Source organism: Rhodococcus sp. NPDC060084 (assembly GCF_042730335.1).
Classification (GTDB): Bacteria; Actinomycetota; Actinomycetes; order Mycobacteriales; family Mycobacteriaceae; genus Rhodococcus.
In genome coordinates, this window is the sequence record NZ_JBHWWX010000010.1 from 1 (window position 1) to 57671 (window position 57671).

The following is a 57671-nucleotide window of genomic DNA, read 5'->3' on the forward strand; positions in this document are numbered from 1 at the left end:
CTTCCCGAACAGGGAGTGCCCGCCTCGCGTCTTGCTACCTGGTCCGGCCGTCCTTGCGGCTTCCCGCTCGGAACCGCTTTCGCCGAAGGGCGAGCTCAGTCGGCGTCGTTCTCGAGGGTTCCGGCGCGATGCTCGACAGGTGAGTCAGGGCGCACGCCCATCGCCCATCGCGGCGGACGAAGACGCTGGAGGAGCGCTCGTGCTCGCGGAACGGCCGGCCTCGGTACGCCCCGGCAGAGACGCCCCGAGCCACGACGATCGCGCTGTCCCCGAGGACACGGATGATGGGATCCTCAGTGGTCATTGTGTCGTGCGTCAGATCGCCCGAGGCTATGAGCTCCAGGAACCGCTCGCGGCCGTCGATGCTGCCGTCAGGCCCGACGATGATCCAGTCGTCGGTCATGAAGCTGCCGATCGCCTGGCTGTCGTTGTCGACCATCGATTCGTCCCAGGCGCGGACCATCTCGATGAGCTCCGTGTGCTCCCTGGACTCCACTCGGACAGTATCGCCGTTCCGCTGGATGCCCGGCAAGCACTGCGCCGCGCCCGAGTGATCTAGTAGTACCAGGGGTACGGGGACCAGTCCGGGTCCCGCTTCTCGAGGAAGCTGTCCCGGCCTTCGACGGCCTCGTCCGTCATGTACGCCAGGCGGGTGGCCTCCCCCGCGAACAGTTGCTGGCCGACCAGGCCGTCGTCGGAGAGGTTGAACGCGTACTTGAGCATGCGCTGTGCCTGCGGCGACTTGCCGTTGATCTTCTCGGCCCATTCCAGCGCGACGTTTTCGAGTTCGTCGTGCGCGACGACCCGGTTCACCGCGCCCATGTGATGCATGTCGTCGGCGGAGTAGGTGTCGCCGAGGAAGAAGATCTCGCGGGCGAACTTCTGTCCCACCATCTTCGCGAGATACGCGCTGCCGTAGCCGCCGTCGAAGCTGCCGACGTCGGCGTCCGTCTGCTTGAAGCGGGCGTGCTCGCGCGATGCCAGGGTCAGGTCGCACGTCACGTGCAGGCTGTGGCCACCGCCCGCGGCCCAGCCGTTGACGAGCGCGATCACGACCTTGGGCATGAACCGGATCAGGCGCTGCACCTCGAGGATGTGGAGCCGGCCCGCGCGGGCCTTGTCCACCGTGTCCGCGGTGTCGCCGCTCGCGTACTGGTATCCGCTGCGCCCACGGATGCGCTGGTCCCCGCCGGAGCAGAACGCCCATCCACCGTCCTTGGGGCTCGGGCCGTTGCCGGTCAGCAGCACGACGCCCACATCCGACGTCATCCGCGCGTGATCGAGTGCGCGGTAGAGCTCGTCGACGGTGTGCGGCCGGAAGGCGTTGCGCACCTCCGGCCTGTCGAACGCGACACGGACCGTGCCCTGCGTGACATGACGGTGGTAGGTGATGTCGGTGAGGTTCTCGAACCCGGGAACCGGGCGCCACAACTGGGAATCGAAGGTCACGTCGTCACCTTAGAGCCCCGGGCCGTCGTACGACGCGACCGTGGGCCGGATAACGTGCATCACATGAGCGAGCAGACCGGCGCAGGTACCGAAGAGGTCGACGGCAACGACGTAGCCGACGACTACGAGCACCACGGAGGTTTCCCCGTCTACGAGCCGGTGAAGGCGGGCCCGAACTACGGCACCTTCATCGACACGTTCCGGCGCCTGCAGGACCTCATGGTCTCGACCCACGCCCCGGACGACGTGATCGACCGGGCGATCGCACAGACCGAAGCGCTCATCGACCTCCTCGAGCCCTACGAGGTTCCCGAGGGGCGGTCACCGGCCGGCTTCAACGTCGAGCTTCCCGGCCGCGGCAGTGCCCTGCTGCTGCCGTGGAAGATCGAGAAGTTCGGCGAGGACGGCGTCCGCGAGCGCGGCATGTTCCGCCGTTTTCACCTCGGAGGAAACGGTGCCGCCCACGGCGGGACGCTGCCGCTGCTGTTCGACGACCTGTTCGGCATGGTCATCCACGCCAACGGACGGCCCATCGCACGCACCGGATATCTCCACGTCAACTACCGCAAGATCACGCCGATCGAGACGGAACTCGTGGTCGACGGATGGGTAGACCGGGTAGAGGGCCGAAAGGCATTCTGCAAGGCCGAGCTGCGCGACCTCGACGGCAATCTCCTCGCCGATTCCGAGGCCCTGATGATCCAGCTTCTGCCCGGCCAGCAGTGACCGATCCGGCCCTGCCGTCCGCCGACGAGCTCCTCGCGAGCGCCGTCGTCGTGTCGCTGCCCATGAGGGTGCGCTTCCGGGGGATCACCCGGCGCGAGGTGCTGCTGCTGCGCGGCCCCGCGGGCTGGGGAGAGTTCGGGGCGTTCCCCGAATACGAGGACGACGAGGCCGCGCACTGGCTCCATTCGGCGATCGAATCCGCATGGGTCGGTCATCCTCCGGCGATCCGCTCCGTGGTCCCGGTCAATGCGACTGTGCCCGCAGTCGATCCGGACCGGGTTCCGGAGGTGCTCGCACGGTTTCCGGGTGCGCAGACCGCGAAGGTGAAAGTCGCGGAACCGGGCCAGGATCTCGCGCAGGATCTCGCCCGTGTCCGCGCGGTCCGCGAGTCGGTGCCTCGCGTCCGGGTCGATGCCAACGGCGGCTGGACGGTCGACGAGGCCGTCACCGCGCTGACCGCGCTCACCGTCGATGCGCCGCTCGAATACGCGGAACAGCCCTGCGCGACCGTGCCCGAACTGGTCGCTGTCCGGAAGCGCCTACCCGACGTGCGCATCGCCGCGGACGAGAGCATCCGCAGAGCCGAAGACCCGATGCGGGTCGTGCGTGCCGGTGGCGCCGATGTCGCGGTCGTCAAGGTTGCTCCGCTCGGCGGGGTACGACCGCTGCTCGCTCTGGCCGACGAACTTGCAGGTCACGGCGTCGAGGTGGTCGTCTCGAGCGCACTCGATTCGGCGGTCGGAATGAGCGCCGGACTCGCCGCGGCGGGCGCGTTGCCGCAGCTGCCGTTCGCGTGCGGACTCGGTACCGGTGGCTTCTTCACCGCTGACGTCGCGACCGCGCGACGCATGTCCGGCGGCGTGCTTCCGGTCGGAGCGGTGGTCCCGGAAGCCGGGATGCTCGACGCGGTTCGGGCCGCACCGGACCGTGCCCAGTGGTGGTTCGACCGGCTGCGACGGTGCCGCGCCCTGTTGGGCTGAACGCCGAGTATGTACCTGCTACAGAGTCGTATATCGTTCCCCCAGTCCCAACAGTCACAAGTGTCACATTTACGGAGGCAGTGAAAGTGGTTGCAGCTCTGCACGATGCTCTGCTCGGACCCGACAAGTTCCCGGCGGTCAAGGCCGACGTCGAAGCTCTGATCGATGCCGAGGTGTCGGACAAGAAGGGTGCATCGGGCCTCGCCCTCAAGGGCGGCTACGCCGCAGTGAAGAAGGTCGGACCTTCGGTCGTGCCCGGCGCGATCGAGAGCCTGCTCCCCGACTTCGTCGAGCGGCTCCAGCCGTTCTGGATCGAGTACGCCGGTGCCGGTTCGTTCGCCGACTTCCTCGTTGCTCGCGGTGACGCGGTCGCCGACGCACTCCTCGGCGTGACCGACGAGAAGATCGCCGGGTCGTCGAAGACCGCCGTCAAGAAGGTCTACGACTCGCTGCGTCCCTCGGCGAAGAAGCACGTCATCGAGGCCCTGCCTCGTCTGGGCGACCTCGTCCAGAAGCACGCGGGCTGATCCGATACTGCGGATCGATCCGACGAACGTCGCGGTGACCACCGGCTCCGGCCGGTCGGCACCGCGACGTTCTGCTTTCGTCGCAGGGTTCTCCCGAGGGAGACCTCAGTAGACGGGCTCGCCGTACTTCCAATAACCCGTGAACGTCACTGCCGACCTGTCCCAGCCGCGCTCGCGCACGAGGTGACGTCGCACCCCCGTCGCGAGATCGGATTCACCGGCGACGAACGCACAACCGCGTGCCGACGGGAGGGTCGCGGCTCGCACCGCTTCGACGGCGAGAACCCCCGGACGCGCCGCTCTGTCGGTGCGGATGAGGGGATGGACCCTCACGTTCGGGCCGGTCGCCAGGTGCTGCGCCGCGAGATCCTCCGGATGTGGAACCTCCACGAACACTTCCGCGACCGCCGCCGGATCAGCCGAGAGGACGGACTCGAGGATGCCCGCGACCGCCGGCAGAGCGCTCTCGTCGGCCACGAGCAACTGCCAGTGCGCGCTCGCGTCGGGGACGTAGCCGATTCCTTCGTCGAGCACACCGATTTCTTCACCGGCCGAGACGGTGTTCGCCCACGCCGACGCCGGTCCGAGGTCTCCGTGCGACGCGAAGTCGATGTCGATTTCCGCCGTGTCGCCGTACGATCCGGCGCCGGCCGCGCGGAACCGGCGGAAGGTGTAGTTCCGCAGCACGGGCCGCTCGTCGTCCGGGATCACCTGGTATTCGGGCCACCACCGGTCGTCCGTCGCCGAGGGCAGCGTGAATCCGCGCCGGCCGGGGACGGGAAAGAACATCCGGAACCAATGGTCGAAGCCCATCGGACCGATGGTCGACACCGCATCGCCGCCGATGGTGACCCGGACGAACGTCGGACTGATCCGTGCGGTGGCGAGCACGCGAGCGCGCACGATCTCGCGTGTCGCGGGTTTGACGAACTTCGGCGCCTTGCGCGCTGCCCTGGTGCGTTCGGCCATGACCACCCTTCCGGAGCCGCCCCTACTGAGCCGACCCTAACCTGCGGGGGCGGTGTCCGGTGACGCAGGGCTCAGCAGGTAGGGCGCTCGAGGGACCGAACCTGCGGCGTCAATCCCCACTCGGTGCGTCCCAGCCTGCTCGCGGGCGCGAGCGCCGCGAAGTCCGGCGCTCCGTCTTCGGCCAGCACGTCGCGCCGAACCGTCACCGCGACCACATCGCCCATGACCACGAACGAATCGCCCACCTCGATCACCCGGCGCAACGTGCACTCGATCGACGCGGGCGATTGCGCGACGCGGGGAGGGCGCACCCGCTCGCTCGGCTCCGCCTGCAGCCCGACTTCCGTGAACTCGTCGACCTCGTGCGGAAAATTCGCAGAGGAGGCGTTGACCTGCTCCATCAGCGGAACCGTCGCGACGTTCACCACGAATTCGCCCGTCTCCTCGATGTTGCGAAGACTGTCCTTGCGGCCCACCGACGTGAACTGCACGACCGGTGGCGCCGTGCTCGCGACCGTGAAGAAGCTGTAGGGAGCCACGTTGGCGACCCCGTCGCCCGACACGGTCGAGACCCACGCGATGGGACGGGGCACGATCGTGGCGGTGAGCAGCCCGTAGAAACGTCCGGGACTCAGATCGGCGGGATCGAAGACGGTGCGCATCCCCCCATTGTGGTGGTTGCCGGGCGGCGGATCGCTGCCCTGCCGCAACCCGGCGCGGCGCGGGGGAGAACCCGGGCACCTGCCGCCCCGCACTACCCTGGACGTCGTGAACCCGTCCACAGCCCAGGCCACCGCAGTCGTCGACGAACTCGCTCGAGGTGGGGTGCGGGATGTCGTGCTGTGCCCGGGCTCGCGCAATGCCCCGCTCGCGTTCGCGTTGCAGGCGGCAGATGCTGCCGGGCGGCTTCGTCTGCACATGCGCATCGACGAACGGACCGCCGGCTTTCTCGCGATCGGCCTGGCCCTGTCGTCGAAGCGGCCCGTGCCCGTGGTGATGACATCCGGGACAGCGGTGGCGAACCTTGCCCCGGCGGTCCTCGAGGCGAACTATGCGCGCGTGCCGCTCGTCGTTCTGAGCGCCAATCGCCCCTACGAACTGCTCGGATCGGGTGCGAACCAGACCGTCGAGCAACTCGGCCTGTTCGGTACGCAGGTCCGCGCGACCATCAGCCTGGGATTGGCGGAGAGCGCCGACCAGAACAGCGCGTGGCGATCGGCGGTCAGCCGTGTGCTGGCGGCAGCGCGCGGCACCCGGTCGGGGAACGCCGGTCCCGTGCACTTCGACATTCCGCTGCGTGAACCCCTCGTTCCCGCGGCGGACCAGAAGGGATCCGCCCCCGAAGGTCGTCCGGACGGGGCAGCGTGGACCACCACCGCCAACGCGACACTGGACGTACCGGTCGAGATCGACCTCACGCCGGACACGGTCGTCATCTCCGGGCACGGCTCCGCGCTGCGGCCCGAACTCGCGGGCCTGCCCACCGTCGCCGAACCGACCGCGCCGCTGCACGGCGTACCGCTGCACCCGATGGCGCTGCCACATCTGAAGCCGCGGCAGGCAATCATCACGGGCCGGCCGACCCTGCACCGTCCCGTGTCGAACCTGCTGGCAGACCCGGCGGTGGCGGTCTACGCCCTCACCACCGGCCCGCGCTGGCCCGATGTGTCCGGCAACGTTCTCGCGACCGGCACCCGCGCGGTGATCTCCGGACAGCCGGACGAGGCATGGCTCGAGCGGTGCCGGCAGCTTTCCGCGCACACCGACAAAGCCGTGCGTGCGCAGTTGGATTCCCACCCGAAAGCCACCGGACTGCACGTCGCCGCAGTCGTCACCGACGCGATGCGCGACGGAGACCAGTTGCTGCTCGGGGCTTCCAACCCCGTGCGCGACGCGGCGCTGGTCAGTTACCCGAAACCCGGCGTGAGTGTGTTGTCCAACCGGGGCGTCGCCGGTATCGACGGGACGGTCTCGACGGCGGTCGGCGCCGCGCTCGCCTATACCGCCGGCCGCACCGTCGCGCTGCTCGGCGACCTCACGTTCCTGCACGACGCGGCCGGACTGCTCATCGGACCTTCGGAGCCGCGCCCGCGCAACCTCACGATCGTCGTCGCGAACGACGACGGCGGCGGCATCTTCGAACTGCTCGAACAGGGCGACCCGCAGTATGCAGGCGTCTTCGAGCGAGTCTTCGGCACGCCGCACGGAATGGACCTCGGGGCGTTGTGCGCCGCGTACCGCGTTCCGCACGAGAGTGTGGACTTGCAGGGCCTGGCGGCCGCCCTTACCGATACCGCTCCGCCGTCCGGGGGGATCCGGGTCGTCGAGGTGACCACCGACCGGGCGGGACTGCGTGAACTTCATGCGGCGGTGCGGGCTCAGCTGTGACCGGAACCGAACGCGCGCGACGCATCGTCCTCATCGTCGCCATCGCGCTGTCCGCATTGGCGGTCGCCCTGTTTCTCGGTGCTCTGCGCAACGACCGGACCATCGAGAGCGACATGGGCACCGCAACCGCCGAGGTGTTGTCGGCCGGGTCGCTCCGGTCCGCGGTCGCTTTCGTCACGCCCGACGGCGTCACACACAACCCCGAACTCGGCGTGCTGTACCCGACGGGTCTGGCCACCGGCCAGCGCATCGCCGTCGAGTACGCGCGCAGTGATCCCGACCTGGTGAGGGTCACCGGACGCGATGCCCGGGTGGCACTGATCCCCACCGGTTCGGTGATTGTGGTCACGTGGCTGATCGCGGTGCCGGTCCTCGTCTACCTGCGGCGCCGTGAGGCCGCGGACACCGATCCCTCCGTGGCGGAGGGCGCGGCACGCGCGATGTCCTGACGACGAGGTCCTCCTCAGGGTTCGCGGGCCCGTCGCCGGGTAACGTTTCGGCCGTGGCAAAAACTCACGGATCGCGCGCGTCCCTCGACAAGGATCCGCGCGAGGTCGCGTCCATGTTCGACGGTGTCGCGGCGCGCTACGACCTGACCAATACCGTTCTGTCGTTCGGCCAGGACCGCGGATGGCGCCGTGCGACGCGTGCCGCGCTGGACCTGAAGCCCGGCGAGCGGGTTCTCGATCTCGCGGCCGGCACCGGCGTCTCGACGGTCGAACTCGGCCGCTCCGGAGCGTGGGTGGTGGCCACCGACTTCTCCACCGGCATGCTGAACGCCGGTGCGTTCCGCCAGGTACCCATGGTCGCGGGCGACGCGATGCGGTTGCCGTTCGCCGACGCCGTCTTCGACGCCGCGACGATTTCCTTCGGCCTGCGCAACGTCGCCGATCCCGATGCCGGCCTCCGCGAGATCGCGCGGGTCGTCAAGCCCGGCGGGCGGTTGGTGGTGTGCGAATTCTCCACTCCCGTCCGGGAACCGCTGCGCACGGTCTACATGGAATACCTGATGCGTGCGCTTCCGCGGGTCGCGCGCGCCGTGAGCAGCAACCCCGACGCGTACGTGTACCTGGCCGAGTCGATCCGGGCATGGCCGACGCAGGAACAACTCGCCGTGCGTATCGGAGAGGCAGGCTGGCGCGACGTGAAGTGGCGGAATCTGACGGGCGGGATCGCGGCGCTGCACAGCGCGGTGCGCTAGGTCGGCACAGCGCGGTGCGCTAGGTCGGCACAGCGCGGTGCGTCAGGCGAACAACGGCCGGCGGTCCCAGCGCATGGACGCACGTCCGCTCGCCCGCCACGCCCGTGCCACGACATCGGTGTCCTCGTCGGTCACCAGATTTCCCATCACGCGCACCGCGACATTCATCATCGCCCGTGACCGCATCGCGACCGGTCCGGTCGTCGGCAGGAACTTCGGCACGGTGAGCAGCCCGGCGAGCCTCCGTGCGGTCGAAAATGCGGCTCCGTAATGCGCGCGCAGCAATGCGGGCCACTCGCCTGTCAGATCGTCCCGGTCGAGGATCTCTGCGAGCAGGCGCCCGCCCTCGAGTCCGTAGTCGATGCCTTCGCCGTTGAGGGGATTGACGCAGGCGGCTGCGTCGCCGACAAGCGCCCAGTTGACGCCGGCCACTCCGGACACCGCACCACCCATGGGAAGTAGGGCCGACGCGACCCTGGTCACGGGGCCCAGTCCCCACTCCGCACGACGCTTGTCCGCGTACAGGTCGATCAACGGCCGCAACGATCCCTGTGCGGGGCGCGCGGCCGTGGCGAGCGTGCCCACGCCGATGTTGACCTCGCCGGTTCCGAGTGGGAACACCCAGCCGTAACCCGGTTGCAGGGTTCCCGCATCGTCACGCAACTCGAGGTGCGAGGTGATCCACGGATCGTCGCTCCGGGTCGATGTCGCATAGGCGCGCGCGGCCACGCCGTACGCGGTGTCGCGGTGCCAGCGGCGCCCGAGGACCTTGCCGAGCGGCGAGCGCACGCCGTCGGCGACGACGAGCCGCCGGCACGACACGGTGCGCGGACCGTCCTCGGTGCGGAGGAGAACGGAGGTCACCCGGTCGCCGTCACGCTCGACGTCGACGGCCTTGGCACCTTCGACCATCCGGGCACCGGAGTCGAGGGCGACCCGGCGGATCCGGTCGTCCAACTCGGTGCGGGGCACGGCGCTACCCATCGAGGGGAACGAGGAGTCCGGCCACGGCAACTCGAACCGGCCGCCGAACCCTTCCAGGCGCAAGCCGCGGTTGACGGTGTGGGTGCGCAACCAGTCGCCCAGGCCGAGACGGTCCAGTTCCGCGACCGCGCGCGGGGTGAGCCCGTCGCCGCAGGTCTTGTCTCGCGGGAACCTCGCGGCGTCGACCAACAGCACGTCGTGCCCGGCGCGGGCTGCCCATGCCGCAGCCGACGAACCGGCGGGACCGGCACCGACGACGAGAACATCGGTACTGTCGGGAACGCAGGACCGGGATTGCCGCGGCTCTGTCGCGGAGTTTTCGCCCACCACGTGTCCATCCTCTCAGGCACGACTTTCTCGCCTCGACGAGGTGGTGTGGTGGTGGAGCGGCTAGGTTCACTACCGTGAGGCCGAGGCGACAGAAGAGGATGGGTACGTCATCGTGAGCACTGAGGGGGCGGCTCGGACCGCCGGTCCGGCCGACGCGGTATCGAGCACCGTCGTTGCTGGTGTGGAACTCGGCGACCCGGGTCTCGCGACCAGCGTGCGCGACGGACTCGCGAGCGTCGAGGCACTGCTCGTCCAGGAGTTGTCGGACGGTGAAGACTTCCTGACGGAAGCGGCACTGCACCTCGCGAAGGCGGGCGGCAAGCGATTCCGGCCGCTGTTCACGATCCTGACCGCGCAACTCGGCCCCAACCCCGCCGATCCGTCGGTCGTGACGGCAGCGACGGTGGTCGAACTCGTCCACCTCGCGACCCTCTACCACGACGACGTGATGGACGAGGCGACGATGCGGCGGGGCGCTCCGAGCGCGAACGTGCGCTGGAACAACAGCGTCGCCATCCTCGCCGGCGACTACCTGTTCGCCCACGCGTCCCGGCTGGTGTCCACACTCGGCCCGTCCGCGGTGCAGATCATCGCCGAGACGTTCGCCGAACTCGTCACCGGGCAGATGCGCGAAACCATCGGTGCCCGTGAGCAGCAGGACCCGGTCGAGCACTACCTGCGGGTGGTGTGGGAGAAGACCGGTTCGCTGATCGCGGCGAGCGGCCGATTCGGCGGCACCTTCTCCGGGGGCGACGAAGAACACGTCGCACGGCTCGAGAGGCTCGGCGACGCCGTCGGTACCGCCTTCCAGATCGTCGACGACATCATCGACATCGCGTCGGTCACGTCCGAATCGGGCAAGACACCCGGAACCGATCTTCGTGAGGGCGTACACACGTTGCCGGTGCTCTACGCGCTGCGCGAGACCGGACCGGACGCGGACCGGTTGCGGGAGCTGCTCGTCGGTCCGATCGACGACGAGGCACACGTCGAGGAGGCCCTCGAACTTCTCGTCCGGTCGCCCGGCATGGAGGCGGCCAAGCACACCCTCGACACGTATGCGCGGCGGGCGCACGCCGAACTCGAGGCGCTGCCTCAGGGTCCCGCCAACGAGGCGCTGCGGCACCTCGTCGACTTCACGATCGCCCGGGTGGGCTGACCTCCTCCGACCTGTCCCGGGGGAACCGGGAAGCTCCGCCGTTCGTTGATCGGGCGAATGGACCACCACCGTGCGAACCACAGACGCGGGGTGGGGGAGGAGCGTGACGTGCACGGGTATGCGAACCGTCTCAAGACGGCCGGGTTGCTGGTGGGAATGTCGGCGCTGATCGTCTTCGTCGGCGCCTTGTTCCAGAACTCGACGATCCTGGTGATCTCGGTGGTGCTGGCGGTCGGTGTGAACGGGTACGCGTACTTCAACAGCGACAAGCTCGCGTTGCGGTCGATGCACGCGCAGCCGATCACCGAGGTCCAGGCACCGGTGATCTACCGCATCGTGCGTGAGCTGGCGACGGCGGCGCATCAACCGATGCCGCGGTTGTATGTCAGTCCCACCAACGCGCCCAACGCGTTCGCCACCGGCAGGAATCCACGTAATGCCGCGGTGTGCTGCACCAGCGGGATCCTCGACATTCTCGACGAGCGCGAACTACGCGCGGTCCTCGGTCACGAGTTGTCGCACGTCTACAACCGCGACATCCTGATCTCGTCCGTCGCCGGCGCCATGGCCGCAGTCATCTCCGGCCTTGCCAACTTCGCGTTCTTCGCGGGCGCGTTCGGTGGCGGCCGGGAGGGCGGCGCCAATCCGATCGCGCTGTTGCTCGTCTCGTTGCTCGGCCCCATTGCCGCGTCGGTGGTCAGGCTGGCGGTCTCGCGCTCACGTGAGTACCAGGCAGACCAGTCCGGCGCCGAGCTGACGGGCGATCCCCTGGCGCTGGCGTCGGCGCTACGCAAGCTCGAGCGCGGCACCCAGGCCGCACCGTTGCCGCCGGAGCCGCAACTCGCGGCTCAGTCGCACCTGATGATCGCCAATCCGTTCCGGGCCGGCGACAAGATGAGCAGGCTGTTCTCCACCCATCCGCCCATGGAGGAGCGCATCGCGCGGCTGGAGCGCATGGCCGGCCTGCGGTAGGCGACCCCCGCGTAGTTCCGGGGAAGTGCCCGCAGAGGCCTCAGGGCCCGGAAACCGCGGGAGCGACACCGCCCGCGCAGGGAAGCGCGGGACGGGTGTCGGTGTGGCCGCGTCGCTCTAGCGGTAGTTGACGAACTGCAGCGCCACGTCGAGGTCGGCGTTCTTGAGCAGCGCGATGATGGCCTGAAGGTCGTCACGCTTCTTGCTGCTCACACGCAGCTCTTCGCCCTGGATCTGTGCCTTCACGCCCTTGGGGCCTTCGTCACGGATGAGCTTCGTGATCTTCTTCGCATTCTCCTGGCTGATGCCTTGGACGAGAGTGCCGGTGAGCTTGTAGACCTTGCCCGACTGGGTCGGTTCTCCGGTCTCGAGCGACTTGAGGGACAGGTCCCGCCGGATCAGCTTCTCCTTGAACACGTCGAGCGCCGCCTTGACGCGGTCCTCGGTGTCGGCGGTGATCACGATGCTTTCTTCGCCGGACCATTCGATGCTCGCGCCGGTATTGCGGAAGTCGAAGCGGTTCGCGATCTCCTTCGCCGCCTGGTTCAGGGCGTTGTCCACTTCCTGACGGTCGACCTTGCTCACCACATCGAACGACGAATCAGCCACGTCTGTCTCCACTTCGGTCGGTCTGTACGGGGTTGTCATGCCGACGCTATCCGGTCGATCGGCGCCCGTAACCACCCGGTTTGCATTTCGGGGGGGTATGCGTTGTATTCTTCCAACGCATCAGGGACACGGTCCCGAGAGCACCCGGCAGGTTGCCCGAGCGGCCAATGGGAGCGGACTGTAAATCCGTCGGCTTATGCCTACGTAGGTTCGAATCCTACACCTGCCACCACACAGCCCCGGTTCTTCGGAACCGGGGCTGTCGTGTTCTCGGGGGGTAGTTTCCCGGGCTGCCGCGTCACACGGTCCGGCAGCTGTCGGGCACGTTGCCGGCAACGCTGTCGGGCCGATCGGAGCGCGCGGCGGCCGGCAGGTCCTGCGCGACGCTCGAGCGTCGCTTTTGGTGCCACTACCTGCTGATTTTGTGCTGACGGCGAGTGTGTGTAATCTTTTGGAGGCCGCAGCGAGCAGAGATGCTCCACGTGGCCGCGCCCCCTTAGCTCAGTCGGCAGAGCGTTTCCATGGTAAGGAAAAGGTCGACGGTTCGATTCCGTCAGGGGGCTCGCTGGATTGTGTGCCTTGATTCCGCGCGGCACATGACACCGAGGCGGTGTAGCTCAGTTGGTAGAGCAAACGACTCATAATCGTTGTGTCGCCGGTTCAAGTCCGGCCATCGCTACCAGAGTTGAATGAACCACCTGATCGATCATGATCAGATTTAACCGAAAGAAGGCATCCCGTGGCCTCCTCTACAGACGTCCGGCCGAAGATCACCTTGGCCTGCGAGGTGTGCAAGCACCGCAACTACATCACCAAGAAGAACCGTCGCAACGACCCCGATCGGCTCGAACTGAAGAAGTTCTGCCCGAACTGCGGTACGCACCAGTCGCACCGCGAGTCGAAGTAGCCTATCTGATCGACGTCGACGCGTAAGGTCTCCGCAATACCGACCGCGCCTGTTGGCGTCCTGGGCGGAATTGCGGAGGTTTTTGCGTATGACAGACGCACTCGTATCCGAAGACTCTGTGGACGTGACCGAACAGGCCGGGATCCAGTTCGATGTCGCCGCGCATGCGAAGTCCATGGTCGGACACCATTACCGTGTGGACGACTTCTACGAAGTCGGCCGCGAGAAGATTCGTGAGTACGCCCGTGCGGTGCTCGACGGACATCCCGCGCACCACGACGAGGACGCAGCCAAAGGCCTCGGATACGACGGCCTGATCGCTCCGCTCACGTTCATCTCGATCGTCGGCATGATCGCGCAGCGCAAGCTGTTCGAGGAAGTCGTCACGGGTTACGACCTGAGTCAGATCATGCAGACCGATCAGCGTCTCGTGTTCCACCGGCCGATCCAGGCAGGCGATCGTCTGTTCTGCGACGTGTACCTGGAGGAATTCCGTCAGGCAGCCGGCAGCGACATCATCACCACGAAGAACCTCATCACGGATCAGTTCGACAATCTCGTGCTGACCTCGTGGACCACATTGGTGGGCCGTACCGGCGGCGAGGTCGACGCCAACATCGCGCACGCGGTCAAGGATGTGATGATGCATGAGCCTTCGTAGCTTCGAAGACGTCGTGGTCGGGGACGAGCTTCCCACCAAGACGGTGACGCTCACGCGCGGAAATCTCGTCAACTATGCCGGTGTGTCGGGTGATCCCAACCCGATTCACTGGAGCGACAAGGTCGCCGAACTTGCCGGCTTGCGCGGCGTCGTCGGTCACGGCATGCTCTCCATGGGCATCGGGGCCGGCTATGTCACGGAGTGGCTGGGAGACCCCGGTGCGGTGAAGGAATACAACGTTCGTTTCACCAGCCCGGTATACGTGGAGGCCGATGAGGCCGCCGCAATCGAGTTCAACGGCAAGATCAAGTCGTTGGACCCGGAAAGCAAGACAGCAGTGGTCGCGATCGTGGCGAAGTCGGAAGGTCGTAAGATCTTCGGCCGGGCCACGGCAACGGTTCGCTTGGCCTGACGGCCGGGCGGATTGGGTTTGTCCCGGGGCGATGCAGTACACTAAAGCTTCTGGGATCGTATAGCGCAGCGCGCTGCTCTTCGGTGCTCGTTCAAAGCCGATGGGGTAGCGCGCGTGTCATGTGATCGCAGACGGGTCGATCGACAAGGTGCTCGTTCGAGACACCGATGATCGACCAAAGGGGCGTAGCTCAATTGGCAGAGCAGCGGTCTCCAAAACCGCAGGTTGCAGGTTCAAGTCCTGTCGCCCCTGCCCCCGGACTGCCAGCGACCGAGAGGAACGATGTGAGCGAGGAGCGCGGTAAGCGCCTCAGCGACACCGGAGGGTTCACCCCCCGCGACGCTGGACCGGCAACCGGCGCAACCCCCGACGATTCCTCTGCGGTAGCGAGGCCGAGCGGCAAGCGTGTCGCCCGCTCGTCCGATGGTGGACGAGTTTCCGTCGCCAAGGATTCCGATCCGGCAGGTTCGCGCCGTGCCAGGTCTGCCGTCGCGACCGGTGACGTCTCCGGGGACAAGAAGCCCGAGAACATCTTCAAGCGCCTGCGTCGCTACTTCCGTGAGGTCATCGCCGAGCTCCGCAAGGTGATCTGGCCGAATCGCAAGCAGCTGACCACCTACACGATCGTCGTGGTGGTGTTCGTGGCTGTGATGACGGCGTTCATCTTCGGCTTGGATCTGGCGTTCGTGCAGGGCGTCAGCTGGTTGTTCGGCTAGCGCTCGCGCGCCTGCAAATTTGATCGACGAGAGGAAAAGTGCCGGTGAGCACCCCCGAGAACGACTCCTACGAGGCTTCGGCCGAAGAGCACGTTTCGGACGAGGTTTTCGTTGACGACGCGGCGACCGCCGAGGCCGTCGATGCCGACGCGACGCCCGAGAACGTCGATGACCTTGCCCCTGCCGGTGAGGATGCCGACGCATCTGCAGAAGGTGGCGAGCCCGAAGCCGAGGTCGAGGTCGATCCCGCCGAGGCTCTGGAGAAGCAGCTTCGCCTCGAAGCCGGTGACTGGTATGTGATCCACTCGTACGCCGGTTACGAGAACAAGGTGAAGGCCAACCTCGAGACCCGCGTGCAGAACCTGGACCTGGGTGAGTACATCTTCCAGGTCGAGGTGCCCACGGAAGAGGTCACCGAGATCAAGAACGGGCAGCGCAAGCTGGTCAACCGCAAGGTGCTGCCCGGTTACATCCTGGTTCGCATGGAGCTGAACGACGAGTCGTGGGGCGCCGTGCGCAACACGCCCGGCGTGACCGGCTTCGTCGGTGCGACCTCCCGTCCGTCGCCGCTGACGATCAAGGAGGTTGTGAAGTTCCTCCTCCCGCAGCAGGCGAAGAAGAAGCCTGCGGCCGGAACGTCGGCCGCCGGCGAGCAGTCGGCCGCCGCGTCGTCGAAGCCCACCATCGAGGTGGACTTCGAGGTCGGGGAGTCCGTGACCGTGATGGACGGTCCGTTCGCTACGCTGCCCGCGTCCATCAGCGAAGTAAACGCCGAGCAGCAGAAGCTCAAGGTCCTGGTGTCGATCTTCGGTCGTGAAACCCCCGTGGAGTTGTCCTTCACGCAGGTTTCGAAGATCTGACGCACGAAAGCTTGCAGTAGCAATACGCAAGAACCACACCGAGCAAGAAACTTAGGAATAGAGATGCCCCCCAAGAAGAAGAAGATCGCCGGGCTCATCAAGCTCCAGATCCAGGCCGGCGCGGCCAATCCGGCGCCTCCGGTCGGCCCCGCGCTGGGTCAGCACGGCGTCAACATCATGGAGTTCTGCAAGGCGTACAACGCAGCGACCGAGTCGCAGCGCGGCAACGTCGTGCCGGTCGAGATCACGGTCTACGAAGACCGCTCGTTCGACTTCAAGCTGAAGACGCCTCCGGCTGCCAAGCTGCTGCTCAAGGCAGCGGGCGTGCAGAAGGGCTCCGGCGAGCCGCACAAGACCAAGGTCGCCACGGTGACCATGGATCAGGTGCGCGAGATCGCCAAGACCAAGCAGGAAGACCTGAACGCCAACGACGTCGAGGCCGCCGCGAAGATCATCGCCGGCACCGCGCGTTCGATGGGCATCACGGTCGAGGGCTGAGAATCCCTCACCGGTCGGAAGGGACACGTTCCCGTCCGGCTGCAGCACCACCACGTGGGAGGGCCGGCCAGGTCCGCAACCACTCCCGAACCATTCACCGCAGGGTGAGAAGTTAGGAAAGAACATGGCAAAGCGCAGCAAGGCATACCTCGCCGCCGCCGAGAAGATCGATTCCGACAAGCTCTACAGCCCCCTCGCAGCCGCAAAGCTCGCGCAGGAGACAGGCTCGAAGAACAGCGACAGCACGGTCGAGGTCGCAATGCGCCTCGGCGTCGACCCCCGCAAGGCCGATCAGATGGTCCGCGGCACGGTCAACCTGCCCCACGGCACGGGTAAGACCGCTCGCGTCATCGTCTTCGCCGTCGGCGAGAAGGCTGCCGAGGCAGAGGCCGCAGGCGCCGACGTCGTCGGTGCAGAGGACCTGATCGAGCGGATTCAGGGTGGCTGGCTGGACTTCGACGCCGCGATCGCGACGCCGGACCAGATGGCCAAGGTCGGTCGTATCGCGCGTGTCCTCGGCCCGCGTGGCCTCATGCCGAACCCGAAGACCGGCACGGTCACGCCGGACGTCGCGAAGGCTGTCACGGACATCAAGGGCGGCAAGATCAACTTCCGCGTCGACAAGAACGCCAACCTTCACTTCGTGATCGGTAAGGCATCCTTCGGCGACACCAAGCTGGTCGAGAACTACGCGGCTGCCCTCGACGAGGTGCTCCGTGTGAAGCCCTCGAGCGCGAAGGGCCGCTACATCAAGAAGATCACGATCGCTACGACCACCGGACCGGGCATCCCGGTGGATCCGCAGCGCACGCGTAACCTTCTCGAGACTGCAGAGTAGATCGCTCGTTCACGCGAGTACGCACTCCGAACGGCCGGCACAGGATCCCTGTGCCGGCCGTTTTGCGTTCTACCGGCGTGTTCCGCTACAGTAGCTGGGTAGTTCGGCATTGTGCCGATCTCCACCCCGATCATGTTCTACCAAAGACCGTTGGTCACCGAGGTTGCTTGCAGCATCGGTTGAAGGTCCGGATTCATCCGGCGGCCCACGCAGGAGGACGAGGTTAGGGGAGTTGCGAAACGATCGCCTCCGTGCGGTTCTGATCCCTCTCTCACGCCCCGTGTGCCCTGCGCCGGGGCGTTTGTCGTTCCCGGCCCGACGGTTCCCGGTGGGACGTCCCATTCGGGACACCGGGAAAACGACTGTTACTGAGAGGAGGCGAAGTATGGCAAAGCCCGAGAAGGTTTCCGCAGTTGCGGAGATCACCGAGCAGTTCAAGAGCTCGACGGCCGCCGTGATCACGGAATACCGTGGTCTTTCGGTGGGAAGTCTGACTGAGCTGCGTCGCGCTCTCGGAGAGGGTGCTACCTACTCCGTCGCCAAGAACACCCTGGTCAAGCGTGCCGCCGCAGAGGCGGGCGTCGAGGGTCTCGACGATCTGTTCGTCGGTCCGACCGCCATCGCGTTCGTCAAGGGCGAGCCGGTGGACGCAGCGAAGGCTCTCAAGGCCTTCGCTAAGGACAACAAGGCACTCGTCATCAAGGGCGGGTACATGGACGGCGGCATGCTGTCCGTGGACCAGGTCAACCAGATCGCGGACCTCGAGTCCCGCGAGGTGCTGTTGGCCAAGCTCGCCGGCGCGATGAAGGGCAACTTGGCAAAGGCCGCGAGTCTGTTCAATGCTCCCGCTTCGCAGGTGGCTCGCCTTGCGGCCGCCCTGCAGGAGAAGAAGGAAGCCGAAGAGGCAGCCTGACGCTGATCCGCATCACCGCGTATCGCTGAACAAATCCACGCACGCTCCGGCGTGCACCATCCCATCCGGTCGCGGATCAGCGACATGGGACTTACAGGAAGGACCGCCATCATGGCGAAGCTCACCACCGAAGAGCTGCTCGACGCGTTCAAGGAACTGACCCTGCTCGAGCTCTCGGAGTTCGTGAAGGCATTCGAGGAGACCTTCGAGGTCACCGCTGCTGCTCCGGTCGCCGTTGCCGCTGCCGGCGCTCCGGCCGCTGCTGCCGAGGCTGCTGAAGAGCAGGACGAGTTCGACGTCATCCTCGAAGGTGCCGGCGAGAAGAAGATCCAGGTCATCAAGGTCGTTCGCGAGATCGTCTCCGGCCTGGGCCTGAAGGAAGCCAAGGACCTCGTCGAGGGTGCTCCGAAGCCGATCCTGGAGAAGGTTGCCAAGGACGCTGCAGAGGCTGCCAAGGCGAAGCTCGAGGATGCCGGCGCCAAGGTTTCCGTCAAGTAAGACGGTTTCCCTTGCGCGGGCGGGACGGTCTCCGTCCCTCTCGTGCGGCGTTACTCCGAAGACCGCCCCCACGGATGTGTTCCGTGGGGGCGGTCTTTTCGGTATTTCCGGGCTTGCGGGGCCGTCGCCGACCCCGAACGGCCCCCTGCGTCCGGACACTTCGGGTGCGGGACGGCATCGGCGCAGGTCAGGGCATAAGTTCACCTATGTTGGCCCTTGGTGATTCCTTTACTTACTTTGGAGTAGGGTCACTTGTCACGGGCACCACGTCGATGCGATAGAGTGGCGCAACCCACATCGGGAACGGGATCGAAGAGCGCGGAGGTAATCGTGGGCGTCGAGGTGTCCGTCGAGGGACTGACCAAGTCCTTCGGCTCGCAGCGAATCTGGCAGGACGTGACTCTGACCCTCCCTCCCGGTGAGGTGAGCGTGCTGCTCGGACCTTCCGGTACGGGTAAATCGGTATTCCTGAAGTCGCTGATCGGCCTGCTGCGCCCGGAGCAGGGCTCGATCATCATCGATGGCACCGACATCCTGCAGTGCTCGAGCAAGGAACTCTACGAGATCCGCAAACTGTTCGGCGTGCTGTTCCAGGACGGCGCGCTGTTCGGCTCGATGAACCTGTACGACAACGTTGCCTTCCCCCTGCGGGAGCACACCAAGAAGTCCGAGTCCGACGTTCGCAAGATCGTGATGAGCAAGCTCGAACTGGTCGGTCTGCTCGGCGCGGAAGACAAACTGCCCGGTGAGATCTCCGGCGGTATGCGCAAGCGCGCGGGCCTGGCCCGTGCGCTGGTGCTCGACCCCGAGATCATCCTGGTCGACGAGCCGGACTCCGGCCTCGACCCGGTCCGGACCACATACATCTCGCAGACTCTGATCGACATCAATGCCGAGATCGACGCGACTATCCTCATCGTGTCGCACAACATCAACCTCGCTCGCACGGTGCCCGACAACATCGGCATGCTGTTCCGCCGCCAGTTGGTGATGTTCGGTCCGCGTGAGGTGCTGCTGACCTCGGACGAGCCGGTGGTCAAGCAGTTCCTCAACGGCACGATGATCGGCCCGATCGGCATGTCGGAGGAGAAGGACGAGGCGCAGATGGCTCACGAGCAGGCGCTCGTCGACGCAGGTCACCACGCCGGCGGTGTCGAGGATGTCGAAGGCATCGTGCCGCAGATGAAAGCCACTCCCGGTATGCCGTTCCGTCAGGCCGTCGCGCGCCGGAAGGACCGTGTGCGGCAGATCCTGCACACGCTTCCGTCCGTCGCCCAGAGCGCGATCCTCGAATCGCTCGACGAAGACGACACGCCGATGGCCGCACCGGGACAGCACGGTCAGGCATCGGGATACCACGATGATCTCGATGCGGACACGCAGGTAATTCCCGTGTACTCCCCAGAGCAGCACGGTCAGCCGGAGGGCCAGAAGTAGGAGATTAGATGGGGGCTGGTAGCTCGCTGTTGCGTCCCGCGCACGGCGCACTCACCCAAGCCGGAAATATCGTCGAGCTTTTCGTCGACGTCGTGAGGAACACGTTCCGCCGACCGTTCCAGTTCCGCGAATTCATCGAGCAGGCGTGGTTCATCGCCAGTGTGACGATCCTGCCCACCGCGCTCGTGGCTATCCCGTTCGGCGCGGTCGTCTCGCTCCAGACCGGTTCGCTGATCAAGCAGCTCGGTGCCGAGTCGTTCACCGGCGCGGCCAGTGTGCTCGCGGTGATCCAGCAGGGCAGTCCGATCGTGACAGCTCTGCTGATCGCCGGGGCAGCGGGCTCGGCGGTCACCGCCGACCTCGGATCACGGACCATCCGGGAGGAGATCGACGCGATGGAAGTGCTGGGTATCAACCCGGTGCAACGTCTCGTCGTGCCTCGCGTACTGGCCATGGTGCTCGTGGCGCTGCTGCTCAACGGTCTCGTCTCCGTCGTGGGCATCGCAGGTGGTTACTTCTTCAACGTCGTCCTGCAGGGCGGTACACCCGGTGCGTATCTCGCGTCCTTCTCGGCGCTCGCCCAGCTACCCGATCTGTACGTCGCCGAACTCAAGGCAGCGATCTTCGGTCTCATCGCCGGCGTGGTCGCGTGCTACAAGGGCTTGCACCCAGGCCCCGGGCCGAAGGGCGTGGGGGAGGCAGTGAACCAGACCGTGGTCATCACGTTCCTGTTGCTCTTCTTCGCCAACCTGATCTTGACGATGGTGTATCTGCAGGTTGTACCTGCGAAGGGATCTTGACGCCATGACAATCTCGAAAGGCCGCGGAGATCTCGTCCTTCTCCGGGGTCGCAAAGTGCTGCGCGCTCCGCTGAACGTGCTCGATCGCGCCGGCGAACAGATGTCCTTCTACGCGCGTGCCGTCGCATGGACACCGCGAACCATCACCCACTACCGCAAGGAAGTGCTCCGGCTGCTCGCCGAGGTCACCTTCGGAAGCGGCGCGCTCGCAGTCATCGGCGGCACGATCGGCGTCATCGCCATGATGTCGGGATTCACCGGCGTCGTGGTGGGGCTCCAGGGCTTCGCGGCGCTCGAGCAGCTCGGCTCCTCGGTGCTCACAGGCTTCTTGTCGGCGTACGTCAACACCCGCGAACTCGCACCGGTGGTCGCGGCGCTCGCGTTGTCTGCCACCGTCGGCTGCGGTTTCACCGCCCAACTGGGCGCGATGCGCATCAGCGAAGAGATCGATGCACTCGAAGTGATGGCCGTGCCGTCCGTCCCGTTCCTCGTGACGTCGCGCATGATCGCCGGTTTCGTGGCGGTCATCCCGCTCTACATCATCGGCCTGCTCGCGGCATACCTTGCGACGCGCGTGATCAGCACTCTGTTCAACGGCCAGTCCAGTGGGTCGTACGACCACTATTTCTACTTGTTCCTGCCACCCGCGGACGTACTCTATTCGTTCGGAAAAGTGCTGGTCTTCGCGTTCGTGCTCATTCTGATCCACTGCTACTACGGCTTCCACGCCAGCGGTGGCCCGGCAGGCGTCGGCGTAGCGGTAGGGCGGGCGGTCCGCACCGCCATCGTCACGATCGCCGTGCTCGACTTCTTCCTGAGCCTCGCGATCTGGGGCACGACGACGACGGTGAGGATTGCCGGATGAGCGAACCCACTTCGGTGCTGCGACGGCGCGTGCTCGGCCTGGTGTTCTTCCTCGTCGTGGGCTTGTTCCTGTATTTCACCGTGGCGGTCTACAACAAGACGTTCACCAAGATCGTGGAAGTCGACGTGCTCACCGACAGCATCGGAAACGCGCTTCCCCAGAACGCCGACGTCAAGGTTCGAGGCGTGAACGTGGGCGAGGTCCGCGGCACGAGTGCGGAAGAAGGCCGGGTCACGGCGCATCTGGCACTGAATCCCGACATGGTGGACAAGATCCCGTCCAACGCCACGGCCCAGTTGCTTCCCAAGACGCTTTTCGGCGAGCGGTACATCTCGCTGATCATCCCGGACGAGCCGGCCGACCCCGTGCAGCCCGGTGACGTGCTGATGCAGGACACCGGCCGACGCACCGCGGAACTGAGCGAAGTGCTCGACGGGCTTCTTCCGCTGCTCCAGGCGATTCCCCCGCAGGATCTCGCGAACACTCTCGGCGCCCTCGCGCAGGGCCTGAGCGGACGCGGCGAAACACTCGGCCGTACGGTCGACCAGCTCGAGCAGGTGTTCCGTGAAGTCAACGTCGAACTGCCCACGCTGCAGGAGGACCTGCGAGGACTCGCCGACTTCTCCCAGACCTACGCGGACGCGGCCCCGGACCTCGTCGACGCACTGGACAACCTGCGGACCACGGGCGGCACGGTGGTCGAGCAGCAGAACCAGATCCGGACACTGCTCGCCAGTGCCACCGGCGCGTCGTCGGTCACCGCGGATTTCGTCGACACGAACGCGAACTCGATCATCAGCCTGTCGGCCGATTCGAAGGAGGCGCTGCAACTGCTCGCCCGATACTCTCCGTCGTTCCCGTGCACGTTCAAAGGCTTCGCCGATGCGCTGCCCGCGGCGGCCGGAGTGCTCGCTGCGGACGACCCGTTCCCCGGTGTGCGCGCCAATATCCAGTTCACCAATCCCAAGGGGCGGTACCTTCCCAATCAGGACGAACCCCGGCTCCTCGACGACCGTGGTCCGGCCTGCTACCTCGACGTCACCGCGCCCGGACGGAAGTTTCCGCAGTACCCGGGCGGCTCGGTCAACGACGGGTCCTACCAGGTCCCCTCGCGTAATCCCGGGCCCGCGAACATTCCGATGTTCCCGGCACCCGAGGGCTCGGGTGTGCCGGACGCGGTGAGCGAGATCATCGGTACCTCGCCCGACACGACGTCGACGGTGTCCTACACCGGTTCGAACGCGGAGCAGGACACACTCGACGTGATCTACGGCCAGGCCGCCGGTATGGCACCGGAAGACGTACCCACCTGGACCACCCGGCTGGGTGCACCGGCGATGCGAGGGACGGAGGTGAGCATCGGATGAAAAGCCTTGTCGCCCCTTTGACCAAGCTCATCGTCTTCGCCCTCGTCACGATTGTCGCGACAGGTATCCTCGCGGCCACGATCGCCAGTGTCGGCGGTGGCGGCGGTACGAAGTTCCACGCAATCTTCTCCGACGTCACCTCGCTCAACGAGGGTGACGACGTGCGCATCGCAGGCGTGCGGGTCGGGCAGGTGGACAAGATCGCGATCGTCAACGACCGCGAAGCCCGCGTCACCTTCTCGCTCGAACAGCGCGACTGGATCCCCGCCGGTGCGACAGCGACGATCAGGTTCCGTAACCTGGTGGGTCAGCGCTACATCGCGCTCGCCGAGGGCGAGAGCAAACAGGGAATGAAAATGACGGCGGGCGAGACCATCCCGCTCGAACGGACCCGGCCGGCCGTCAACCTCACCACGCTGTTCGACGGGTTCAGACCGCTGTTCCAGACACTCAGCGCCGATGACGTGAACAAGTTGTCGTACCAGATCATCCAGGTCTTCCAAGGGGAGGCCGGTACCGTCAGCGACCTCGTGCGCAGCACCGCGAGCCTCACCAACACCATCGCGGACAAGGACAGGGTGATCGGTGCCGTGATCGACAATCTCAACACCGTCCTGGCGACGGTCGACGAGCGCGATCGGCAACTCGACTCGCTGCTCGTCAACACGCAGGCACTGGTCAGCGGTCTCGCCGCCGACCGCGACACGGTCGGTTCGGCGGTCCAGTCGCTCGCAGGTCTGACCGACGCGGTCTCGGACGTACTCGAACCGACACGCCCGTCGATCTCGCAGTCGATCACTGCCCTCGAACAGGTCTCCTCCACGCTCAACGCGAACCGTGACGATCTCGACAAGGTGCTCGAGACCCTTCCGGTCAAGTTGGAAAAGCTCGGCAGGGTCGCGAGCTACGGTTCGTGGTTCCAGTTCTATCTGTGCGGTATCGACATCGTGGCCGGCCCCGGATCGATTCCCTACCTGAACCTGCCGACGGGTCTCCCCACCGTGAACCAACCCATCTACACGAATGCGGCGCAGCGATGCACGCAGGACGGGATGCAGGAGTTGCAGGGACGATGAGTAAACGCCGCAGTCCGGCCGCAGCCGGTGCCCTGGGCATCGTCGTAATTCTGCTGGCCACAGTGTCCGCCTTCTTTCTCGGTTCGCTGCCGATCATCGGAGCGGGCGTCACCTACGAAGCCGAATTCAGCGAAGCCGCCGGTCTCAAGCCCAGCAACGAAGTACGCATTGCCGGGGTCAAGGTCGGCCAGGTCACCGGTGTCGAACTCGAGGGCGACCGCGTCGTCGTCTCCTTCAAGGTGCAGGACGCGTGGGTCGGCAACGACACGTCCGCCTCGATCCAGATCAAGACGATCCTGGGCCAGAAGTATCTCGCCCTGGACCCGCGTGGCACCGAGGTCCTCAACGCCGACACACGCATCCCGATGGAACGCACGGTCGCGCCGTACGACGTGATCGAGGCGTTCTCGTCGGCAGCCACGACTATCGGCGAGATCGATACCGACCAGCTCGCTACCGGTTTCGAGGCACTTTCCGAGGCGTTCTCCGAAACTCCCGACGACTTCCGGGCGTCGCTCGACGGGGTGAGCCGGCTTTCGGAGACCGTCGCCAGCCGCGACCAGGAGCTGAAGAAACTGCTCGGCGCGACGAGCAACGTCTCGAAGGTGCTCGCGGACCGGAACGTCGAATTCAACCGGCTTCTGAGCGACGGCGCCTTGCTCGTCGCCGAACTGAACAACCGTCAGCAGGCGATATCCCAGCTCCTCGACGGAACCAAACGGCTCTCCACCGAGCTGTCCGGTCTGGTGCAGGAGAACGAGGAATCCATCGGCCCGGCATTGCAGCAGCTACGCGGAGTCGTGCAGACCCTGCAGGAGAACAACGACAACCTCGCCCGAGCGGTGGAGTTGTACGAACCGTTCGTTCGCGTCTACTCCAACGTCGTCGGTAACGGTCGCTGGTTCGACCAGGTCATCGTCAACCTCACGCCGCCGGGGCTGCCCGAGATTCCGGGCTACCGCGATCCCGTCCGCCAGCTGGAAGGAGTGAACTGATGGCGCACTCCGAAGACCGTGACACCCGCTCGGGTCGCAACCGCATCGCGATCATCGCCCTCGTGGTGGCGGTGGTGGTCGCGGCCGGTGCAGGCGGCTGGTGGCTGTGGACTCGGGCCGGAACGACGAACATCACGGCCTATTTCGACAACAGTGTCGGTATCTACCAAGGTTCCGGTGTGCGTGTCCTGGGCGTCGAGGTCGGCACGGTGACCTCCGTCGAACCGCAGGGCGACGTGGTGAAAGTCGGTATCCGTGTCGACCGGGGTGTGGACATCCCCGCCGACGCGCAGGCCGTGCAGATCAGCCCCTCCGTGGTGGCCGACCGCTACGTCCAGCTCACTCCCGCCTACTCCGGCGGCGACAAGATGGAGAACGGCGCGGTGATCGAACGGGAGCGCACCGCCACTCCGGTGGAAGTCGATCAGCTCTATGCGAGCATCGACGACCTGTCGCGCGCTCTCGGGCCCGAAGGCGCCAACCGCGACGGGGCTCTGACCGAGTTCGTCGAGGTGGGTGCAGAAAACCTGGCGGGCAACGGTGCCGCACTCGGACAGAGCATCGATCAGCTGTCCTCGGCCGCACGGACCCTCAACGAATCGCGCGGCGATCTGTTCGGCACGATCGAGAACCTGCAGGTCTTCGTCAGCGCACTGGCCGCCAACGACCAGCAGGTCCGCCAATTCAACACCCAGCTCGCGGACCTGTCGGGGTTCCTCGCCGGCGAACGCGAGAATCTCGGACAGGCGGTGAACCAGCTCTCGGTGACGCTCGGGGAGGTCGCGACCTTCGTGCGCGACAACCAGACCGCACTCAAGGACAACGTCGACGCCCTCGTGCCGATCACCACCACGCTCGCGGAGCGCCGGGAGTCGCTGGTGAACTCGCTCACCCTGCTGCCGCTCGCCGTGAGCAACCTCGTCAATTCGTACGACGCGGAAGCCGGCGTTCTGGCGTCGCGTCTCGTCCTGACCGACCTGCAGGACCCTGCCGGTGCGGTGTGCAATCTCATCGACGTGGGCCGGCTCGTGCCGGGTGACCCGCGCTTCGAGCAACTCGGCAGGCAGATGCAACCGCTCATCGACCGGTGCGACGTCATCGCGGGGCAGGTCACCGCGGCCCAGAAAACCCCGGACCTGATCCTCCCGTTCGGAATTCTCAGCGGCGAGAACATTCAGCGTCAGGTCGTTCCGGGCACGGTGCCGGGTGTCGAATCACCCCGGCTCGATCTCGAAGGTCAAGGGGGTACCCGGTGAGCGGCACGGTCAGGTCGGCGCGGGCCACCGTTCTCGGCGCGGGCGCATGTGTGGTCGCGCTCGCGGTGTCGGGCTGTGGCGGACTCTCCGGCGTTCCGCTCCCCGGCGGCGCGGATGTCGGTAGTTCGCCGATCCGGGTTGCGATCCAGTTCGAGGACGTCCTCGACCTCGTCCCCCAATCGACGGTGAAGGTCGACGGCGTCCCCGTGGGCCGCGTGGAGTCGATCGGGGTGGCACCGAACGACGGCTGGACCGCGGACGTGGCGATCGTGCTCGATTCCGCGGTGGATCTGCCGCAGAACTCGTTCGCCTCCGTCGAGCAGACCAGTTTGCTCGGTGAGAAGTTCGTCCAGCTCACCAGGCCCGAGGACGAGCCCCCGGTCGGCAGGCTCTCCGACGGAGACGTCATTCCGCTCGATCGCACCCGCCACGCCACCGAGATCGAACCTGTTCTGGGTGCTCTGTCGCTGTTGCTCAACGGTGGTGGCGTCGGTCAGATCGCACCGGTGGTGAAGGAACTCTCCAGCGCGTTCGACGGCAGGGAAGGCACGACGAGGAGCCTGCTCGAACAGGCCGAAACCCTCATCACCGGACTCGACGAGCAACGCAACGACATCACGCGTGCGCTGGACGGTCTCGATGCGCTCACCGTGCGGGTCGCCGAGCAGAACGACAAGATCGCCGCGGTACTCGACGAGCTGCCCGTGGCCACGGAAGTGCTCGAACAACAGCGTCCCGAGCTGACCGAACTGCTCGCCCAACTGGACAGGCTGGGCGTCGCCGGTGTCGGCGTGCTCGAACAGTCGAAGGAAGACCTCATCGCGGATCTGCTGGCACTGCGCCCGACCTTGCAGCAACTCGCCGCGTCGGGAGACGACCTCGTCGAGGCTCTGCCGTTCATTCCCACGGTGCCCTTCCCGGACGGCGTGGAACGGATCGCGCTCGGTGGTTCGGTGAACCTGTTCCTCGCCGTGGATCTGCAGATCGGTGATGCGCTGGCCGCGCTCGGCGTGGGTCAGGGCGAGCCGGAATACCGGCAGCCCAAATTCGGCAACCCGAAGCCGGTCGTCGATCCTTCGAACCCGTACTACAACGGAAACGGTCCTGCAGTCGGCTGGCCGACCGTCTCGCTGGTCCCCGAACTTCCCCTGCCGACGCTGCCCGGGCTGGAACTGCCGGAAGGGGTGTCGCTGCCGGAAGGTATCGACATCCCGGGCCTCGGTGAGGCCGCGGCAGGGACCGGGGGAGCTCCGCCCGGTAACGAAGGGGCAGCACCCGCACCCTCGAACCCGCTGGAGGGATTGTTGAACGGTCTCGGATTCGGGGGTGGACAGTGAGATCACGTCTCGTGCGGTTCCAGTTGGTGGCGTTCGTGGTGATCGCCGTCCTCGGCCTCCTGTACGTCGGTGCCCGTTATGTGCGGCTCGACAACCTGTTGGGTTTCGGGCAGTACACCGTGAGCGCACGGTTCCCCGACTCGGGCGGTGTCTTCGAGAACGCCGAGGTCACCTACCTGGGTGTGCCTGTCGGCCGGGTCGGACCGATGACCCTCACCGCCGACGGCATCGACGTCGAGTTGCGCCTCGACAACGGTGGCCCTTCGATTCCCGCGGCAACCCGTGCCGTGGTGGCGAACCGTTCGGCGATCGGCGAGCAGTACGTGGACCTCCGGCCCACGAGCGCCGACGGCCCGTATCTCGTCGAAGGCTCGGTGGTGGAGTCCACCGCCGAGGATCTGCCGACACCGGTCGAAGATCTGCTCGTCAGCACGAGCGAACTCGTGAACTCGGTGCCTGTCGAACCGTTGCGCACCGTGGTGACCGAACTCGGTGCCGCTCTCGACGGGCGAGGAGGCGACCTGCAGTTGCTGGTCGATTCGCTCGCGGGACTCAGTGAGTCCGGGGTGCAGTACCTCCCGCAGACACTCGCATTGATTCGTGACAGCCAGACGGTGCTCGACACCCAGTCCGAGCAGTCGTCGTCGATCCGGCAGTTCAGTTCCGACCTGGAACTCGTCACGGCGCAGTTGCGCGACAGCGACCCGGATATCCGGCGGTTGATCGAGACCGGAACCGACGCGAGCGACCAGCTGTCGCAGCTCATCGCCGGTTCCGGACCGGGCCTCACCGCGAATCTCACCAATCTCGCCTCGCTCGGGGAAGCCCTCGCCCCGCAGGCGATCGCTCTGCAGCCGCTGCTTGCGTTCCTGCCCGCGGTCGCGGGCAGTGCGGGTACCGTCGCGCCCGGCGACGGCACGGTCAAGCAGGGGATCATCCTGGAGACGAACAACCCGCCGTCGTGCACCATCGGGTACGAAGGAACGCAGGAGATCCTTGCCCGGATGAGAGCCGAGGATCCGAACTTCGACGACACCCAGCAGGACTTCCCGTTCAACACCGAAGCGTCGTGCGAGGTGCCGCAGGGGAGCGTCACCGGTGTGCGCAGCGCCAACCGGATCGTGTTCGCCGATCCGGCGACGATCCAGCCCTGGGACTTCACGCCGAAGAAGGACCCGGACCGTCTGAATCTGAACCCCGTGGCGACGCAGCTGGCGCCGTTGCTCGGAGTCACCCCCAAGTGAGCAGTGAGTAGGTTGTTGGAGTGAGTGCATCAGGAACATCCGTCGTCGGCCCCGACGAGCGGACGTCTTCGGAGAAGGAGCCGCACCGGACCGGCCGCAGTTCGTCGCGCACGTGGGCACTGGCAATCGTGAGCGTGCTGGCCGTGGTCGCACTCGGCGCCGCAGTGTGGTTCGGGTACGGCTGGGGCAGGGCGCTTTTCGTCGATAGGCCGGTCGCCGATGCGCGGGACGCCGCCCTCTCGGGTGCGTACCAGGCGGCGATCAACCTCAACAGCGTCGATGCGGAGAACGTCGATGCGTCGATCGAGAACATGCGGTCGTCCATCACGGGTGAGGCGCTCGAAAACGATCTGGCCGCCACCGAGCAGCAGATCCGCGATCAGGTAGCCCAGACCGGGACGAGCATGTCCGGCGAAGTGCTGTTCGGAACGCTCACCGAGCTGAACACCGACGACGATGTCGCGAAGGCGCTGGTGGTGCTCGCGGTACGCACCACGACGCCGCAGAACTTCGTGACCAACAAGGTGTCGGTCAACGTCTCTCTCCGGGAGGACGGCGGCGTGTGGAAGGCCGAGACGATCGAGCCTCTCGGCTCGGTGCAGATGGAGGCCGGACCCGCCCCGGGTGCGGCACCGCCGGAAGCCGGCGACGGCGCTCCGGCCGAACCCGCTCCGGCCGAACCTGCCCCGGTCGAGCCCGCCCCGGAGGGGACCGAGGGACCGTGAGAGCCGGCGAGCGTTTCCCGCGCACGAGTCTGCTCGAACCGATGAAGGAGTGTGTGTAGTGCCACCGCAGCGACGGAATCCCGGACAGTTCGGACCGCCGCGTCGGCGCCCGAAGATCGCGGGGTCCACTCGTGCGCGGTCGTACGACGCCTCGAACGACCGCCCCATCGACGAGGGTGCTGCCGCGGAGAACCCTGCCGCCGAGAACCCTGCGGCCGAAACACCTGCGGTCGAGACACCGGGGGTGGAGGCACCTGCTGCCGAGACACCTGTTGCCGACTCGTCTGCGGGAGACGGGCCGGCCCGTGAGGCGCCCGTCGTCGAGAAGTCCGCGTCGGAGTCGCCTGTGGTCGAGCCCTCCGATACCGGCGCGGTGTCGACGGTCGAACCCGGCGCGCGCGCCGACGCGACATCTGGCGACGCCGCATCAGACGACGCGACACCCGACGATGGGAAGACGGACGACGCGAAGACCGACGACGCGAAGACGGACGGCGTGACGCCGCTCGCCCGCGTGTCCGGCACCGCGTCAGCAGCGAAGCCGGCACACAGAAACCGGAGCATGCGTTCTGTGCTGGCGATCGGCGTGGTCGCGCTCGTACTCGCCGCGGTGGCCGTCGTTGCCGCCTTCCGTCCGGGGACGAGCGTGTCGAACGAGGCGTGGGTCGATGCCGCGGCCACCCGCGAGGTCACCGACGCCGCCAAGCACGCGATCGAGGCCATGCACGGGTACAACTACGAGACCATCGACGAGGACTTCGCGGAGATCCGTGGGTTGCTGACCCAGGAGCGCCTCGAGGAGTTCGATGCGACGGCAGAGGTGACCAAGCAGGCTGCGATCCAGACGCGCACTGTGACGGAGGTGAACGTCCTGCACATCGGTACATCTGTGCTCGACGAGACACAGGCCGAGGTCGCCGCCTACATCAACGTCAGCGCGACCGGCGACGGTATCGCGCAGGGGAGTGCGCAGGCACCCGTGCTGGTGCGGATGGAGAAGACCGACGGGCAGTGGCTGGTGTCGGAGATTCGGGACCGGTGACGACCCGCGGGGTGACGGCAAGGATTCGCACGATCTCGGTCCCGCGCAAGGCTTGACGCGGAGCGCGTGAACGGTCACTCTATCGGTACGCCTGTGCGGTTCGTTCCTTCCAGCCGCTTGCCAGGTTTCTTTGAGGCACCCCTGTGGACATCTGCATTTTCTTGGTGTAGGCTCGTTCTTTGCGCTGGCTGCCTCCTGTCCACTCCTCGTTTGCCGAGTTGGATTTCACCCCGAGGGTGAGATCGTCCCGGTTCTTCGGTGGAGTTCTCGTTCGGGTTGTAACCAGCGAAAACGCCCCACATGAAGAAGCAGGTACAGCGGCGGTCGCACCGGTTGGAGCGTCCCGCGTGAGGTGCTGGAAGGACGCATCTTGGCAGTCTCTAGCCAGACCAAGGCAGTAGCCGGAATCCCCGGAGCCCCGAAGAGGGTGTCGTTCGCGAAAATTCGCGAGCCTCTCGAAGTCCCAGGACTCCTCGATATACAAACAGATTCCTTCGAATGGTTGATCGGATCCGAGCGCTGGCGCGCAAAGGCTGCCGAACGCCTCAACGGCAGTGCCGTCGGCGGTCTCGAAGAGATCCTCCACGAGCTCTCGCCCATCGAGGACTTCTCGGGCTCGATGTCTCTCTCCTTCTCCGATCCGCGCTTCGACGAGGTCAAGGCCTCTGTCGAGGAGTGCAAGGACAAGGACATGACGTACGCCGCTCCGCTGTTCGTCACGGCGGAGTTCATCAACAACAACACCGGCGAAATCAAGAGCCAGACGGTCTTCATGGGTGATTTCCCGATGATGACCGACAAGGGCACGTTCGTCATCAACGGCACTGAGCGCGTCGTCGTGTCGCAGCTCGTACGTTCTCCGGGCGTGTACTTCGACAAGTCCGTCGACAAGAGCACCGAGAAGGACCTGCACAGCGTCAAGGTCATCCCGGGTCGCGGTGCGTGGCTCGAGTTCGACGTCGACAAGCGCGACACCGTCGGTGTCCGCATCGACCGCAAGCGCCGTCAGCCCGTCACGGTGCTGCTCAAGGCGCTCGGCTGGTCCACCGAGCAGATCGTCGAGCGTTTCGGGTTCTCCGAGATCATGATGTCGACGCTCGAGAAGGACAACACGGCCGGCACCGATGAGGCGCTGCTCGATATCTACCGCAAGCTCCGCCCGGGTGAGCCGCCGACCAAGGAGAGCGCGCAGACCCTGCTGGAAAACCTCTTCTTCAAGGACAAGCGCTACGACCTCGCTCGCGTGGGTCGCTACAAGATCAACAAGAAGCTGGGCCTGAACACCGGCCAGCCGATCGAGGCGTCCACCCTCACCGAGGAAGACATCGTCGCCACGATCGAGTACCTCGTGCGTCTGCACGCGGGTGAGAACAAGATGACCGTCCCCGGCGGCGTCGAGGTTCCCGTCGAGGTCGACGACATCGACCACTTCGGTAACCGTCGCCTGCGCACCGTCGGTGAGCTCATCCAGAACCAGATCCGCGTGGGCCTGTCCCGCATGGAGCGTGTGGTTCGCGAGCGGATGACCACTCAGGACGTCGAGGCCATCACCCCGCAGTCCCTGATCAACATCCGTCCCGTCGTGGCCGCGATCAAGGAGTTCTTCGGAACCTCCCAGCTGTCGCAGTTCATGGACCAGAACAACCCGCTGTCGGGCCTGACGCACAAGCGTCGTCTGTCCGCTCTGGGCCCCGGTGGTCTTTCGCGTGAGCGCGCCGGCCTCGAGGTCCGCGACGTCCACCCGTCGCACTACGGCCGCATGTGCCCCATCGAGACCCCTGAGGGCCCGAACATCGGCCTGATCGGTTCGCTGTCGGTGTACGCACGGGTCAACCCGTTCGGTTTCATCGAGACCCCGTACCGCAAGGTCGAGGGTGGCGTCGTCACCGATGAGGTTGCCTACCTGACCGCGGACGAAGAGGACCGTTACCTCATCGCGCAGGCGAACTCGCCGATCGCAGCAGACGGAACATTCGCCGAAGAGCGCGTGCTCGTCCGTAAGAAGGGCGCGGAGATCGAGTACGTCGCCGCCGACACCGTCGAGTACATGGACGTGTCGCCCCGGCAGATGGTCTCGGTCGCCACCGCGATGATTCCGTTCCTCGAGCACGACGATGCCAACCGTGCCCTCATGGGCGCGAACATGCAGCGTCAGGCTGTCCCGCTCGTGCGCAGCGAATCGCCGATCGTCGGTACCGGCATGGAACTCCGTGCCGCCGTCGACGCCGGCGACGTCATCGTCACCGAGAAGGGTGGTGTCGTCGAGGAGGTTTCCGCCGACTTCATCACCGTCATGGCCGACGACGGAACGCGCAAGACGTACCGTCTGCGCAAGTTCGATCGCTCCAACCAGGGCACCTGCTCCAACCAGCGTCCGATCGTGGACGAGGGTCAGCGCGTGGAGTCCGGCCAGGTCCTCGCCGACGGCCCCTGCACCCAGAACGGTGAGATGGCGCTCGGCAAGAACCTGCTCGTGGCGATCATGCCGTGGGAAGGCCACAACTACGAGGACGCGATCATCCTGTCGCAGCGCCTCGTGGAGGAGGACGTGCTCACCTCGATCCACATCGAGGAGCACGAGATCGACGCCCGCGACACCAAGCTCGGTGCCGAAGAGATCACCCGGGACATCCCGAACGTCTCCGACGAGGTCCTCGCGGACCTCGACGAGCGCGGCATCGTCCGCATCGGTGCCGAAGTTCGCGACGGCGACATCCTCGTCGGCAAGGTCACGCCGAAGGGCGAGACCGAGCTGACCCCCGAGGAGCGCCTGCTCCGCGCGATCTTCGGTGAGAAGGCGCGCGAGGTTCGCGACACGTCGCTGAAGGTTCCGCACGGCGAGACCGGCAAGGTCATCGGCGTCCGCGTGTTCTCGCGCGAGGACGACGACGATCTTCCTCCCGGCGTCAACGAGCTCGTCCGCGTGTACGTGGCACAGAAGCGCAAGATCCAGGACGGCGACAAGCTCGCCGGCCGCCACGGCAACAAGGGCGTCATCGGCAAGATCCTTCCGCAGGAAGACATGCCGTTCCTGTCCGACGGCACGCCGGTCGACATCATCCTCAACACGCACGGTGTTCCGCGTCGTATGAACATCGGCCAGATCCTCGAGACGCATCTCGGCTGGATCGGCAAGGCGGGCTGGAACATCCAGATCGCCGATGACGGCAGCCGTCCCGAGTGGGCACAGAACCTCGCCGAGGAGATGGTGTCGGCGGAGCCCGACACCAATATCGCCACCCCGGTGTTCGACGGTGCCCGTGAAGAGGAACTGACCGGTCTGCTCGCGTCGACGCTGCCGAACCGTGACGGTGAAGTCATGGTCGGACCGGACGGCAAGGCAACCTTGTTCGACGGTCGTTCCGGCGAGCCGTTCCCGTACCCCGTGTCGGTCGGCTACATGTACATCATCAAGCTGCACCACTTGGTCGACGACAAGATCCACGCTCGTTCGACCGGTCCGTACTCGATGATCACCCAGCAGCCGCTCGGCGGTAAGGCCCAGTTCGGTGGCCAGCGCTTCGGTGAGATGGAGTGCTGGGCCATGCAGGCCTACGGTGCCGCGTACACGCTCCAGGAACTTCTCACCATCAAGTCCGACGACGTCGTGGGCCGCGTGAAGGTCTACGAGGCGATCGTCAAGGGCGAGAACATCCCGGAGCCGGGTATCCCGGAGTCCTTCAAGGTGCTCCTCAAGGAACTCCAGTCGCTGTGCCTGAACGTCGAGGTGCTCTCCAGCGACGGCGCGGCCATCACGATGGCCGACGGCGACGACGAGGATCTCGAACGGGCTGCCGCCAACCTGGGCATCAACCTTTCCCGCAACGAGTCGGCCACCGTCGACGACCTCGCGAACTAGGAGCCGAGCCGATGCGGTACGCAACCGGACAACCGGACACGTACCGCATCGGGCCCCGGCAGCGATAGCGACAACTAGCAGCAACAAAGCCCGCACAGGGGAAAGGAAGTTACGTGCTCGACGTCAACTTCTTCGATGAACTCCGGATCGGCCTGGCCACCGCCGAGGACATCCGTAACTGGTCGTACGGCGAGGTCAAAAAGCCGGAGACCATCAACTACCGCACGCTCAAGCCCGAGAAGGACGGCCTCTTCTGCGAGAAGATCTTCGGCCCCACCCGGGACTGGGAGTGCTACTGCGGTAAGTACAAGCGCGTCCGCTTCAAGGGCATCATCTGTGAGCGCTGCGGCGTCGAGGTGACTCGCGCCAAGGTGCGTCGTGAGCGGATGGGCCACATCGAACTGGCCGCACCCGTCACCCACATCTGGTACTTCAAGGGTGTGCCGAGCCGTCTCGGCTACCTGCTCGACCTCGCTCCGAAGGATCTCGAAAAGATCATCTACTTCGCTGCGTACGTCATCACCGCGGTCGACGACGACCTGCGTCACAACGAACTCTCGACCCTCGAGGCCGAGATGGAGGTCGAGAAGAAGGCTGTCGCCGATCAGCGCGACGCCGACCTCGAGGCCCGTGCCCAGAAGCTCGAAGCAGACCTGGCCGAGCTCGAAGCCGAGGGTGCCAAGTCCGACGTCCGCCGCAAGGTGAAGGACGGCGGCGAGCGCGAGATGCGTCAGCTGCGCGACCGCTCGCAGCGCGAACTCGATCGCCTGGACGAGATCTGGAGCACCTTCACGAAGCTGAAGCCGAAGGATCTCATCGTCGACGAGATGCTCTACCGCGAGCTGCAGGATCGCTACGGGGAGTACTTCACCGGTGCCATGGGCGCCGAGGCGATCCAGAAGCTCATCGAGAACTTCGACATCAACGCCGAGGCAGAGTCGCTGCGCGAGACCATCCGCAGCGGCAAGGGCCAGAAGAAGCTGCGTGCGCTCAAGCGGCTCAAGGTCGTCGCGGCGTTCCAGCAGTCCGGCAACTCGCCCATGGGCATGGTGCTCGACGCTGTTCCGGTGATCCCGCCGGAGCTCCGCCCGATGGTTCAGCTCGACGGTGGCCGTTTCGCGACGTCCGACCTCAACGATCTGTACCGCCGCGTGATCAACCGCAACAACCGCCTCAAGCGACTGATCGACCTCGGTGCTCCCGAGATCATCGTCAACAACGAGAAGCGGATGCTGCAGGAGTCCGTGGACGCGCTGTTCGACAACGGTCGTCGTGGCCGGCCCGTCACGGGTCCGGGCAACCGCCCGCTCAAGTCGCTGTCCGATCTGCTCAAGGGCAAGCAGGGTCGTTTCCGTCAGAACCTGCTCGGTAAGCGCGTCGACTACTCGGGCCGTTCGGTCATTGTCGTCGGTCCTCAGCTCAAGCTGCACCAGTGTGGTCTGCCGAAGCTGATGGCGCTCGAGCTGTTCAAGCCGTTCGTCATGAAGCGTCTCGTCGACCTCAACCACGCGCAGAACATCAAGTCCGCCAAGCGCATGGTCGAGCGTCAGCGCGCTCAGGTGTGGGATGTCCTCGAAGAGGTCATCAGCGAGCATCCGGTTCTGCTGAACCGTGCTCCCACGCTGCACCGTCTGGGCATCCAGGCGTTCGAGCCGCAGCTCGTCGAGGGCAAGGCCATTCAGCTCCACCCGCTGGTGTGTGAGGCCTTCAACGCCGACTTCGACGGTGACCAGATGGCCGTGCATCTCCCGCTCTCCGCGGAGGCGCAGGCCGAGGCCCGCATCCTGATGCTGTCCTCGAACAACATCCTGTCGCCGGCGTCGGGTCGTCCGCTCGCCATGCCGCGTCTGGACATGGTGACCGGTCTGTACCACCTGACCCGTCTGCGTGAAGACGCTCCCGGTGCGTACCAGCCGGCCGCCGTAGATCAGCCGGAGCAGGGCGTGTACTCGTCCCCGGCCGAGGCTCAGATGGCTGTCGACCGTGGCGTGCTCTCGGTTCAGGCTCCGATCAAGGTGCGGCTCACGCATCAGCGTCCGCCGCGTGAACTCGAGTCCGAGCTGTTCCCCGAGGGCTGGAAGTACGGGCAGGCATGGACGGCGGACACGACCCTCGGTCGTGTGCTGTTCAACGAACTCCTGCCGGTCAACTACGGCTTCGTCAACGACATCATGCCGAAGAAGCGTCAGGCCGCGATCATCAACGATCTCGCCGAGCGCTACCCGATGATCGTCGTCGCACAGACCGTCGACAAGCTCAAGGACGCGGGCTTCTACTGGGCCACTCGTTCGGGTGTCACCATCTCGATGGCGGACGTGCTCGTTCCGCCGGAGAAGAAGGACATCCTCGAGCGTTACGAGGGTCAGGCCGACGCGATCCAGCGGCAGTACGACCGAGGAAAGCTCTCCGAGGACGAGCGTCGCGATTCGCTCGTCAAGCTGTGGCAGGAAGCGACCGAAGAGGTCGGTCAGGCCATGGAGGCGCACTACCCGGACGACAACCCGATCCCCACGATCGTCAAGTCCGGTGCTGCGGGCAACATGACCCAGATCCGCTCGCTGGCGGGTATGAAGGGCCTGGTGACGAACCCGAAGGGCGAGTTCATTCCTCGCCCGATCAAGTCCTCCTTCCGTGAGGGCCTGACCGTCGCCGAGTACTTCATCAACACGCACGGTGCGCGTAAGGGTCTGGCCGATACCGCTCTGCGTACCGCCGACTCGGGTTACCTGACCCGTCGTCTGGTGGACGTGTCGCAGGACGTCATCGTCCGCGAGGTCGACTGTGGCACGCCGCGTGGCATCGAGATGGTCATCGCCGAGCCCGAGCGCGACGCCGAGGGCAACGAGACCGGCAAGCTGGTCCGCGATGCCCACATCGAGACGAGCACGTACGCCCGTACGCTCGCCACCGATGCGGTCGACAAGGACGGCAACGTCGTCGTCGAGCGTGGTTCCGATCTCGGCGACCCCGCCATCGAGGCACTGCTCGAGGCCGGTATCCGCAAGGTGAAGGTCCGCTCGGTCCTGACCTGCGACACCGGCACCGGCGTGTGTGCCACGTGCTACGGCCGTTCGATGGCCACCGGCAAGCTCGTCGACATCGGCGAGGCCGTCGGTATCGTCGCCGCACAGTCGATCGGTGAGCCCGGTACGCAGCTGACCATGCGTACGTTCCACCAGGGTGGCGTCGGTGAGGACATCACCGGCGGTCTGCCCCGCGTCCAGGAACTGTTCGAGGCCCGTGTCCCCAAGGGCAAGGCTCCGATCGCCGACGTGTCCGGCCGTGTCCGTCTCGAGGACGACGATCGTTTCTACAAGATCACGATCATCCCCGACGACGGTGGCGAGGAGGTCGTGTACGACAAGCTGTCCAAGCGTCAGCGTCTGCACGTCATCCGTAAGGCCAACGGCACCGAGGGTGTCCTCGCGGACGGCGACCACGTGGAAGTCGGCCAGCAGCTGCTCGAAGGTGCTGCCGATCCGCACGAGGTGCTGCGCGTGATGGGTCCCCGTCAGGTCCAGGTCCACCTGGTCCACGAGGTCCAGGAGGTGTACCGGAGCCAGGGTGTGTCGATCCACGACAAGCACATCGAGGTCATCGTGCGCCAGATGTTGCGTCGCGTGACGATCATCGACTCGGGTGCGACGGAGTTCCTGCCCGGTTCGCTCGTCGAGCGCAGCGAGTTCGAGGCTGCGAACCGTCGTGTGGTCCAGGAAGGCGGCGAGCCGGCTGCCGGACGTCCGGTCCTCATGGGCATCACGAAGGCCTCGCTGGCCACCGATTCGTGGCTGTCGGCGGCGTCGTTCCAGGAGACCACTCGTGTGCTCACCGACGCGGCGATCAACTGCCGCTCGGACAAGCTCATCGGTCTCAAGGAGAACGTGATCATCGGCAAGCTGATCCCGGCCGGTACAGGCATCAACAAGTACCGGAACATCCAGGTGCAGCCCACCGAGGAAGCACGTGCGGCCGCCTACGCCATCCCGGCGTACGACGACCAGTACTACTCGCCGGACGGCTTCGGCCAGAACACCGGCGCTGCGGTTCCGCTGGACGATTACGGTTACTCCAACGACTACCGCTAGCAGCCGACTGTCCTAGGACAGTGATGCTGCAGTAGAACGACAGAGGTCCCGCCCCTTTCTCTTCGGGGGCGGGACCTCTTCGCTGTCCGGACGCTTATCGCGGGATGTGGAAATCGGTGAGTTCGGCCCGGCCGGGTTCGAGTTCGTCCCAGCGCCCCCGGACCGCCAGGACGGCGACCGACGACGTGGGGAACTTCTCCGTGACCTGCTGCGCCTCGTCGGTGCTGTGGTCGGTGACCAGATTCAGGACCGTCGTGGACAGTGTCGGCTCGTGGCCCACGACGAGCAGGGTCCGCACATCCTTCGGCACCGAGTGGATCTCCTCGAGCAGCGTGGCGGGATCTGCGAGGTAGAGGCTGTCGCGGTAGTCGACGGGTGCTTCGATCCCGGCTTCGGTGAGGGTCTTGCGGGTTCGGACCGCGGTCGAGCACAGCACCTTGTCGATCGGAGGCGCTGTGGCCCTGATCCACCGCCCGGCGAGCCCCGCCTCGCGGCGTCCGCGCGGGGACAGCGGACGGTCGTGATCGTCCACGTCGTCCGGGTACGCGGACTTGCCGTGGCGCAGCAAGATCAGAGTGCGGGTCATGGCCTCCACCGTAGAGCGTTCAGAGGCGAACGACCCGGGCGACCGCGCGGGCGCGATCGTCCACTGTGAACCACAGCGTCAGGCCGTGCCGGTCGTCGACGGCGCGGAGGACCAGGGTCTCGTCGGTTCCGATGGGTCGCAGATGTTCGATCACCGCTCGGTACGGTGAGCTCTGCAGATCGGGACGGGACGCCAGCAGTTCCTCCACCCCGTGCCAGTACACGGCGTTGTTGACGTGCCCGAACGGGTCGAAATCGGTGACGCGGAGCGGGAATTCGCGACTGTCGGTGATCTCGCCCTCCGGTGAGGCAGGCAGCCACGCGCGCCACCTGAGCCGGGTGTCGAGCGCATATCGCGACATGTGCTCGAAGAGCCCGTCACTGATGCGGGTCGGGGCACCGGTCGTGGGACCGATGTCGATCCAGAATCCCGCCGTGTCGATGAGGGGTTCGTCCTCGTCGTCGTGCGGGTCGTCCAGTCGGACTCGTACGTTGGCCCACCGGGTGGAGAGAGCATCGCACCAGCGGCGCAGCCGGAGATGCTGCGGGAACCGCGCCGGCCGGTGGACGTCGATCACGGTGCGCCGGACGATCCACAGGGGATCGGTGTGCGCGGCGTCGACGGCCTCGAGGTTGTCGATGCCGATGTCCTGGAGGTACCGGGCGACGCCGTCGAGTCGGAGACGCTGCGAGGTGTCGACATCGCCGGTACGCACGGAGCGTTCGGTGCGGAAGGGCGTCGCCTCGGCGGGGAGTGCCGCGAGAGGTCGCGCCCAGGGCGGGTCGTCGGTGGATGTCGCTATGGCCACTGCGTGTGTCCCCCTGTGTCGGATGCCCGATCGGCCGATTCTCGCAGCTACCCGGCTCGTGCGCAGCGCGTCTTGCGAACCGGGTGTGGCGGGGACTACAGTCGTATTAACTGTTACGCACTGTTACATGAACTCGGCGGTCGTGCCGCCCCGCCCTTCCGAGGACCCCGCCATGGCCTATGTGATCACTCAGACGTGCTGCAACGACGCGAGTTGTGTCGCGGTGTGCCCCGTGAACTGCATCCACCCCTCGCCCGACGAGCCGGGGTTCGCGACCGCGGAGATGCTCCACATCGACCCGCAGGTCTGCATCGACTGCGGTGCGTGCGCCGACGCCTGCCCCGTCGAGGCGATCCTTCCGGAGGACAAACTCGACCCCTCACAGTCGCGTTTCGCCGAGATCAATGCCGAGTACTACGTAGATCACCGGACGCCCGACGGCTGGCTTCCCCTCACTCCCACCCATGCCCCGCCCCGCGGGCAGGGGACCCTCCGGGTCGCCGTCGTCGGCGCCGGTCCCGCGGCGTGTTACGCCACGCAGGCACTGCTCGAGCGCTCCGACGTCGAAGTGGAGATGTTCGACCGTCTTCCCACGCCTTTCGGACTGGTGCGTGCCGGTGTCGCGCCGGATCACCCGGGAACGAAGAGCGTGACCGACTCCTTCGAATGGTCGTTCCGGCGTGACGCATTCGCGCTCCACCTGAACACGGAGATCGGCCGCGACCTGACGCATGCCGAACTCCTCGACCACCATCACGCCGTCGTCTACGCGGTGGGCGCTTCCGCCGACCGGCGGCTCGGTATCCCGGGCGAGGACCTTCCGGGAAGTCACGCCGCCACCGAGTTCGTCGCCTGGTACAACGGGCACCCCGACTACGCCGACCGCACGTTCGACCTCTCCGGTGACCGCGCCGTGATCGTCGGGAACGGAAACGTCGCGCTCGATGTCGCCCGCATCCTCACGATGGACGTCGACGAACTCGCCCGCACCGATATCGCCGACCACGCGCTGACGGCGTTGCGGAACAGCAACATCCGTGAGGTCGTGCTGCTGGGCCGGCGTGGGCCCGCCCAGGCGGCGTACAGCAACCCGGAGTTCGTCGCCCTCGGTGATCTCCGCGGCGTCGACGTCGTCATCGACGACGCAGACCTCGACCTCGATCCGGTCAGTGCCCGTGCGGTCGAAGAGGATCCGGCGACGGCCCTGAAGGTTCGCCTCGCGCGCGAATACGCGCAGCGACCGCTCCGCCCCGGCCACCGGCGCATCGTGTTCCGCTTCTTCGCCGCTCCGCACGAACTGCTCGGCGACGAGCGTGTCACGGGTGTGCGGGTCGCCCGCACCGAACTCACCGGCACCGACGGTGCGGTTGCTGTTCGCCCGACGGACGACTTCGACGACGTAGCCGCACCTCTGGTGCTCCGGTCGATCGGATACCGGGGTGTCGCGGTACCGGGCATCCCGTTCGACGAGGCGCGCGGCGTCGTGCCCCATTCGGCGGGCCGCGTCGACAACGGCGTGTATGTGACCGGGTGGATCAAGCGGGGTCCGAGCGGAGTCATCGGCACCAACAAGGCCTGTGCACGCGAGACCGTGAACGCGCTGCTCGCCGACTTCGACGCCGGCGTCCTGCGGGAGCCGCGGGGTGACCGGCGCGCGCTGCACAAGTTGCTCGCGCGGCGGAGGCCGGAGCGCGTCGACCTCGAGGGGTGGCGCGCGATCGACGCCGCCGAACGCAAGGCGGGCATCGCCCAGGGCCGTCCGCGGGTGAAGATCACTGATCGCGAGGCGCTCGCGGAACTCGGGCGCCGGCGCCGCCGACTGCTGCCGCTGATCGGGGCCGTGCGCCGGTAAATCGGTTGGGGCCGGGCGGACGGGGTCGTTAAGATCATCCGGCGTTTCGCAGTCGCCATCGATGCCGACTTCCGATCTGGTGACCGGATCTTCGCGCGACGCTCGTTTCCTACCGCGCGGGTACTCGCCTGCGCCGACCCTGGAGTAACCGCATGACTGCGCCGCCCGACAAATCCCCAGCTCAACCCAGTGACAAGCTCGATGCCGCGGTACTGAAGATCGCCTCGGTCGTCGTGCTCGGCGCCATCATGTCGATTCTCGACGTCACGGTGGTGTCGGTGGCACTGCCGACATTCATGTCGGACTTCCAGGCGTCCTACGCGACCGTCGCGTGGACCATGACGGCCTACACCCTCGCGCTCGCCAGCGTGATCCCGCTCACCGGCTGGGCTGCGGACCGTTTCGGCACCAAGCGGCTGTATCTGACGGCACTCGTCTTGTTCGTCGCCGGTTCCGTGCTGTGCAGTGTCGCGTGGGATGTCACCTCGCTGATCGCGTTCCGCGTCGTCCAGGGCTTCGGCGGCGGCATGCTGATGCCGCTCGGCATGACGATCATGACCCGTGCGGCCGGCCCGCACCGCGTGGGTCGCGTCATGGCGGTGCTCGGTATCCCGATGCTGCTCGGCCCCATCGGCGGTCCGATCCTCGGTGGCTGGCTCATCGACGTCGCGACCTGGCATTGGATCTTCTTGATCAACCTGCCGATCGGGATCGTCGCGCTGATCGTCGCTGTCGTCGTGCTGCCCAAGGACGCACCGAAGGCGTCGGAGGCGTTCGACTTCAAGGGGATGCTGCTGCTTTCGCCCGGGCTCGCGTTGTTCCTGTTCGGCGTCTCGTCGCTCCCGGAGACCGGCACCGTCGCGTCCGCCCGGGTTCTGGTCAGCGGCCTCGCCGGTCTCGCGCTCATCGCGGCGTTCGTCGTGCACGCGTTGCGCACCGACCATCCGCTGATCGACCTGACCCTGTTCCGCAACCGTCAGCTCACCTTCGCCGTCCTGACGATGTCGGTGTTCGCGATCGGGTTCTTCGGTGCCGGTCTGCTGTTCCCGAGCTACTTCCTCCAGGTGCGAGGCGAGAGCACGCTGGCGGCCGGACTCCTGCTCGCGCCACAGGGAATCGGTGCGATGCTCACGATGCCGATCGCCGGACAACTGGTCGACCGTATCGGGCCGGGAAAGATCGTGCTGACCGGCCTGGCTCTCATCGCCGCCGGGATGAGCGTGTTCACCCAGGTCGGCGTGGATACCGGCTACCCGCTGCTCCTCGGTGCCCTGTTCGTGATGGGTATGGGTATGGGCTGCACGATGATGCCCACCATGACCGCCGCGCTGCAGACTCTCACCGACAACAGCATCGCGCGGGGTTCGACGTTGATGAACATCGTCCAGCAGGCCGCCGGATCCATCGGCACCGCGGCGATGTCGGTGATCCTCACCAGCCGCGTGATCGCACCGCAGGGTGCGCCCGAGGGGTCGTCCGGTCAGCCGGATGCCGAGATGCTCGCCCAGCTGCCGCCCGAGATGCAGCAGTCGGTGCTGAGTTCACTCGCCGAGGCGTTCGCGTTCACCTTCCTCATCGCGACGATCATCATGGTCTTCGCGCTGATCCCGGCAGCCTTCCTTCCCCGGAAACGTGCCGAGAAGACAGAGGGCGCAGCGGCCCCGGTCGTGATGCACTAGCCGGGCAGCCGTACGCCGTGGCGTAAGGAACAATCCCGTGCGCGGGGGCCGTGACGCAGGTCGCGGCCCCCGTTCGCGTTCCCCGATAGGCTCGGTCGGAGCAGAAACCGCGACCCGAACGGACACGTGCATGAGCTTCGATTCTTCCGACCGGACCTCCGTACCCCGGCGCACATTGCTCGGCGGAGCCGGAGCGGCAGCGGCCGTCGCTGCGCTCGCAGCGTGCGGCGCGTCGACCGATACGGCGGGGGATCCTCCACAGGCACAGCCCCCGACGACGACGGCGCCGCCCGGGCCCGACGCACAGGTGGTCGCGGCCGTGGCGGATGTACCGGTCGGAGGCGGAGTGCTCATCGAAGGCAAGCGCCTGGTTCTCACCCAGCCCACCGAAGGCGACTTCTGCGCATTCCTCGCCTTGTGCACGCATCAGGGCTGCAACATCACCTCCGTCGAAGGCGACACCATCGTGTGCGCATGCCACGGCAGCAAGTTCGCACTCGACGGCTCGGTTGTGCAGGGCCCCGCCAAGCGTCCCCTCAAGTCGCAACCCGTCGAGGCACGCGGCACCGATCTCGTCGTCGGCTGACCCGGCCCGCCGGACCGGCCGGCGGGATAGTGTCCCACTCGTGGATCCGTCCGGAGAGCAGCGTTGGCGCCCGAAGGCACTGCGGGTCGGTACCGACCCCGACCCGCGATTCACCCTCGCCAACGAGCGCACCTTCCTCGCGTGGATCCGGACGGCGCTGGGCCTGATCGCCGCCGCGGTGGGGCTCGAGGCTTTTGCCGGTGACGTCATCGGCTCCGCCCTTCGCACCGCGTTCTCGTGTGCGCTGCTGGTCTGTTCCGCGATTCTCGTGGTCGTGGCGGTGGCCCGCTGGCTGAGCGTCGAGCGCGCCATGCGCACGCAACGTCCGCTCCCGCTGCCGTGGGCGTCCTTCCTGCTCGCGGGTCTGCTCGCGACGGCGGGCGTCGGGCTCGCCGTCGCGATCGCGGTGTGACCTGCGGATGAGGCACGACGATCCCGGACTCCAGCCCGAACGTACGAGCCTCGCCTGGATGCGCACCGGGGCCGCCCTCGGTGCCGTCGACCTGCTCTTCATGCGGTTCGTTCCTGGGCCGGGTCCGGTCGTCGCGGCCGTGGGACTGCTGTGCCTCGTGCCGTCGGTGGTCGTGTTGCTCTCCGCCCGGATCGGTCACCGTGCCCGCGTGCGCGGATTCGTCGCGGGGGACGTGGGCCGTCTCTGGTGGCGCAACATCGCCGTCGCAGCGGCCGTCGTGGTGCTCGCGACAGCGACGGCCGTGCTCATCGCTGTCGACGGACTCGCGTGAGGCGCGCGGATTCGAGCCCGTGGTGCGGACGTAGAAGTTTCCGCGCTCACGCGATCACCAGGATGCCGGCCAGTGCGATCGCTGCAACCCACACCGTCGCTGCGGCGGCCAGCACCAGCGGGCGCCATCCCAGTCCGCGAATGATGTCGCGCCGCACGCCCGTTCCCAGCGCGAACATCGCGATGGTGAGCAGCGCGACCTGAACCCAGTGAGCCACGTCGAGTGCCTGCGGACCGATCAGGCCGGTCGCGCGTACGGCGACGAGCACCAGAAATGCGACGAGAAACGCGGGTACGAGCGGAGGAGTGCGCCCGTCGCGCCGTGCGTTCCCGCTGCGCCGTGACACGGCGCCGACAACAGCGACCACCGGGGCCAGCAACGCGACGCGCGCGAGTTTGACGGTGACCGCGACGGCGAGCGCACCGCCGCCGGCGGCCGCGCCGGCCGCCGTGGCGTCGAGGGCGGTTCCCGCCGCCACCACTTGGGCAACCTCGTGCACCGCTGCGCCCGCCCACATGCCCGCTTCGGTCGAGTCGAGTCCCAGGGCGCCGGACAGGGCGGGAAGGAGCGGGATCATGGCGGTACCGAACACCACGACGAGTGCGACGGTCGTGACGAGTTCGCGTTTCCGAGCGTCGATCACACCGTCGACCGCGGCGGCTGCGGCGGCACCGCAGATCGAGAATCCGCACGCGATGAGCATTCGCTCCGTCCATCCGACGCCGAGCCACTTTCCGAACAGCAGCGCGCCGCCGATGCCTGCCGCGACCACCGCGGCCGCGACTCCCATTGCGCCCCAGCCGAGTCCGACGACATCCGATATCGCCAGTTGCAGTCCGAGTAGCGCGACACCGATTCGGAGGAGGTGTTTCGACGCCAGCGTCAGTCCCGGTTCGAGCACTGCCAGGTGTGGCCCAATGTTGGCGACGACGACTCCGAGCACGATCGCGATCAGCAGTGGGCTGGCGCCGGGGAACAGTCCGGCTGCGGCGAGCGCGACTGCTGCGCCCGCTGCTCCCACGAGCAGGCCGGGAACGGCGGGACGCATGCGCCGGAGCAGCGGCTCGGGGCGGAGCGGAGAGAGGACGGCGACCATGTCTCCAGCGTGTCGCGCCCGCCTCCGCGCGACTAGCCGTCGATTCGGTATGTGCTCATATCGAATAGATATGCCCGGTCCGGTAGGCATATCGTATCGGCATGACGGACTGGCCCGATCTGGCGGCGCTCGACCTGCTCGTCGGCATCGACGACCACGGCGGTCTGGGGGCAGCAGCGCGGAAGGCAGGGATCGCCCAGCCCAACGCGACCCGCATGCTGAGACGGCTCGAGAAGCAACTCGGCGCGGTGCTCGTCCGCCGGGGCCGCACGGGATCGGTGCTCACTCCGGAAGGCACCGTCGTCGCGCACTGGGCCCGTGAGGTCCTTGCCGACACCGCTCGCATGCTCGACGCGGCGGCGTCGCTGAGTGTCGACCATCCTCCCGAACTCGTGGTCGCGGCATCCATGACGGTGGCCGAACACCTCATCCCACGGTGGCTCGGAGAGTTCCGGGCGATCCGCAGCGACGTGCAGATCCAGTTGCACGTACACAACTCGGTGCAGGTGTGCGACGCCGCTGCCGCCGGGGAGTGCGACGTGGGCTTCGTCGAGGGTCCGTCGGTGCCGCGCGGGCTCTACAGCGTGCCGGTAGCGCGGGACCGGCTCGTGGTGGTCGTGCCGCCGGACCACCCGTGGGCGCGCAGACGCCGACCGCTGACCGTGGCGGAACTGGCGTCCACTCCGCTGGTCGTCCGCGAGGTGGGGTCGGGTACCCGCCGAACCCTCGACCTCGCGCTGGAGGAGTACGCCCGTCCCGCGCCGCTGCTCGAACTCGGGAGCAGTGCAGCGGTCCGGACGAGCGTGCTCGGCGGGGCAGGTCCTGCGGTTCTCAGTACGCTCGCGGTGGCCGAGGACCTCGAATCCGGCAAGTTGCGCGCAGTGGACGTGGAGGGACTCGACCTTTCCCGGGTTCTGCGGGCGGTATGGCGCCCGCCGCGCGCGCTCGCCGGACCGGCCGGTGAACTCGTCCGGATGATCACCCGGCCACGTTGACGCGGAACTAGGTGACAGGCGCCCGCGGGCGAGAGTTGCGCAGAGCCCCGATCCCGGCTGCGACGACGAGTGCGATACCGATGGCGGACAGAGCGTCGACGAACTGGCCGAGCACGAGCACGCCGGCAAGGGCCGCCGCCGCAGGTTCGAGAGCGATCAGGATGGCGAAGACGTTCTTGGACAGGTCACGAAGGGCGCGGATCTCGAGGCTGTACGGGATCACCGACGACAGCAGCGCCACGGCGAAGCCCGCTGCGAGAAACGTGGGTGAGAGCATCTCTGTCCCGGCGGAGACGACGCCGAACGGCAACACGGCCACGGCGGCGATCGCGGTGGCGCCGGCCAGCCCGGCGGTGCCGGAGAGCGCCGAGCCCGCAAGCCTGGTCGCGACATGTGATCCCGCCACGATGTATCCCGCCCACCCCGCCGCCGCGACGAGCGCCAGTGCGACGCCCAGCGGGTCGAGGCCCGCGGTGAGGCCGTCGCCGTGGCCCGCGCCGAGGCACACGATTCCGCCCAGCGCGAGGAGGACCCACACGCCGTCCCGGGCCCGCCGCGACAGCACTGCCGCCACGGTGAGGGGACCGAGGAACTCGATCGTGACGGTGGTGGCGAGGGGGAGTCGCGTGAGGGCGGCGTAGAAGAACGAGTTCATCAGCGCGAGACTCGCGCCGAGTGCGAGGACTGCCTGCCACTCGATACGCGACCACCGGTGGACCGGTGGGCGCGCGATCGCACACAACACCAGGGCGGCGAAGAGCAGTCGTACGGTCACCGTGCCCGCCGCGCCCGCCTGATCGAACAGGGTCGTCGCAAAAGCTGCCCCGAACTGCATCGACAGCACGGCCCCCAGCACCGCCACGACGGGCAGCGCAGTGCCCCCGTGATCCTTGTCGGCCATCCGTCCTCCGCTGTCGTCGATGTCGATGCGCTCAGTCTCGCCGACCGTACTGCCAGCCGCGCGACAGAAAACAATCACGCCTGCTTGATTCCTGCGCGCGTACGTGTGACCCTTGTCGCATGGTGGAGTTGCACAATCGCGCTGCGGATCTGCAGACCTTGCTCGACGACCTTCGGGCCGAAGGGGACGCCCTCGACGATCTCGTCGCGGACCTGCCCGCAGACCGGTGGGCCGTCGCGACGCCCGCGAAGGGCTGGACGATCGCGCATCAGATCGGCCACCTGCTGTGGACCGATCGTGCTGCGCTCACGGCCATCCGTGATCCCGAGGCGTTTCGCGCCGGGGTCCTCGAAGCGTTCACCGACCCGCTCGGCTTCGTCGACGCCGGAGCCGCGGAACTGGCGCAGTTGCCGGCCGCGGACCTGCTCGCGGACTGGCGCGCGGCACGACACGAGCTCGCGCTCGCCCTCGCCGAGGTTCCGCAGGGTACGAAGATCATCTGGTACGGACCGCCCATGTCCGCAGCGTCCATGGCGACGGCGCGACTGATGGAGACCTGGGCACACGGCGGCGACGTCGCCGACGCTCTCGGAGTAGTGCGGGCACCCACGGCCCGGCTGCGCCACATCGCGCACCTCGGCGTGCGTACCCGCGACTTCGCGTACATCATTCGTGACGCCACGCCACCGGCCGAACCGTTCCGCGTCGCGCTCACAGCACCTGACGGCAGCGAATGGACCTGGGGTCCCGAGGATGCGCAGCAGTCCGTCACCGGACCCGCCCTCGACTTCTGCTCGCTGGTCACACAGCGAGTCCACCGCGACGACACCGCGCTCGTCGCGACCGGTTCCGACGCCGACGAGTGGCTCGGCTTCGCGCAGGCGTTCGCCGGCCCGCCCGGGCCGGGTCGCGCTCCCGGCGAGGCGGTTCCGTGATCTCCGTGCCGGTGCGCGACGGTCACCGCGCCGTGCGTATCGGCAACTGCTCGGGTTTCTACGGTGACCGTGTCTCCGCGATGCGCGAGATGCTCGACGGCGGCGAACTCGACTACCTCACCGGCGACTATCTCGCCGAGCTCACCATGCTCATCCTCGGCCGAGACCGGATGAAGAATCCTGATCTCGGCTACGCGAAGACCTTCGTACGACAGCTCGAGGAATGCATGGGCCTTGCGCTCGACCACGGCGTCCGCATCGTCGCGAACGCCGGCGGTCTCAATCCGGCCGGACTCGCGACCCGGTTGCGTGACATCGCCGAACGGCTCGGCCTGGACGTCACGGTGGCTCACGTCGAGGGCGACGATCTGCTCCCACGGATCGACGAACTGGGCCTCGGCGGCACGCCCGCGCCGTTGACCGCCAACGCATATCTCGGCGCGTGGGGCATCGTGGAGTGCCTTCGTTCGGGCGCCGACATCGTCGTCACCGGACGGGTGACCGACGCGTCCGTCACCGTCGGCCCCGCCGCAGCCCACTTCGGCTGGGGACCGGGCGATTTCGACGCGCTCGCGGGTGCGGTTGCCGCGGGCCACGTCCTCGAATGCGGCACCCAGGCGACCGGCGGCAACTACGCATTCTTCACCGAACTCGGCAACCTCGACCGGCCCGGTTTCCCGATCGCCGAGATCGAAGCCGACGGTTCGTCGACCATCACGAAGCATCCGGGAACCGGTGGCGCGGTCACCGTGGGCACCGTGACGGCGCAACTGCTCTACGAGGTCGGCGGCGCCCGGTACGCCGGTCCCGACGTGACCACCCGCCTCGACACCGCGGTTCTCGAAGACGGCGGGCCCGACCGGGTGCGTATCTCCGGCGTACGCGGAGAGGCGCCGCCGCCCACGCTCAAGGTCTGTCTCAACGCGCTCGCGGGGTTCCGCAACACCGTGGAGTTCGTGCTCACCGGACTCGACATCGAGGCGAAGGCCGCGCTCGTGCGCCGCCAGATCGAGGCGAACCTTCCGGCAAGCCCGGCCGAACTCGAATGGACCCTCGCCCGCACCGACCACCCCGACGCAACCACCGAGGAAACCGCGAGCGCGGTGCTCCGGTGCGTCGTCCGCGATCCGGACCCCGACGTTGTCGGCCGCGGATTCACGTCCACAGCAGTAGAATTCGGTCTTGCGAGTTACCCCGGATTCCATGTCACCGCACCGCCGGGAACGGGCAGCGCCTTCGGCGTCTACACGGCAGGTCTGGTCGCCGCCGAGCAGGTGCCACACATCGCGGTACTGCCGGACGGCAGCGGCGTCGACATCTCCCCGAGCGCCACCACCCGGACGCTCGAACCCGTTCCCGAACCGCCACTGCCCGAGCCCCTTCCGCCCGGCCCGACGCGCCGCGCCGCGCTCGGCACCGTTCTGGGCGCGCGCAGCGGAGACAAGGGCGGTGACGCCAACATCGGGGTCTGGGCACGGAGCGACGACGCCTATCGCTGGCTCGTCCACACCCTCACGGTCGACGCGCTCACCTCCCTGCTTCCCGAGACGGCAGCGCACGATGTCACCCGGCACGTGCTGCCGAATCTCCGGGCGGTGAACTTCGTGGTCGAGGGAATCCTCGGGCGCGGCGTCGCCTCCCAGGCCCGATTCGATCCCCAGGCCAAAGGACTCGCCGAATGGCTGCGCTCCCGACACCTGGACATCCCACTCACTCTCCTGGAGGACTCGGCGTGAGCATCTGGACAACCGACGAGCGCACGTCGCTGCGCGCCACCGTGGCCGGTTTCGTGCGCCGCGAGATCCTGCCGAATCTCGACGACTGGGAACGCGACGGCGAACTCCCGCGCGACCTTCACAAGAAGACGGCCGACGTCGGGCTGCTCGGTATCGGTTTCCCGGAATCCGTCGGCGGGTCCGGTGGTGACGGTGCCGACGTGGTGACCGTGTGCGAAGCGTTCCACGAGGCCGGTGCGTCCGGTGGCGCGTTCTCCTCCTTGTTCACGTGCGGAATCGCACTGCCGCACCTGATCGCTGCCGGAGACCCGGAGCAGATCGACCGGTGGGTGCGTCCCACCCTCGCGGGCGAGATGATCGGTTCGCTCGCGATCACCGAACCGGGAGGCGGGTCCGACGTCGGGCACCTCACCACCACCGCAGTGCGCGACGGCGACGATTTCGTAGTCAACGGCGCGAAGACCTACATCACGTCCGGGTGCCGCGCAGACTTCGTCGTCACCGCCGTCCGCACAGGAGGTCCCGGTGCCGGCGGCGTGTCGCTCCTGGTGATCGAGAAGGACACCCCCGGGTTCACCGTCTCCCGCAAACTCGACAAGATGGGCTGGCGCGCCTCCGACACCGCCGAGTTGTCCTTCGTCGACGCCCGGGTTCCGGTGGCCAACCTCGTCGGCGCCGAGAACTCCGGGTTCATGCAGATCGCACAGGCTTTCGTGTCCGAGCGCATCGGCTTGGCGGTGCAGGCGTACGCGAGCGCGCAGCGCTGCCTCGACCTGACCGTCGCGTGGTGCCGTGACCGGGAGACCTTCGGCCGTGCGCTCATCACGCGTCAAGCCGTGCAGCGCACCCTTGCCGAGATGGCCCGCCGGATCGACGTCGCGCGGGTGTACTCGCGGCACGTCGTCGAACGGTCCGTGGCGGGCGACACCGATCTCATCGCCGAGGTGTGTTTCGCCAAGAACACCGCGGTCGAGGCGGGGGAGTGGGTCGCACACCAGGCCGTGCAACTGTTCGGCGGCCTCGGATACATGGCCGAATCGGAGGTCGAGCGCCAGTACCGCGACATGCGCATTCTGGGCATCGGGGGAGGCACCACCGAAATCCTCACCGAACTCGCCGCGAAGCGTCTGGGGTACGGCGCGTGAGCATCCTGAAGTCGACTCTCGACGTGGCGTCGTCGCAGTATGGCGCGGCAGCGGAGGCGATGCGCACCAAGCTCGCCGAACTCGACGCCGAGCACACAAAAGCACTCGGCGGGGGCGGGGAGAAGTACGTGCGCCGCCACCACGAGCGCGGCAAACTGCTGCCGCGTGAGCGCATCGAACTGCTGATCGACCCCGACTCGCCCTTCCTCGAGCTCTCACCGCTCGCTGCCTGGGGCACCGAGTTCCCCGTCGGCGCCAGTACGGTGACCGGCATCGGTGTCGTCCACGGCGTGCAGTGCGTGATCGTGGCGAACGACCCCACCGTCCGCGGCGGTACGAGCAACCCCTGGACGCTGCGGAAAACTCTGCGCGCCAACGATATCGCGCTCCAGAATCGGCTTCCCATGATCAACCTCGTCGAGTCGGGGGGTGCGGACCTGCCGACGCAGAAGGAGGTTTTCATTCCCGGCGGGCGGTTGTTCCGCGACCTTACGCGCCTGTCCGCGGCGGGCATCCCCACGATCGCGCTGGTATTCGGCAACTCCACCGCCGGGGGTGCGTACGTGCCGGGCATGTCCGACCACGTCGTGATGATCAAGGAACGATCCAAGGTCTTCCTCGCCGGACCCCCACTGGTGAAGATGGCCACCGGCGAGGAATCCGACGACGAGACGCTCGGTGGCGCCGAGATGCATGCCCGCGTCAGCGGCCTGGCCGACTACCTGGCGGTCGACGAGGAAGACGCCATCCGACTGGGCCGCGACATCGTCCGGCGGCTCGAGTGGGCGCGGCTCGGACCGGACCCGAAACCTGATGTGAGAGATCCCCGCTACGGGCCGGAGGACCTGATCGGCATCGTTCCCGGCGATCTGCGGATCCCGTTCGATCCCCGTGAGGTGATCGCACGCGTGGTCGACGATTCCGACTTCGACGAGTTCAAGCCGCTCTACGGATCGTCACTCGTGACGGGGTGGGCACAGATACACGGGTATCCCGTGGGCATACTCGCCAACGCGCGGGGCGTGCTGTTCAACGAGGAATCCCAGAAGGCCGCGCAGTTCATCCAGCTCGCAAATCGATCGAACACGCCGTTGTTGTTCCTGCACAACACGACCGGATACATGGTGGGGCGCGAGTACGAGGAACGCGGCATGATCAAGCACGGCTCGATGATGATCAACGCCGTATCGAATTCTCGTGTCCCCCACATCTCTGTTCTCCTCGGTGCCTCGTACGGTGCCGGGCACTACGGGATGTGCGGCCGCGCATTCGATCCGCGTTTCCTGTTCGCCTGGCCCAGTGCGAAATCCGCGGTGATGGGCGGTGCCCAGCTCGCGGGGGTCATCTCGATTGTCGGGCGCGCTGCGGCGCAGGCGCGCGGCCAAGGGGTCGACGAGGCCGCGGACGAGGCGATGCGTGCCGCCGTGGAGAACCAGATCGAGGCCGAGTCCCTGCCGATGTTCCTGTCCGGCAGGCTCTACGACGACGGTGTCATCGACCCGCGTGACACTCGCGACGTGGTCGGATTCTGCCTGTCCGCAGCCGCATCGGGACCGATCGAGGGCGCCGGTGACTTCGGCGTCTTCCGGATGTGAGGACACCGTGACCGACAACCCCGGCGCCACCGTGACGACCGTATTGGTCGCCAACCGCGGAGAGATCGCCCGAAGAGTGTTCGCGACGTGCCGTCGTGCCGGACTCGGCACGGTGGCGGTCTATTCCGACGCGGACGCACACAGCCCCCACGTCCGCGAAGCCGACGTCGCGGTCCGGTTGCCCGGCGCGAGCCCGTCCGACACCTATCTGCGCGGTGACGCGATCGTCGCCGCCGCGCTCGCCGCAGGTGCGGATGCTGTGCATCCCGGGTACGGATTCCTCTCCGAGAACGCCGAGTTCGCGAGGCAGGTGATCGAGGCGGGTCTCATCTGGGTCGGTCCGTCGCCCGACTCGATCGCCCGGATGGGTTTTAAGATCGAGGCGAAGAAGATCATGGCCGCGGCCGGCGTGCCGGTCCTTCCCGAACTCGAGCCCGGCGTGGTCACCACCGACGACCTGCCGGTGCTCGTGAAAGCCTCGTCGGGAGGCGGCGGACGGGGCATGCGTGTCGTGCGTACGCTCGACGAACTGCCCGCCCAACTCGCCGCGGCGAGTCGCGAGGCGGGTGCGGCCTTCGGTGATCCCACAGTGTTCTGCGAACGGTATCTGGAACACGGCCGCCACATCGAAGTGCAAATTCTCGCCGACCGGCACGGCACCGTATGGACGCTCGGCGAACGCGAATGCTCGGTACAGCGACGCCATCAGAAGGTCGTCGAAGAGGCACCGTCGCCACTGGTCGAGGCGACCGAGGGCATGCGCGACGCAGTGTTCGACGCAGCCCGGCGCGCGGCCACGGCGATCGGGTACGAAGGTGCCGGAACCGTCGAATTCCTTGCGTCCGGTCCCGCACAGGGATCCGACACGGGAGAGTTCTACTTCCTCGAGATGAACACCCGCCTGCAAGTCGAACATCCGGTCACCGAATGCACGACCGGTGTGGATCTGGTGGGGCTGCAGATCGATGTCGCATCCGGTGGGGAACTCGCATCCGAACCGCCTCTGCCCTCGGGTCATTCGATCGAGGTCCGTCTCTACGCGGAGGACCCCGCCCACGACTGGCAACCCCAGTCCGGCGTGTTGCACCGGTTCGCCGTGCCGGCCGCGACCGAGGAGTTCGCACCGCTGCGTACACCGGGGATTCGGGTCGATGCGGGCGTGGTCGACGGCTCCGATATCGGAGTGCACTACGACCCGATGCTCGCGAAAGTGATCTCCTGGGCGCCGACGCGGGCTGCCGCGGCACGCATGCTCGCGCGCGCCGTGGCCGATGCGCGGCTGCACGGACCGAGGACGAACCGTGATCTCCTGGTACGCGTGCTCAGGCACCCCGCATTCCTCGCCGGAGACACCGACACCGCATTCTTCGATACCCATGATCTGGCGGTGCTCGCCGCGCCGCTGGCCGATGCCGGGTCCGAACGGGTCGGGGCCCTCGTCGCCGCCCTCGCCGACGCAGCGGCCAATCGCGAATCTGCTACCGTCGCAAGGACGTTGCCCGGAGGGTGGCGTAATCTCGCGTCGTCGTTCCAGGTGAAGACGTACGCGGGCGACCGGGACGAGCACGAGATCCGCTACCGGTTCGGTCGCGACGGACTCGTGACCGATGCCGTCGACGACGTCCGGGTTCTCGCATACGACCCGCACCGCGTGGTCCTCGACATCGACGGACTCCGTCGCGAGTTCGAGGTCGCGCGGTACGGCGACGTCGTGCACGTCGACTCGTCGCTGGGCCCGGTCTGCCTGCGCGCGATTCCGCGATTCACCGACGCTGCGGCCGTGGTGCCGACCGGATCGTTGCTGGCACCGATGCCCGGCTCGGTGATACGGCTCGGCGCTGCCGTGGGCGACACCGTCACCGCCGGACAGCCGGTGCTGTGGCTCGAAGCCATGAAGATGGAACACACCGTCACTGCCCCCGTCGCGGGAACCCTCACCGTCCTGGAGGTCGACATCGGCACCCAGGTGGCGATGGGATCGGTCCTCGCCGTCGTCACGACCGGCGACGCACCCGCGCGACCCGCCACAGACCCGTCCGAAATATCCACAATTCCAGCCCCGTCCGAACACCCTCGTACCCCCGGAGAGATCTCATGAGCGTCATCGAAACCGAAGAACAGAAGGAACTGCGCGCCTCCGTCGCCGCACTCGCCGAGCGTTACAACTACGTCGACTACGTGCTGCCCAAGTCGCGCCGGCACGAGCCGCTCACCGAACTGTGGAACGAAGCGGCCAAGCTCGGGTTCCTCGGCGTCAACCTTCCCGAGGAATACGGCGGCGGCGGTGCCGGGATCTACGAGTTGGCGCTCGTGCAGGAAGAACTGTCGGCGAAGGGTGCCGGTCTGTTGCTGGTCGTGGTTTCGCCCGCCATCTGCGGCACGATCATCTCCAAGTACGGGACCGACGACCAGAAGCAGGAGTGGCTGCCGGGTCTCGCCGACGGCTCGAGGATCATGGCATTCGGTATCACCGAAGCCGACGCCGGATCGAACTCGCACAAGATCACCACCGTCGCGGCGCGCGACGGGGACGACTGGATTCTCTCGGGCAGCAAGGTCTACATCTCGGGCGTCGACCAGGCCGACGCGGTGCTGGTGGTCGCCCGCACCGAGGACGCCAAGACCGGCAAACTGCGGCCCGCACTGTTCATCGTGCCGACCGATACTCCGGGGTTCGTCAAGACCCCGATGGAGATGGACATCATCGAGCCGGACTACCAGTTCAGCCTGTTCTTCGACCAGGTGCGGCTGCCGTCGACGGCACTGGTCGGCGAGCCGGAAGCGGCACTGATGCAGTTGTTCGCGGGCCTGAACCCCGAACGCATCATGGGTGCGGCGATGGCTGTGGGAATGGGCCGCTTCGCGATCGACTCGGCGGTGCGGTACGCGAAGGAACGCACCGTCTGGAAGGCTCCGATCGGTGCGCACCAGGGCATCGCGCATCCGTTGGCGCAGCGCAAGATCGAGATCGAACTCGCCAAACTGATGATGCAGAAGGCCGCCGTGCTCTACGACAACGGTGACGATTTCGGTGCTGCCGAAGCCGCGAACATGGCCAAGTACGCCGCGGCGGAAGCGGCGATCGGCTCGCTCGACCAGGCGATCCAGACGCACGGTGGTGCCGGCCTGACCCGCGAGTACGGACTGTCCGCCATGCTCGGGGCGGCACGCATCGCGCGGATCGCGCCGGTGAGCCGGGAGATGATCCTCAACTTCGTGTCCCAGCATTCGCTCGGGCTGCCGCGGTCGTACTAGGAGGCGAGATGCCGGACCCCGATATCGCCGGGCACGCGTCGGCCCCGGTCGTGCGGTACTCGGTGGCGGAGGGCGCAGCGACGCTCACGCTCGATTCGCCGCACAACCGCAACGCGATCTCGTCCGCGATGGTGCACCAGCTACGCGCCGGCCTCGATGCGGCCGCGAGTGACACCGCCGTGCGGGCGGTGGTTCTCACCCATACGGGTGGAACCTTCTGTGCCGGCGCCGATCTCGGCGAGTCCTCGGGGAGTCCGGACGAGGCGGCCGCGCAGCGGACCCACGACATGGTGGGTCTGCTGCGCGGCATCCTCGAACTGCCCAAGCCGGTGGTCGGTGTGATCGACGGCCATGTCCGTGCCGGCGGAATGGGTCTTGTTGCAGCATGCGACATCGTCGTCGCGGGGTCCCGCGCGACGTTCGCGCTGACCGAGACCCGGCTCGGCCTGGCGGCGTCGATCGTCTCGCTCACCGTTCTGCCGAAAATGACGCCGCGCGCCGCGGGCCGTTACTTCCTCACCGGAGAACGCTTCGGGCCGGAGGACGCGGCGGCACACGGACTCGTCACACTCGTGTCCGAGGATCCGGCGACGCGGGCAGCAGACGTGATCGCGGATCTGCGGGAGTGCTCCCCGCAGGGCCTCGCGGAGTCGAAGCACTTGCTCACCATGCGGATGCTCGACGATTTCGATCGATACGCCGAGGGACTGGCCGCGCAGTCCGCGCGGTTGTTCGGATCGGCCGAAGCGGTGGAGGGCGTCACCGCCTTTCTGCAGAAACGGCCCCCGTCGTGGTCCCCGGGACGGTGAGGGATGCCGGCCCCTACGCTGGTCGGCATGATGAGTGCGCCGAGCGAGCCCCGTCGACGCGCGGAGCAGCAACGCGGCCGTGCCACCCGCGTCACCATCCTGGATGCCGCTGTGTCCGTGCTGGTCGAGCACGGATACTCGAACGCCACCACCGTCCGTATCCAGGCCGCGGCGGGTGTCTCGCGCGGTCGGCTCCTGCACCATTTCCCCAGTCGCGATTCGCTTCTGGTCGCGTCGGTGCATCACCTTGCGGCGCAGCGCGTCC

General features: G+C 66.9%; 54 protein-coding genes and 4 tRNA genes (1 of these 58 running past the window's edge). 48 read left to right on the forward strand and 10 right to left on the reverse strand.

What is annotated here, in order from left to right:
• Positions 1–34: 34 nt before the first annotated feature.
• The gene (locus ACFWBU_RS08020; protein WP_169619470.1) at positions 35–496 is read right to left on the reverse strand and encodes a nuclear transport factor 2 family protein; all 462 of its coding nucleotides are present in this window, start codon (positions 494–496) and stop codon (positions 35–37) included.
• A gap of 59 nt (positions 497–555) precedes the next feature.
• Positions 556–1449: a 1,4-dihydroxy-2-naphthoyl-CoA synthase gene (locus ACFWBU_RS08025; RefSeq protein WP_169619472.1), complete on the reverse strand. Its 894-nt coding sequence runs from the start codon at positions 1447–1449 to the stop codon at positions 556–558.
• A gap of 63 nt (positions 1450–1512) precedes the next feature.
• Here ACFWBU_RS08025 and ACFWBU_RS08030 point away from each other — a divergent pair, with 63 nt between their 5' ends.
• The 3 genes from ACFWBU_RS08030 (at position 1513) to ACFWBU_RS08040 (ending at position 3682) form a co-directional block, all read left to right on the forward strand.
• Positions 1513–2175 carry a PaaI family thioesterase gene (locus ACFWBU_RS08030; RefSeq protein ID WP_169619475.1) on the forward strand — a complete coding sequence of 221 codons (663 nt, stop codon included), beginning with the start codon at positions 1513–1515 and terminating at the stop codon, positions 2173–2175.
• Positions 2172–3155 carry an o-succinylbenzoate synthase gene (locus ACFWBU_RS08035; RefSeq protein ID WP_378527986.1) on the forward strand — a complete coding sequence of 328 codons (984 nt, stop codon included), beginning with the start codon at positions 2172–2174 and terminating at the stop codon, positions 3153–3155. The genes ACFWBU_RS08030 and ACFWBU_RS08035 overlap by 4 nt, the downstream gene beginning before the upstream one ends.
• A gap of 86 nt (positions 3156–3241) precedes the next feature.
• On the forward strand, positions 3242–3682 hold the full coding sequence (locus ACFWBU_RS08040; protein ID WP_296551267.1) for a DUF6918 family protein: 441 nt from the start codon (positions 3242–3244) through the stop codon (positions 3680–3682).
• Between the two features lie 105 nt (positions 3683–3787).
• On the opposite strand, the gene ACFWBU_RS08045 is transcribed toward ACFWBU_RS08040, so the two are convergent.
• Together ACFWBU_RS08045 and ACFWBU_RS08050 are read right to left on the reverse strand one after the other, a co-directional pair.
• Entirely contained in the window at positions 3788–4651 is an 864-nt protein-coding gene (locus tag ACFWBU_RS08045) for a siderophore-interacting protein (protein WP_169651261.1), read from the reverse strand.
• A gap of 71 nt (positions 4652–4722) precedes the next feature.
• Positions 4723–5313, reverse strand: coding sequence for a flavin reductase family protein (locus ACFWBU_RS08050; protein WP_169651260.1), 591 nt, complete (start codon positions 5311–5313; stop codon positions 4723–4725).
• Positions 5314–5419: 106 nt separating this feature from the next.
• Between ACFWBU_RS08050 and menD the strand changes: the two genes are divergently transcribed.
• From menD to ACFWBU_RS08065, 3 genes are read left to right on the forward strand one after another with little or no spacing between them, the layout of a single operon-like run.
• Entirely contained in the window at positions 5420–7039 is a 1620-nt protein-coding gene (gene menD, locus ACFWBU_RS08055) for a 2-succinyl-5-enolpyruvyl-6-hydroxy-3-cyclohexene-1-carboxylic-acid synthase (RefSeq protein ID WP_378527987.1), read from the forward strand.
• Positions 7036–7488: a DUF3592 domain-containing protein gene (locus tag ACFWBU_RS08060; protein WP_169651258.1), complete on the forward strand. Its 453-nt coding sequence runs from the start codon at positions 7036–7038 to the stop codon at positions 7486–7488. The genes menD and ACFWBU_RS08060 overlap by 4 nt, the downstream gene beginning before the upstream one ends.
• 53 nt (positions 7489–7541) lie before the next feature.
• Positions 7542–8240, forward strand: coding sequence for a demethylmenaquinone methyltransferase (locus ACFWBU_RS08065; protein WP_169619483.1), 699 nt, complete (start codon positions 7542–7544; stop codon positions 8238–8240).
• A 42-nt stretch (positions 8241–8282) separates the two neighbouring features.
• On the opposite strand, the gene ACFWBU_RS08070 is transcribed toward ACFWBU_RS08065, so the two are convergent.
• Complete coding sequence (locus tag ACFWBU_RS08070; RefSeq protein ID WP_169651257.1) at positions 8283–9554, reverse strand: geranylgeranyl reductase family protein; 1272 nt, start codon at positions 9552–9554, stop codon at positions 8283–8285.
• 112 nt (positions 9555–9666) lie between these two features.
• Between ACFWBU_RS08070 and ACFWBU_RS08075 the strand changes: the two genes are divergently transcribed.
• Together ACFWBU_RS08075 and htpX are read left to right on the forward strand one after the other, a co-directional pair.
• Complete coding sequence (locus ACFWBU_RS08075; RefSeq protein WP_169619485.1) at positions 9667–10713, forward strand: polyprenyl synthetase family protein; 1047 nt, start codon at positions 9667–9669, stop codon at positions 10711–10713.
• 108 nt (positions 10714–10821) lie between these two features.
• Positions 10822–11685: a zinc metalloprotease HtpX gene (gene htpX, locus ACFWBU_RS08080; RefSeq protein WP_296551253.1), complete on the forward strand. Its 864-nt coding sequence runs from the start codon at positions 10822–10824 to the stop codon at positions 11683–11685.
• A 117-nt stretch (positions 11686–11802) separates the two neighbouring features.
• Here htpX and ACFWBU_RS08085 read toward each other — a convergent pair whose 3' ends face one another.
• The gene (locus ACFWBU_RS08085) at positions 11803–12294 is read right to left on the reverse strand and encodes a YajQ family cyclic di-GMP-binding protein (RefSeq protein WP_169619487.1); all 492 of its coding nucleotides are present in this window, start codon (positions 12292–12294) and stop codon (positions 11803–11805) included.
• Positions 12295–12440: 146 nt separating this feature from the next.
• Here ACFWBU_RS08085 and ACFWBU_RS08090 point away from each other — a divergent pair.
• The 26 genes from ACFWBU_RS08090 to ACFWBU_RS08215 all read left to right on the forward strand — a co-directional run bounded on the left by ACFWBU_RS08090 (position 12441) and on the right by ACFWBU_RS08215 (position 38685).
• Positions 12441–12526: transfer RNA gene (locus tag ACFWBU_RS08090), tRNA-Tyr, on the forward strand.
• Between the two features lie 258 nt (positions 12527–12784).
• Positions 12785–12857, forward strand: a tRNA-Thr gene (locus ACFWBU_RS08095).
• A 43-nt stretch (positions 12858–12900) separates the two neighbouring features.
• Positions 12901–12976 (forward strand) — tRNA-Met (locus ACFWBU_RS08100).
• 57 nt (positions 12977–13033) lie between these two features.
• The gene (gene rpmG / locus ACFWBU_RS08105) at positions 13034–13201 is read left to right on the forward strand and encodes a 50S ribosomal protein L33 (RefSeq protein ID WP_003941903.1); all 168 of its coding nucleotides are present in this window, start codon (positions 13034–13036) and stop codon (positions 13199–13201) included.
• A gap of 88 nt (positions 13202–13289) precedes the next feature.
• Positions 13290–13862, forward strand: coding sequence for a (3R)-hydroxyacyl-ACP dehydratase subunit HadA (gene hadA / locus ACFWBU_RS08110; protein ID WP_169619488.1), 573 nt, complete (start codon positions 13290–13292; stop codon positions 13860–13862).
• Complete coding sequence (gene hadB / locus ACFWBU_RS08115; protein WP_169619489.1) at positions 13849–14274, forward strand: (3R)-hydroxyacyl-ACP dehydratase subunit HadB; 426 nt, start codon at positions 13849–13851, stop codon at positions 14272–14274. The genes hadA and hadB overlap by 14 nt, the downstream gene beginning before the upstream one ends.
• Positions 14275–14453: 179 nt before the next feature.
• Positions 14454–14526 (forward strand) — tRNA-Trp (locus tag ACFWBU_RS08120).
• Between the two features lie 32 nt (positions 14527–14558).
• Entirely contained in the window at positions 14559–14990 is a 432-nt protein-coding gene (secE, locus tag ACFWBU_RS08125; RefSeq protein WP_169619490.1) for a preprotein translocase subunit SecE, read from the forward strand.
• A 44-nt stretch (positions 14991–15034) separates the two neighbouring features.
• Positions 15035–15850 carry a transcription termination/antitermination protein NusG gene (gene nusG, locus ACFWBU_RS08130; RefSeq protein WP_296550972.1) on the forward strand — a complete coding sequence of 272 codons (816 nt, stop codon included), beginning with the start codon at positions 15035–15037 and terminating at the stop codon, positions 15848–15850.
• 63 nt (positions 15851–15913) lie between these two features.
• On the forward strand, positions 15914–16348 hold the full coding sequence (gene rplK, locus ACFWBU_RS08135; protein WP_169619492.1) for a 50S ribosomal protein L11: 435 nt from the start codon (positions 15914–15916) through the stop codon (positions 16346–16348).
• Positions 16349–16472: 124 nt separating this feature from the next.
• Positions 16473–17186, forward strand: coding sequence for a 50S ribosomal protein L1 (rplA, locus tag ACFWBU_RS08140; RefSeq protein WP_169619493.1), 714 nt, complete (start codon positions 16473–16475; stop codon positions 17184–17186).
• 385 nt (positions 17187–17571) lie between these two features.
• Positions 17572–18099 (forward strand): 50S ribosomal protein L10, encoded by a 528-nt coding sequence (rplJ, locus tag ACFWBU_RS08145; protein ID WP_169619494.1) that lies wholly within the window; start codon positions 17572–17574, stop codon positions 18097–18099.
• 111 nt (positions 18100–18210) lie between these two features.
• The gene (rplL, locus tag ACFWBU_RS08150; protein ID WP_169619495.1) at positions 18211–18597 is read left to right on the forward strand and encodes a 50S ribosomal protein L7/L12; all 387 of its coding nucleotides are present in this window, start codon (positions 18211–18213) and stop codon (positions 18595–18597) included.
• A gap of 327 nt (positions 18598–18924) precedes the next feature.
• Entirely contained in the window at positions 18925–20034 is a 1110-nt protein-coding gene (locus tag ACFWBU_RS08155) for an ABC transporter ATP-binding protein (protein WP_169651567.1), read from the forward strand.
• An 8-nt stretch (positions 20035–20042) separates the two neighbouring features.
• Positions 20043–20834 (forward strand): ABC transporter permease, encoded by a 792-nt coding sequence (locus ACFWBU_RS08160; protein WP_169619496.1) that lies wholly within the window; start codon positions 20043–20045, stop codon positions 20832–20834.
• Positions 20835–20838: 4 nt separating this feature from the next.
• Positions 20839–21699 carry an ABC transporter permease gene (locus ACFWBU_RS08165; protein WP_169619497.1) on the forward strand — a complete coding sequence of 287 codons (861 nt, stop codon included), beginning with the start codon at positions 20839–20841 and terminating at the stop codon, positions 21697–21699.
• A complete protein-coding gene (locus ACFWBU_RS08170; RefSeq protein ID WP_296550973.1) occupies positions 21696–23066 on the forward strand; it encodes an MCE family protein in 1371 nt (456 codons plus the stop codon). The genes ACFWBU_RS08165 and ACFWBU_RS08170 overlap by 4 nt, the downstream gene beginning before the upstream one ends.
• A complete protein-coding gene (locus tag ACFWBU_RS08175) occupies positions 23063–24142 on the forward strand; it encodes an MCE family protein (protein WP_169619499.1) in 1080 nt (359 codons plus the stop codon). The genes ACFWBU_RS08170 and ACFWBU_RS08175 overlap by 4 nt, the downstream gene beginning before the upstream one ends.
• Positions 24139–25137: an MCE family protein gene (locus tag ACFWBU_RS08180; protein WP_296550974.1), complete on the forward strand. Its 999-nt coding sequence runs from the start codon at positions 24139–24141 to the stop codon at positions 25135–25137. Before ACFWBU_RS08175 ends, ACFWBU_RS08180 begins: the two co-directional genes overlap by 4 nt.
• Complete coding sequence (locus ACFWBU_RS08185; RefSeq protein WP_169619501.1) at positions 25137–26393, forward strand: MCE family protein; 1257 nt, start codon at positions 25137–25139, stop codon at positions 26391–26393. Before ACFWBU_RS08180 ends, ACFWBU_RS08185 begins: the two co-directional genes overlap by 1 nt.
• Positions 26390–27730, forward strand: coding sequence for an MCE family protein (locus ACFWBU_RS08190; protein ID WP_169619502.1), 1341 nt, complete (start codon positions 26390–26392; stop codon positions 27728–27730). Before ACFWBU_RS08185 ends, ACFWBU_RS08190 begins: the two co-directional genes overlap by 4 nt.
• Positions 27727–28974 carry an MlaD family protein gene (locus tag ACFWBU_RS08195; RefSeq protein ID WP_169651253.1) on the forward strand — a complete coding sequence of 416 codons (1248 nt, stop codon included), beginning with the start codon at positions 27727–27729 and terminating at the stop codon, positions 28972–28974. The genes ACFWBU_RS08190 and ACFWBU_RS08195 overlap by 4 nt, the downstream gene beginning before the upstream one ends.
• 125 nt (positions 28975–29099) lie before the next feature.
• Positions 29100–29699, forward strand: coding sequence for a hypothetical protein (locus tag ACFWBU_RS08200; RefSeq protein ID WP_169619621.1), 600 nt, complete (start codon positions 29100–29102; stop codon positions 29697–29699).
• Positions 29700–29757: 58 nt separating this feature from the next.
• Complete coding sequence (locus ACFWBU_RS08205) at positions 29758–30741, forward strand: hypothetical protein (RefSeq protein ID WP_169619504.1); 984 nt, start codon at positions 29758–29760, stop codon at positions 30739–30741.
• Between the two features lie 352 nt (positions 30742–31093).
• The gene (locus ACFWBU_RS08210) at positions 31094–34600 is read left to right on the forward strand and encodes a DNA-directed RNA polymerase subunit beta (protein WP_346765036.1); all 3507 of its coding nucleotides are present in this window, start codon (positions 31094–31096) and stop codon (positions 34598–34600) included.
• 113 nt (positions 34601–34713) lie between these two features.
• Positions 34714–38685 carry a DNA-directed RNA polymerase subunit beta' gene (locus ACFWBU_RS08215; RefSeq protein ID WP_296549325.1) on the forward strand — a complete coding sequence of 1324 codons (3972 nt, stop codon included), beginning with the start codon at positions 34714–34716 and terminating at the stop codon, positions 38683–38685.
• Between the two features lie 94 nt (positions 38686–38779).
• On the opposite strand, the gene ACFWBU_RS08220 is transcribed toward ACFWBU_RS08215, so the two are convergent.
• Positions 38780–39271 (reverse strand): SixA phosphatase family protein, encoded by a 492-nt coding sequence (locus tag ACFWBU_RS08220; RefSeq protein WP_378527988.1) that lies wholly within the window; start codon positions 39269–39271, stop codon positions 38780–38782.
• A gap of 19 nt (positions 39272–39290) precedes the next feature.
• A complete protein-coding gene (locus tag ACFWBU_RS08225; RefSeq protein ID WP_378527989.1) occupies positions 39291–40079 on the reverse strand; it encodes an acyl-[acyl-carrier-protein] thioesterase in 789 nt (262 codons plus the stop codon).
• Between the two features lie 172 nt (positions 40080–40251).
• On the opposite strand from ACFWBU_RS08225, the gene ACFWBU_RS08230 reads away from it, so the two are divergent.
• The 5 genes from ACFWBU_RS08230 to ACFWBU_RS08250 all read left to right on the forward strand — a co-directional run bounded on the left by ACFWBU_RS08230 (position 40252) and on the right by ACFWBU_RS08250 (position 44939).
• Complete coding sequence (locus ACFWBU_RS08230; RefSeq protein ID WP_378528034.1) at positions 40252–41931, forward strand: FAD-dependent oxidoreductase; 1680 nt, start codon at positions 40252–40254, stop codon at positions 41929–41931.
• Positions 41932–42083: 152 nt separating this feature from the next.
• Complete coding sequence (locus ACFWBU_RS08235) at positions 42084–43610, forward strand: DHA2 family efflux MFS transporter permease subunit (RefSeq protein ID WP_378527990.1); 1527 nt, start codon at positions 42084–42086, stop codon at positions 43608–43610.
• Positions 43611–43740: 130 nt separating this feature from the next.
• Positions 43741–44196 (forward strand): Rieske (2Fe-2S) protein, encoded by a 456-nt coding sequence (locus ACFWBU_RS08240; RefSeq protein ID WP_378527991.1) that lies wholly within the window; start codon positions 43741–43743, stop codon positions 44194–44196.
• Positions 44197–44236: 40 nt separating this feature from the next.
• Positions 44237–44608: a YidH family protein gene (locus ACFWBU_RS08245; protein ID WP_169619511.1), complete on the forward strand. Its 372-nt coding sequence runs from the start codon at positions 44237–44239 to the stop codon at positions 44606–44608.
• A 7-nt stretch (positions 44609–44615) separates the two neighbouring features.
• Positions 44616–44939 (forward strand): DUF202 domain-containing protein, encoded by a 324-nt coding sequence (locus ACFWBU_RS08250; protein ID WP_378527992.1) that lies wholly within the window; start codon positions 44616–44618, stop codon positions 44937–44939.
• Between the two features lie 46 nt (positions 44940–44985).
• Here the strand turns inward: ACFWBU_RS08250 and ACFWBU_RS08255 are convergent, their stop codons facing one another.
• Entirely contained in the window at positions 44986–46035 is a 1050-nt protein-coding gene (locus tag ACFWBU_RS08255; protein WP_378527993.1) for a YeiH family protein, read from the reverse strand.
• A gap of 101 nt (positions 46036–46136) precedes the next feature.
• On the opposite strand from ACFWBU_RS08255, the gene ACFWBU_RS08260 reads away from it, so the two are divergent.
• Positions 46137–47030, forward strand: coding sequence for a LysR family transcriptional regulator (locus ACFWBU_RS08260; RefSeq protein ID WP_378527994.1), 894 nt, complete (start codon positions 46137–46139; stop codon positions 47028–47030).
• Positions 47031–47037: 7 nt separating this feature from the next.
• On the opposite strand, the gene ACFWBU_RS08265 is transcribed toward ACFWBU_RS08260, so the two are convergent.
• Positions 47038–47931, reverse strand: coding sequence for a DMT family transporter (locus ACFWBU_RS08265; RefSeq protein ID WP_296549330.1), 894 nt, complete (start codon positions 47929–47931; stop codon positions 47038–47040).
• Positions 47932–48050: 119 nt separating this feature from the next.
• Here ACFWBU_RS08265 and ACFWBU_RS08270 point away from each other — a divergent pair, with 119 nt between their 5' ends.
• The 8 genes in view from ACFWBU_RS08270 to ACFWBU_RS08305 are tightly spaced (at most 30 nt apart) and all read left to right on the forward strand, a layout consistent with a single transcriptional unit that may run on beyond the window.
• Positions 48051–48866 (forward strand): TIGR03084 family metal-binding protein, encoded by an 816-nt coding sequence (locus ACFWBU_RS08270; RefSeq protein ID WP_378527995.1) that lies wholly within the window; start codon positions 48051–48053, stop codon positions 48864–48866.
• Between the two features lie 5 nt (positions 48867–48871).
• On the forward strand, positions 48872–50602 hold the full coding sequence (locus ACFWBU_RS08275) for an acyclic terpene utilization AtuA family protein (protein ID WP_378528035.1): 1731 nt from the start codon (positions 48872–48874) through the stop codon (positions 50600–50602).
• A complete protein-coding gene (locus ACFWBU_RS08280; RefSeq protein WP_378527996.1) occupies positions 50599–51747 on the forward strand; it encodes an acyl-CoA dehydrogenase family protein in 1149 nt (382 codons plus the stop codon). Before ACFWBU_RS08275 ends, ACFWBU_RS08280 begins: the two co-directional genes overlap by 4 nt.
• The gene (locus ACFWBU_RS08285; RefSeq protein ID WP_169619518.1) at positions 51744–53342 is read left to right on the forward strand and encodes an acyl-CoA carboxylase subunit beta; all 1599 of its coding nucleotides are present in this window, start codon (positions 51744–51746) and stop codon (positions 53340–53342) included. The genes ACFWBU_RS08280 and ACFWBU_RS08285 overlap by 4 nt, the downstream gene beginning before the upstream one ends.
• A 7-nt stretch (positions 53343–53349) precedes the next feature.
• Positions 53350–55440: an acetyl/propionyl/methylcrotonyl-CoA carboxylase subunit alpha gene (locus tag ACFWBU_RS08290; protein ID WP_378527997.1), complete on the forward strand. Its 2091-nt coding sequence runs from the start codon at positions 53350–53352 to the stop codon at positions 55438–55440.
• The gene (locus ACFWBU_RS08295; RefSeq protein ID WP_169619520.1) at positions 55437–56597 is read left to right on the forward strand and encodes an acyl-CoA dehydrogenase family protein; all 1161 of its coding nucleotides are present in this window, start codon (positions 55437–55439) and stop codon (positions 56595–56597) included. The genes ACFWBU_RS08290 and ACFWBU_RS08295 overlap by 4 nt, the downstream gene beginning before the upstream one ends.
• Before the next feature lie 8 nt (positions 56598–56605).
• Positions 56606–57406 carry an enoyl-CoA hydratase family protein gene (locus ACFWBU_RS08300; RefSeq protein WP_378527998.1) on the forward strand — a complete coding sequence of 267 codons (801 nt, stop codon included), beginning with the start codon at positions 56606–56608 and terminating at the stop codon, positions 57404–57406.
• A gap of 30 nt (positions 57407–57436) precedes the next feature.
• A protein-coding gene (locus tag ACFWBU_RS08305; protein WP_169619624.1) for a TetR/AcrR family transcriptional regulator crosses the window boundary here: on the forward strand, positions 57437–57671 show its start. Its footprint extends 380 nt past the window's final position; only the first 235 of its 615 coding nucleotides appear in the window; the start codon lies at positions 57437–57439; its stop codon lies beyond the right edge, outside the window.

Excerpts from the sequence above, each read along its gene's own strand:
- rplK (WP_169619492.1), top strand. The coding sequence starts at position 15,914 with ATGCCCCCCAAGAAGAAGAAGATCGCCGGGCTCATCAAGCTCCAGATC.
- ACFWBU_RS08185 (WP_169619501.1), top strand. The coding sequence starts at position 25,137 with ATGGCGCACTCCGAAGACCGTGACACCCGCTCGGGTCGCAACCGCATC.
- rplJ (WP_169619494.1), top strand. The coding sequence starts at position 17,572 with ATGGCAAAGCCCGAGAAGGTTTCCGCAGTTGCGGAGATCACCGAGCAG.
- ACFWBU_RS08050 (WP_169651260.1), bottom strand. The coding sequence starts at position 5,313 with ATGCGCACCGTCTTCGATCCCGCCGATCTGAGTCCCGGACGTTTCTAC.
- rplL (WP_169619495.1), top strand. The coding sequence starts at position 18,211 with ATGGCGAAGCTCACCACCGAAGAGCTGCTCGACGCGTTCAAGGAACTG.
- hadA (WP_169619488.1), top strand. The coding sequence starts at position 13,290 with ATGACAGACGCACTCGTATCCGAAGACTCTGTGGACGTGACCGAACAG.
- ACFWBU_RS08180 (WP_296550974.1), top strand. The coding sequence starts at position 24,139 with ATGAGTAAACGCCGCAGTCCGGCCGCAGCCGGTGCCCTGGGCATCGTC.
- ACFWBU_RS08295 (WP_169619520.1), top strand. The coding sequence starts at position 55,437 with ATGAGCGTCATCGAAACCGAAGAACAGAAGGAACTGCGCGCCTCCGTC.
- ACFWBU_RS08165 (WP_169619497.1), top strand. The coding sequence starts at position 20,839 with ATGACAATCTCGAAAGGCCGCGGAGATCTCGTCCTTCTCCGGGGTCGC.
- ACFWBU_RS08220 (WP_378527988.1), bottom strand. The coding sequence starts at position 39,271 with ATGACCCGCACTCTGATCTTGCTGCGCCACGGCAAGTCCGCGTACCCG.
- ACFWBU_RS08230 (WP_378528034.1), top strand. The coding sequence starts at position 40,252 with ATGGCCTATGTGATCACTCAGACGTGCTGCAACGACGCGAGTTGTGTC.
- ACFWBU_RS08260 (WP_378527994.1), top strand. The coding sequence starts at position 46,137 with ATGACGGACTGGCCCGATCTGGCGGCGCTCGACCTGCTCGTCGGCATC.
- rplA (WP_169619493.1), top strand. The coding sequence starts at position 16,473 with ATGGCAAAGCGCAGCAAGGCATACCTCGCCGCCGCCGAGAAGATCGAT.
- ACFWBU_RS08250 (WP_378527992.1), top strand. The coding sequence starts at position 44,616 with ATGAGGCACGACGATCCCGGACTCCAGCCCGAACGTACGAGCCTCGCC.
- ACFWBU_RS08265 (WP_296549330.1), bottom strand. The coding sequence starts at position 47,931 with ATGGCCGACAAGGATCACGGGGGCACTGCGCTGCCCGTCGTGGCGGTG.
- ACFWBU_RS08160 (WP_169619496.1), top strand. The coding sequence starts at position 20,043 with ATGGGGGCTGGTAGCTCGCTGTTGCGTCCCGCGCACGGCGCACTCACC.
- ACFWBU_RS08175 (WP_169619499.1), top strand. The coding sequence starts at position 23,063 with ATGAAAAGCCTTGTCGCCCCTTTGACCAAGCTCATCGTCTTCGCCCTC.
- ACFWBU_RS08170 (WP_296550973.1), top strand. The coding sequence starts at position 21,696 with ATGAGCGAACCCACTTCGGTGCTGCGACGGCGCGTGCTCGGCCTGGTG.
- ACFWBU_RS08300 (WP_378527998.1), top strand. The coding sequence starts at position 56,606 with ATGCCGGACCCCGATATCGCCGGGCACGCGTCGGCCCCGGTCGTGCGG.
- hadB (WP_169619489.1), top strand. The coding sequence starts at position 13,849 with ATGAGCCTTCGTAGCTTCGAAGACGTCGTGGTCGGGGACGAGCTTCCC.
- ACFWBU_RS08270 (WP_378527995.1), top strand. The coding sequence starts at position 48,051 with ATGGTGGAGTTGCACAATCGCGCTGCGGATCTGCAGACCTTGCTCGAC.
- ACFWBU_RS08240 (WP_378527991.1), top strand. The coding sequence starts at position 43,741 with ATGAGCTTCGATTCTTCCGACCGGACCTCCGTACCCCGGCGCACATTG.
- ACFWBU_RS08255 (WP_378527993.1), bottom strand. The coding sequence starts at position 46,035 with ATGGTCGCCGTCCTCTCTCCGCTCCGCCCCGAGCCGCTGCTCCGGCGC.
- ACFWBU_RS08235 (WP_378527990.1), top strand. The coding sequence starts at position 42,084 with ATGACTGCGCCGCCCGACAAATCCCCAGCTCAACCCAGTGACAAGCTC.
- ACFWBU_RS08045 (WP_169651261.1), bottom strand. The coding sequence starts at position 4,651 with ATGGCCGAACGCACCAGGGCAGCGCGCAAGGCGCCGAAGTTCGTCAAA.
- ACFWBU_RS08030 (WP_169619475.1), top strand. The coding sequence starts at position 1,513 with ATGAGCGAGCAGACCGGCGCAGGTACCGAAGAGGTCGACGGCAACGAC.